The 54469-nt window shown below is 34.2% G+C and carries 96 protein-coding genes and 1 pseudogene (2 of these 97 running past the window's edge); 96 read left to right on the top strand and 1 reads right to left on the bottom strand.

What is annotated here, in order from left to right; all coding sequences use genetic code 11:
- The 9 genes from JRJ22_RS19450 to JRJ22_RS19410 all read left to right on the top strand — a co-directional run.
- Positions 1–423, top strand: partial view of an RNA ligase gene (locus JRJ22_RS19450; RefSeq protein WP_206101074.1) — the end only. Its footprint begins 819 nt before the window's first position; the window shows 423 of its 1242 coding nt (coding positions 820–1242); the start codon falls outside the window, past its left edge; its stop codon occupies positions 421–423.
- Complete coding sequence (locus JRJ22_RS19445; RefSeq protein ID WP_206101073.1) at positions 416–1390, top strand: AAA family ATPase; 975 nt, start codon at positions 416–418, stop codon at positions 1388–1390. Before JRJ22_RS19450 ends, JRJ22_RS19445 begins: the two co-directional genes overlap by 8 nt.
- A gap of 63 nt (positions 1391–1453) precedes the next feature.
- Positions 1454–1675 carry a hypothetical protein gene (locus tag JRJ22_RS19440; protein ID WP_206101072.1) on the top strand — a complete coding sequence of 74 codons (222 nt, stop codon included), beginning with the start codon at positions 1454–1456 and terminating at the stop codon, positions 1673–1675.
- A gap of 21 nt (positions 1676–1696) precedes the next feature.
- The gene (locus tag JRJ22_RS19435; protein ID WP_206101071.1) at positions 1697–2113 is read left to right on the top strand and encodes a hypothetical protein; all 417 of its coding nucleotides are present in this window, start codon (positions 1697–1699) and stop codon (positions 2111–2113) included.
- A 40-nt stretch (positions 2114–2153) separates the two neighbouring features.
- Positions 2154–2837 (top strand): HNH endonuclease, encoded by a 684-nt coding sequence (locus JRJ22_RS19430; protein ID WP_206101070.1) that lies wholly within the window; start codon positions 2154–2156, stop codon positions 2835–2837.
- A gap of 36 nt (positions 2838–2873) precedes the next feature.
- Positions 2874–3101 (top strand): hypothetical protein, encoded by a 228-nt coding sequence (locus tag JRJ22_RS19425; RefSeq protein ID WP_206101069.1) that lies wholly within the window; start codon positions 2874–2876, stop codon positions 3099–3101.
- Between the two features lie 35 nt (positions 3102–3136).
- Positions 3137–3436, top strand: coding sequence for a hypothetical protein (locus JRJ22_RS19420; protein ID WP_206101068.1), 300 nt, complete (start codon positions 3137–3139; stop codon positions 3434–3436).
- The gene (locus JRJ22_RS19415) at positions 3433–3849 is read left to right on the top strand and encodes a DarT1-associated NADAR antitoxin family protein (RefSeq protein WP_206101067.1); all 417 of its coding nucleotides are present in this window, start codon (positions 3433–3435) and stop codon (positions 3847–3849) included. Before JRJ22_RS19420 ends, JRJ22_RS19415 begins: the two co-directional genes overlap by 4 nt.
- Positions 3850–3867: 18 nt before the next feature.
- On the top strand, positions 3868–4545 hold the full coding sequence (locus JRJ22_RS19410) for an SLOG family protein (RefSeq protein ID WP_232380895.1): 678 nt from the start codon (positions 3868–3870) through the stop codon (positions 4543–4545).
- Position 4546: 1 nt separating this feature from the next.
- Here JRJ22_RS19410 and JRJ22_RS19405 read toward each other — a convergent pair whose 3' ends face one another.
- The gene (locus JRJ22_RS19405; protein WP_206101066.1) at positions 4547–4792 is read right to left on the bottom strand and encodes a helix-turn-helix domain-containing protein; all 246 of its coding nucleotides are present in this window, start codon (positions 4790–4792) and stop codon (positions 4547–4549) included.
- Between the two features lie 118 nt (positions 4793–4910).
- Here JRJ22_RS19405 and JRJ22_RS19400 point away from each other — a divergent pair, with 118 nt between their 5' ends.
- The 87 genes and pseudogenes from JRJ22_RS19400 to dnaE all read left to right on the top strand — a co-directional run.
- Positions 4911–5213: a hypothetical protein gene (locus JRJ22_RS19400; RefSeq protein ID WP_206101065.1), complete on the top strand. Its 303-nt coding sequence runs from the start codon at positions 4911–4913 to the stop codon at positions 5211–5213.
- A gap of 189 nt (positions 5214–5402) precedes the next feature.
- A complete protein-coding gene (locus JRJ22_RS19395) occupies positions 5403–5591 on the top strand; it encodes a hypothetical protein (protein WP_206101064.1) in 189 nt (62 codons plus the stop codon).
- Positions 5592–5621: 30 nt separating this feature from the next.
- On the top strand, positions 5622–5822 hold the full coding sequence (locus JRJ22_RS19390) for a hypothetical protein (protein ID WP_206101063.1): 201 nt from the start codon (positions 5622–5624) through the stop codon (positions 5820–5822).
- A 32-nt stretch (positions 5823–5854) separates the two neighbouring features.
- Positions 5855–6229: a hypothetical protein gene (locus JRJ22_RS19385; RefSeq protein ID WP_206101062.1), complete on the top strand. Its 375-nt coding sequence runs from the start codon at positions 5855–5857 to the stop codon at positions 6227–6229.
- Between the two features lie 76 nt (positions 6230–6305).
- The gene (locus JRJ22_RS19380) at positions 6306–6596 is read left to right on the top strand and encodes a hypothetical protein (protein ID WP_206101061.1); all 291 of its coding nucleotides are present in this window, start codon (positions 6306–6308) and stop codon (positions 6594–6596) included.
- A 29-nt stretch (positions 6597–6625) separates the two neighbouring features.
- Positions 6626–6856: a hypothetical protein gene (locus JRJ22_RS19375; RefSeq protein WP_206101060.1), complete on the top strand. Its 231-nt coding sequence runs from the start codon at positions 6626–6628 to the stop codon at positions 6854–6856.
- Positions 6857–6904: 48 nt separating this feature from the next.
- Positions 6905–7453, top strand: a complete 549-nt coding sequence (locus JRJ22_RS19370; RefSeq protein ID WP_206101059.1) for an HNH endonuclease — start codon at positions 6905–6907, stop codon at positions 7451–7453.
- Between the two features lie 258 nt (positions 7454–7711).
- On the top strand, positions 7712–7954 hold the full coding sequence (locus JRJ22_RS19365) for a hypothetical protein (protein WP_206101058.1): 243 nt from the start codon (positions 7712–7714) through the stop codon (positions 7952–7954).
- A 42-nt stretch (positions 7955–7996) separates the two neighbouring features.
- Positions 7997–8206, top strand: coding sequence for a hypothetical protein (locus JRJ22_RS19360; protein WP_206101057.1), 210 nt, complete (start codon positions 7997–7999; stop codon positions 8204–8206).
- Positions 8207–8247: 41 nt separating this feature from the next.
- Positions 8248–8502 (top strand): hypothetical protein, encoded by a 255-nt coding sequence (locus JRJ22_RS19355; protein ID WP_206101056.1) that lies wholly within the window; start codon positions 8248–8250, stop codon positions 8500–8502.
- 47 nt (positions 8503–8549) lie between these two features.
- Entirely contained in the window at positions 8550–8735 is a 186-nt protein-coding gene (locus tag JRJ22_RS19350) for a hypothetical protein (protein ID WP_206101055.1), read from the top strand.
- Positions 8736–9011: 276 nt separating this feature from the next.
- On the top strand, positions 9012–9299 hold the full coding sequence (locus JRJ22_RS19345; protein WP_206101054.1) for a hypothetical protein: 288 nt from the start codon (positions 9012–9014) through the stop codon (positions 9297–9299).
- A 79-nt stretch (positions 9300–9378) separates the two neighbouring features.
- Positions 9379–9669 (top strand): hypothetical protein, encoded by a 291-nt coding sequence (locus JRJ22_RS19340; RefSeq protein ID WP_206101053.1) that lies wholly within the window; start codon positions 9379–9381, stop codon positions 9667–9669.
- Between the two features lie 32 nt (positions 9670–9701).
- A complete protein-coding gene (locus tag JRJ22_RS19335; protein WP_206101052.1) occupies positions 9702–9878 on the top strand; it encodes a hypothetical protein in 177 nt (58 codons plus the stop codon).
- Between the two features lie 84 nt (positions 9879–9962).
- Positions 9963–10772 (top strand): DUF444 family protein, encoded by an 810-nt coding sequence (locus tag JRJ22_RS19330; RefSeq protein ID WP_206101051.1) that lies wholly within the window; start codon positions 9963–9965, stop codon positions 10770–10772.
- 45 nt (positions 10773–10817) lie between these two features.
- A complete protein-coding gene (locus JRJ22_RS19325; protein ID WP_206101050.1) occupies positions 10818–11006 on the top strand; it encodes a hypothetical protein in 189 nt (62 codons plus the stop codon).
- Between the two features lie 13 nt (positions 11007–11019).
- Positions 11020–11235, top strand: coding sequence for a hypothetical protein (locus tag JRJ22_RS19320; RefSeq protein ID WP_206101049.1), 216 nt, complete (start codon positions 11020–11022; stop codon positions 11233–11235).
- Between the two features lie 7 nt (positions 11236–11242).
- On the top strand, positions 11243–11887 hold the full coding sequence (locus tag JRJ22_RS19315) for a hypothetical protein (protein WP_206101048.1): 645 nt from the start codon (positions 11243–11245) through the stop codon (positions 11885–11887).
- Complete coding sequence (locus tag JRJ22_RS19310; RefSeq protein ID WP_206101047.1) at positions 11865–12173, top strand: hypothetical protein; 309 nt, start codon at positions 11865–11867, stop codon at positions 12171–12173. Before JRJ22_RS19315 ends, JRJ22_RS19310 begins: the two co-directional genes overlap by 23 nt.
- Before the next feature lie 67 nt (positions 12174–12240).
- Positions 12241–12420 (top strand): hypothetical protein, encoded by a 180-nt coding sequence (locus JRJ22_RS19305; protein WP_206101046.1) that lies wholly within the window; start codon positions 12241–12243, stop codon positions 12418–12420.
- A 1-nt stretch (position 12421) separates the two neighbouring features.
- Complete coding sequence (locus JRJ22_RS19300; RefSeq protein WP_408637842.1) at positions 12422–13279, top strand: DNA-methyltransferase; 858 nt, start codon at positions 12422–12424, stop codon at positions 13277–13279.
- A gap of 268 nt (positions 13280–13547) precedes the next feature.
- Positions 13548–13730, top strand: a complete 183-nt coding sequence (locus JRJ22_RS19295) for a hypothetical protein (RefSeq protein WP_206101045.1) — start codon at positions 13548–13550, stop codon at positions 13728–13730.
- Between the two features lie 29 nt (positions 13731–13759).
- Positions 13760–14527 (top strand): DNA adenine methylase, encoded by a 768-nt coding sequence (locus tag JRJ22_RS19290; protein WP_332461339.1) that lies wholly within the window; start codon positions 13760–13762, stop codon positions 14525–14527.
- Positions 14528–14545: 18 nt separating this feature from the next.
- Positions 14546–14869, top strand: a complete 324-nt coding sequence (locus JRJ22_RS19285) for a hypothetical protein (protein ID WP_206101043.1) — start codon at positions 14546–14548, stop codon at positions 14867–14869.
- A gap of 12 nt (positions 14870–14881) precedes the next feature.
- Positions 14882–15460: a hypothetical protein gene (locus JRJ22_RS19280; protein ID WP_206101042.1), complete on the top strand. Its 579-nt coding sequence runs from the start codon at positions 14882–14884 to the stop codon at positions 15458–15460.
- Positions 15461–15519: 59 nt separating this feature from the next.
- Positions 15520–16977, top strand: coding sequence for a P-loop NTPase family protein (locus JRJ22_RS19275; protein WP_232380894.1), 1458 nt, complete (start codon positions 15520–15522; stop codon positions 16975–16977).
- A 35-nt stretch (positions 16978–17012) separates the two neighbouring features.
- Positions 17013–18089: a DNA primase gene (locus tag JRJ22_RS19270; RefSeq protein WP_206101041.1), complete on the top strand. Its 1077-nt coding sequence runs from the start codon at positions 17013–17015 to the stop codon at positions 18087–18089.
- Positions 18090–18132: 43 nt separating this feature from the next.
- Positions 18133–18612: a hypothetical protein gene (locus JRJ22_RS19265; RefSeq protein WP_206101040.1), complete on the top strand. Its 480-nt coding sequence runs from the start codon at positions 18133–18135 to the stop codon at positions 18610–18612.
- Between the two features lies 1 nt (position 18613).
- Positions 18614–18883, top strand: coding sequence for a hypothetical protein (locus JRJ22_RS19260; protein ID WP_206101039.1), 270 nt, complete (start codon positions 18614–18616; stop codon positions 18881–18883).
- Positions 18884–18947: 64 nt separating this feature from the next.
- The gene (locus tag JRJ22_RS19255) at positions 18948–19169 is read left to right on the top strand and encodes a hypothetical protein (protein WP_206101038.1); all 222 of its coding nucleotides are present in this window, start codon (positions 18948–18950) and stop codon (positions 19167–19169) included.
- A gap of 89 nt (positions 19170–19258) precedes the next feature.
- Positions 19259–19504 (top strand): hypothetical protein, encoded by a 246-nt coding sequence (locus JRJ22_RS19250; protein ID WP_206101037.1) that lies wholly within the window; start codon positions 19259–19261, stop codon positions 19502–19504.
- A 142-nt stretch (positions 19505–19646) separates the two neighbouring features.
- Positions 19647–20132, top strand: a complete 486-nt coding sequence (locus tag JRJ22_RS19245; RefSeq protein WP_206101036.1) for a bis-aminopropyl spermidine synthase family protein — start codon at positions 19647–19649, stop codon at positions 20130–20132.
- Positions 20133–20366: a hypothetical protein gene (locus tag JRJ22_RS19240; protein ID WP_206101035.1), complete on the top strand. Its 234-nt coding sequence runs from the start codon at positions 20133–20135 to the stop codon at positions 20364–20366.
- A 51-nt stretch (positions 20367–20417) separates the two neighbouring features.
- Positions 20418–20780, top strand: coding sequence for a hypothetical protein (locus tag JRJ22_RS19235; protein WP_206101034.1), 363 nt, complete (start codon positions 20418–20420; stop codon positions 20778–20780).
- Between the two features lie 79 nt (positions 20781–20859).
- The gene (locus JRJ22_RS19230; RefSeq protein ID WP_206101033.1) at positions 20860–21408 is read left to right on the top strand and encodes a hypothetical protein; all 549 of its coding nucleotides are present in this window, start codon (positions 20860–20862) and stop codon (positions 21406–21408) included.
- Between the two features lie 6 nt (positions 21409–21414).
- Positions 21415–22173, top strand: a complete 759-nt coding sequence (locus tag JRJ22_RS19225) for a metallophosphoesterase family protein (protein ID WP_332461407.1) — start codon at positions 21415–21417, stop codon at positions 22171–22173.
- Between the two features lie 61 nt (positions 22174–22234).
- Positions 22235–22465, top strand: a complete 231-nt coding sequence (locus JRJ22_RS19220; protein WP_206101032.1) for a hypothetical protein — start codon at positions 22235–22237, stop codon at positions 22463–22465.
- A gap of 16 nt (positions 22466–22481) precedes the next feature.
- Positions 22482–22790: a hypothetical protein gene (locus JRJ22_RS19215; protein WP_206101031.1), complete on the top strand. Its 309-nt coding sequence runs from the start codon at positions 22482–22484 to the stop codon at positions 22788–22790.
- A gap of 143 nt (positions 22791–22933) precedes the next feature.
- Positions 22934–23134 (top strand): hypothetical protein, encoded by a 201-nt coding sequence (locus tag JRJ22_RS19210; RefSeq protein ID WP_206101030.1) that lies wholly within the window; start codon positions 22934–22936, stop codon positions 23132–23134.
- Between the two features lie 5 nt (positions 23135–23139).
- A complete protein-coding gene (locus JRJ22_RS19205) occupies positions 23140–23331 on the top strand; it encodes a hypothetical protein (RefSeq protein ID WP_206101029.1) in 192 nt (63 codons plus the stop codon).
- An 80-nt stretch (positions 23332–23411) separates the two neighbouring features.
- Positions 23412–23582, top strand: a complete 171-nt coding sequence (locus JRJ22_RS19200) for a phage tail tape measure protein (RefSeq protein WP_206101028.1) — start codon at positions 23412–23414, stop codon at positions 23580–23582.
- A gap of 27 nt (positions 23583–23609) precedes the next feature.
- Complete coding sequence (locus JRJ22_RS19195; RefSeq protein WP_206101027.1) at positions 23610–23837, top strand: hypothetical protein; 228 nt, start codon at positions 23610–23612, stop codon at positions 23835–23837.
- Positions 23838–23855: 18 nt separating this feature from the next.
- A pseudogene (locus JRJ22_RS29580) lies at positions 23856–24200 on the top strand (DHH family phosphoesterase); the annotation flags it as partial.
- A complete protein-coding gene (locus tag JRJ22_RS19190; protein WP_332461406.1) occupies positions 24201–25256 on the top strand; it encodes a single-stranded-DNA-specific exonuclease RecJ family protein in 1056 nt (351 codons plus the stop codon).
- Positions 25257–25315: 59 nt separating this feature from the next.
- The gene (locus JRJ22_RS19185; RefSeq protein ID WP_206101025.1) at positions 25316–25537 is read left to right on the top strand and encodes a hypothetical protein; all 222 of its coding nucleotides are present in this window, start codon (positions 25316–25318) and stop codon (positions 25535–25537) included.
- A 4-nt stretch (positions 25538–25541) separates the two neighbouring features.
- Entirely contained in the window at positions 25542–25778 is a 237-nt protein-coding gene (locus tag JRJ22_RS19180; RefSeq protein WP_206101024.1) for a hypothetical protein, read from the top strand.
- A 15-nt stretch (positions 25779–25793) separates the two neighbouring features.
- Positions 25794–25958: a hypothetical protein gene (locus JRJ22_RS19175; protein ID WP_206101023.1), complete on the top strand. Its 165-nt coding sequence runs from the start codon at positions 25794–25796 to the stop codon at positions 25956–25958.
- Positions 25959–26028: 70 nt separating this feature from the next.
- Positions 26029–26241, top strand: a complete 213-nt coding sequence (locus JRJ22_RS19170) for a hypothetical protein (protein WP_206101022.1) — start codon at positions 26029–26031, stop codon at positions 26239–26241.
- A 33-nt stretch (positions 26242–26274) separates the two neighbouring features.
- The gene (locus JRJ22_RS19165) at positions 26275–26655 is read left to right on the top strand and encodes a hypothetical protein (protein WP_206101021.1); all 381 of its coding nucleotides are present in this window, start codon (positions 26275–26277) and stop codon (positions 26653–26655) included.
- The gene (locus tag JRJ22_RS19160) at positions 26652–26972 is read left to right on the top strand and encodes a hypothetical protein (RefSeq protein ID WP_206101020.1); all 321 of its coding nucleotides are present in this window, start codon (positions 26652–26654) and stop codon (positions 26970–26972) included. Before JRJ22_RS19165 ends, JRJ22_RS19160 begins: the two co-directional genes overlap by 4 nt.
- Entirely contained in the window at positions 26972–27193 is a 222-nt protein-coding gene (locus JRJ22_RS19155; protein WP_206101019.1) for a hypothetical protein, read from the top strand. The genes JRJ22_RS19160 and JRJ22_RS19155 overlap by 1 nt, the downstream gene beginning before the upstream one ends.
- The gene (locus JRJ22_RS19150; protein ID WP_206101018.1) at positions 27193–27579 is read left to right on the top strand and encodes a hypothetical protein; all 387 of its coding nucleotides are present in this window, start codon (positions 27193–27195) and stop codon (positions 27577–27579) included. Before JRJ22_RS19155 ends, JRJ22_RS19150 begins: the two co-directional genes overlap by 1 nt.
- The gene (locus JRJ22_RS19145) at positions 27536–28873 is read left to right on the top strand and encodes an RNA-guided endonuclease InsQ/TnpB family protein (protein WP_332461338.1); all 1338 of its coding nucleotides are present in this window, start codon (positions 27536–27538) and stop codon (positions 28871–28873) included. The genes JRJ22_RS19150 and JRJ22_RS19145 overlap by 44 nt, the downstream gene beginning before the upstream one ends.
- Before the next feature lie 65 nt (positions 28874–28938).
- The gene (locus tag JRJ22_RS19140; protein ID WP_206101016.1) at positions 28939–29637 is read left to right on the top strand and encodes a methyltransferase domain-containing protein; all 699 of its coding nucleotides are present in this window, start codon (positions 28939–28941) and stop codon (positions 29635–29637) included.
- Between the two features lie 10 nt (positions 29638–29647).
- Positions 29648–30616: a DNA cytosine methyltransferase gene (locus tag JRJ22_RS19135; protein WP_206101015.1), complete on the top strand. Its 969-nt coding sequence runs from the start codon at positions 29648–29650 to the stop codon at positions 30614–30616.
- A gap of 48 nt (positions 30617–30664) precedes the next feature.
- Positions 30665–30898, top strand: a complete 234-nt coding sequence (locus JRJ22_RS19130) for a hypothetical protein (RefSeq protein ID WP_206101014.1) — start codon at positions 30665–30667, stop codon at positions 30896–30898.
- Between the two features lie 277 nt (positions 30899–31175).
- The gene (locus JRJ22_RS19125; RefSeq protein WP_206101013.1) at positions 31176–31394 is read left to right on the top strand and encodes a hypothetical protein; all 219 of its coding nucleotides are present in this window, start codon (positions 31176–31178) and stop codon (positions 31392–31394) included.
- Positions 31394–31642 carry a hypothetical protein gene (locus JRJ22_RS19120; RefSeq protein ID WP_206101012.1) on the top strand — a complete coding sequence of 83 codons (249 nt, stop codon included), beginning with the start codon at positions 31394–31396 and terminating at the stop codon, positions 31640–31642. The genes JRJ22_RS19125 and JRJ22_RS19120 overlap by 1 nt, the downstream gene beginning before the upstream one ends.
- Before the next feature lie 40 nt (positions 31643–31682).
- Positions 31683–31865 carry a hypothetical protein gene (locus JRJ22_RS19115; RefSeq protein WP_206101011.1) on the top strand — a complete coding sequence of 61 codons (183 nt, stop codon included), beginning with the start codon at positions 31683–31685 and terminating at the stop codon, positions 31863–31865.
- 200 nt (positions 31866–32065) lie between these two features.
- Positions 32066–34255, top strand: a complete 2190-nt coding sequence (gene nrdD / locus JRJ22_RS19110) for an anaerobic ribonucleoside-triphosphate reductase (RefSeq protein WP_206101010.1) — start codon at positions 32066–32068, stop codon at positions 34253–34255.
- Positions 34256–34267: 12 nt separating this feature from the next.
- Complete coding sequence (gene nrdG, locus JRJ22_RS19105; RefSeq protein WP_206101009.1) at positions 34268–34774, top strand: anaerobic ribonucleoside-triphosphate reductase activating protein; 507 nt, start codon at positions 34268–34270, stop codon at positions 34772–34774.
- Between the two features lie 59 nt (positions 34775–34833).
- On the top strand, positions 34834–36093 hold the full coding sequence (locus JRJ22_RS19100) for a ribonucleotide-diphosphate reductase subunit beta (protein WP_206101008.1): 1260 nt from the start codon (positions 34834–34836) through the stop codon (positions 36091–36093).
- Positions 36094–36118: 25 nt separating this feature from the next.
- Complete coding sequence (locus tag JRJ22_RS19095; protein ID WP_206101007.1) at positions 36119–37789, top strand: ribonucleoside-diphosphate reductase subunit alpha; 1671 nt, start codon at positions 36119–36121, stop codon at positions 37787–37789.
- A gap of 72 nt (positions 37790–37861) precedes the next feature.
- Complete coding sequence (locus tag JRJ22_RS19090; RefSeq protein ID WP_206101006.1) at positions 37862–38392, top strand: dCTP deaminase/dUTPase family protein; 531 nt, start codon at positions 37862–37864, stop codon at positions 38390–38392.
- A gap of 64 nt (positions 38393–38456) precedes the next feature.
- Positions 38457–39332 (top strand): thymidylate synthase, encoded by an 876-nt coding sequence (gene thyA / locus JRJ22_RS19085; RefSeq protein WP_206101005.1) that lies wholly within the window; start codon positions 38457–38459, stop codon positions 39330–39332.
- Positions 39332–39838, top strand: a complete 507-nt coding sequence (locus JRJ22_RS19080; RefSeq protein WP_206101004.1) for a dihydrofolate reductase — start codon at positions 39332–39334, stop codon at positions 39836–39838. The genes thyA and JRJ22_RS19080 overlap by 1 nt, the downstream gene beginning before the upstream one ends.
- A 323-nt stretch (positions 39839–40161) precedes the next feature.
- The gene (locus tag JRJ22_RS29785) at positions 40162–40446 is read left to right on the top strand and encodes a CPBP family intramembrane glutamic endopeptidase (protein ID WP_408637906.1); all 285 of its coding nucleotides are present in this window, start codon (positions 40162–40164) and stop codon (positions 40444–40446) included.
- A 10-nt stretch (positions 40447–40456) separates the two neighbouring features.
- On the top strand, positions 40457–40705 hold the full coding sequence (locus JRJ22_RS19070) for a hypothetical protein (RefSeq protein ID WP_206101002.1): 249 nt from the start codon (positions 40457–40459) through the stop codon (positions 40703–40705).
- Positions 40706–40855: 150 nt separating this feature from the next.
- Positions 40856–41146, top strand: coding sequence for a hypothetical protein (locus JRJ22_RS19065; protein ID WP_206101001.1), 291 nt, complete (start codon positions 40856–40858; stop codon positions 41144–41146).
- A gap of 33 nt (positions 41147–41179) precedes the next feature.
- Positions 41180–41344 carry a hypothetical protein gene (locus tag JRJ22_RS19060; protein WP_206101000.1) on the top strand — a complete coding sequence of 55 codons (165 nt, stop codon included), beginning with the start codon at positions 41180–41182 and terminating at the stop codon, positions 41342–41344.
- A 135-nt stretch (positions 41345–41479) separates the two neighbouring features.
- Positions 41480–41839, top strand: a complete 360-nt coding sequence (locus JRJ22_RS19055) for a hypothetical protein (protein ID WP_206100999.1) — start codon at positions 41480–41482, stop codon at positions 41837–41839.
- 35 nt (positions 41840–41874) lie between these two features.
- Positions 41875–42060, top strand: coding sequence for a hypothetical protein (locus JRJ22_RS19050; protein ID WP_206100998.1), 186 nt, complete (start codon positions 41875–41877; stop codon positions 42058–42060).
- Positions 42061–42108: 48 nt separating this feature from the next.
- On the top strand, positions 42109–43944 hold the full coding sequence (locus JRJ22_RS19045) for a hypothetical protein (protein ID WP_206100997.1): 1836 nt from the start codon (positions 42109–42111) through the stop codon (positions 43942–43944).
- A gap of 39 nt (positions 43945–43983) precedes the next feature.
- Complete coding sequence (locus tag JRJ22_RS19040; protein WP_206100996.1) at positions 43984–44226, top strand: hypothetical protein; 243 nt, start codon at positions 43984–43986, stop codon at positions 44224–44226.
- A gap of 22 nt (positions 44227–44248) precedes the next feature.
- Entirely contained in the window at positions 44249–44911 is a 663-nt protein-coding gene (locus JRJ22_RS19035; protein WP_206100995.1) for a sigma-70 family RNA polymerase sigma factor, read from the top strand.
- Positions 44912–45303: 392 nt separating this feature from the next.
- Positions 45304–45945, top strand: a complete 642-nt coding sequence (locus JRJ22_RS19030) for a hypothetical protein (RefSeq protein ID WP_206100994.1) — start codon at positions 45304–45306, stop codon at positions 45943–45945.
- The gene (locus JRJ22_RS19025; RefSeq protein WP_206100993.1) at positions 45938–46228 is read left to right on the top strand and encodes a hypothetical protein; all 291 of its coding nucleotides are present in this window, start codon (positions 45938–45940) and stop codon (positions 46226–46228) included. The genes JRJ22_RS19030 and JRJ22_RS19025 overlap by 8 nt, the downstream gene beginning before the upstream one ends.
- 42 nt (positions 46229–46270) lie before the next feature.
- Positions 46271–46663 (top strand): hypothetical protein, encoded by a 393-nt coding sequence (locus JRJ22_RS19020; RefSeq protein ID WP_206100992.1) that lies wholly within the window; start codon positions 46271–46273, stop codon positions 46661–46663.
- Positions 46664–46711: 48 nt separating this feature from the next.
- Positions 46712–46915, top strand: a complete 204-nt coding sequence (locus JRJ22_RS19015) for a hypothetical protein (protein WP_206100991.1) — start codon at positions 46712–46714, stop codon at positions 46913–46915.
- A gap of 45 nt (positions 46916–46960) precedes the next feature.
- Positions 46961–47458, top strand: a complete 498-nt coding sequence (locus JRJ22_RS19010) for a hypothetical protein (protein ID WP_206100990.1) — start codon at positions 46961–46963, stop codon at positions 47456–47458.
- Positions 47459–47514: 56 nt separating this feature from the next.
- Positions 47515–47691 carry a hypothetical protein gene (locus tag JRJ22_RS19005; protein WP_206100989.1) on the top strand — a complete coding sequence of 59 codons (177 nt, stop codon included), beginning with the start codon at positions 47515–47517 and terminating at the stop codon, positions 47689–47691.
- Between the two features lie 160 nt (positions 47692–47851).
- On the top strand, positions 47852–48565 hold the full coding sequence (locus JRJ22_RS19000; protein WP_206100988.1) for a DNA adenine methylase: 714 nt from the start codon (positions 47852–47854) through the stop codon (positions 48563–48565).
- Between the two features lie 203 nt (positions 48566–48768).
- A complete protein-coding gene (locus JRJ22_RS18995; protein ID WP_206100987.1) occupies positions 48769–49728 on the top strand; it encodes a ParM/StbA family protein in 960 nt (319 codons plus the stop codon).
- Between the two features lie 8 nt (positions 49729–49736).
- Positions 49737–50015, top strand: coding sequence for an RNA-binding protein (locus JRJ22_RS18990; RefSeq protein ID WP_206100986.1), 279 nt, complete (start codon positions 49737–49739; stop codon positions 50013–50015).
- A 54-nt stretch (positions 50016–50069) separates the two neighbouring features.
- Positions 50070–50201 (top strand): hypothetical protein, encoded by a 132-nt coding sequence (locus JRJ22_RS29475; RefSeq protein ID WP_269751854.1) that lies wholly within the window; start codon positions 50070–50072, stop codon positions 50199–50201.
- Positions 50202–50627: 426 nt separating this feature from the next.
- Positions 50628–51479, top strand: a complete 852-nt coding sequence (locus JRJ22_RS18985; RefSeq protein ID WP_206100985.1) for an HNH endonuclease — start codon at positions 50628–50630, stop codon at positions 51477–51479.
- A protein-coding gene (dnaE, locus tag JRJ22_RS18980; protein WP_332461337.1) for a DNA polymerase III subunit alpha crosses the window boundary here: on the top strand, positions 51472–54469 show its 5' portion. Its footprint extends 200 nt past the window's final position; only the first 2998 of its 3198 coding nucleotides appear in the window; the start codon lies at positions 51472–51474; its stop codon lies off the right edge, out of view. The genes JRJ22_RS18985 and dnaE overlap by 8 nt, the downstream gene beginning before the upstream one ends.

The raw sequence follows: 54469 nt of genomic DNA, 5'->3' as shown, positions 1-54469 counted from the left end.
AAATGTGATGATTACGTTAATATTCATAGAATTTTGGATAGTGTATCATCTGTAAATGTAATTATCAGAGCAATTGCCGACAATGAATATGATGATTTGATTTCTAAAATTCCAGAGAAATATAGAGAAAAAACCGAAAAGATTGCCAACTTAATTTTTGATCATGTACATAATATAAATTCACAGATCAATTATCACTACAACTTGGCTCCAAAAGAGAATAAGAAAGAGTTCATGATTTATGTTAGCAATAATGTTCCAGATGGATTGGCGGCGTATGTTAGAGAAAAGTACCTGGGAAGATTGAGCAGCATTCTTAAATCAGAAAATAGGAATATGGTGTCTTATCGCAGATTGAGTGACTTAGGGCTTACTGATAAATACAACTCACTATTTGATGAAGGAGATGAACAAGTTGGCTAAGTTGATAATGCTTGCAGGATTGCCGGGATCAGGTAAGGGGCTTTATGCGGAAGGATTAAGTGTTAATGAAAATGCCAAAATCTTATCTTCAGACAATATTAGGGTTGAATTATGTGGCAATGAGGATTGTCAAGATAAGAATACAGAGGTGTTTGAATTACTTTATAAAAGAGCAAAAGAACACTTAAACAATAATAAAAATGTGGTAATAGATGCAACTAATATAAGTAGTAAAAGAAGAATTCATAATGTAGGTGAGTTTAAAAAACATGTATTGGAATGCCACTACCTAGACACACCATTCGGAATCTGCCTACAAAGAGATAGGAATCGTTCAAGAACAGTTGGTTATGGGGTAATCGATAGAATGTATAAATCTTTACAGGTTCCATCTCTAAATGAGGGATGGAATGATATTAAGTATGTCCACACTCATACTGAAGCAAAAGTTGACTCTCTTAAAGATTACTTTGAATCAGTCATTACTCAAGAATGTAGCTACAGCGAAATGTTCTACGAGGCATTTCAGGGGGCCAAAATATTTGAAAATATCTCTGATTTGCCACAGGATTCGTCTTATCATCGACTAAGTGTAAGCAGACATACCTATCATGTATGGGAACACGTTTTAAATAACTATGAAGGAAAAGAGAAGTTAGTAATGTTGTGGGCGGCATTATTGCATGATATAGGGAAGCTACATTGTAAAGACTTTAGAGAGGGATCAAGATATGCAAACTTCATCGGTCATGAAAATGTTAGCGCTCAACTCGCCTGTAATTTTCTAAGTTGGATAGGATATGAAGATAATTTTGTATCTAAAGTTGTAGAGTTAGTTCAATTTCATATGAAACTGTTGAGTATAGGAGAGAGCGAAAAAGGTATTGAAAAACTGAGAAGATTGGTTGGAGAAGATGTTTTGTTGATGCTAAAAAGTCTTAGAGAAGCTGACGAATTAGCTCATTAAATTCATGATGAAATGCGTGTTGTATTAAGAAAATTTAAAAATAATAAAAAGGATGATAATTAAATGGGTAAATATCAAGAGTCGAGAATTGAAGCGATTGAGTCATATTATATTTATAATAAAGGAATTGTGGATGAAGAAACGGCAAGAGACGATATTGACTTTCTTCTAAAACAAATATTCGGACTAATCTCATCACTCAGCAGAATTGAGAATAGACTCTCGCCATTTTTCGAATGTGAAAAAATTATTGCTGAGTCAAAAGTAAGAGTTAGAGAGAAATAATAAAATAAAGGAGTTAAATAAATGTTCAGTAACGAAATTATTGTAAAAGGAAATTATGTATCTGGAACAATTAAAAAGAACGATGGCAATAAGGATTCATCTCGCCATCCATACATACTGCACAGCGGTTTAAATTTTGGTAGTCGCGGAGGAACAACCTGGACTGCTGATAAGTTGAGAGAGATTATAGTTGAGTTAGAAAATGTGATTATTGAAATGGATAAACAGAATGGAAAACAAGCAAAAGATATCTGTAAGTATTGTACTGGCAGACCATTGGTTGACAGGGAGCCTTTAATGAAAGCACAGCTAAGTGATTATACTGTGTTTATCAATAGCGCCAATTGCCTAGAGGATAGCGTAATTGGTGGAAGTGTGCCACATTCATTATATGGAGTAAAAATAAACTATTGCCCAGTTTGTGGAAGAAAGTTGTGATTTAAAAAGAGAGGAGATTTTTTTACTGAAGAAAAAGACAATGACTTATGAAGAGTGTCATAAAATTATTGATGGAGTAGATCACAAATTATGCAACATATGCATAGAGTGGTTTCCTTGTAATAATGATTTTTACTATTTAAACAGTAAAAATATGATGGATGGACATTATCCTTATTGTAAAAAATGCGGTGTTGAGAAGGCATGTAGAAGACAAAAAGAACAAGGAGAGTTAGCTTTACGATACAGAAAGGATCATTATCAAAAAAATAAGGAGTCTACATTAAAAACAAATAAAAAATGGAGAGATGTAAATAAAGATAAGGTTAAAGATATTATTAAAAAATTCTATGACCAAAATCCAGAAAAACACAAGGAATATCATGATAACCACCATAAACACATAATCGACAATCATGAATGGGATGAGTGCAGAATTTATTTTAATTTCCGTTGTGCTTATTGTGGGAAGACATGGGAACAAAATAAAAAAGAAACAAAGAAGGGTTTACATAAAGAACATGTTGATGATGATGGCGCAAACGACCTGAGCAATTGCGTTCCTGCTTGCAGAGACTGCAATAGTAACAAGTGGTGTTATGATTTTGAGAGTTGGTACTCCGAAGATAACCCAATTTACAGTTTAGATCGAAAGAGAAAGATACTCAAATGGATAAACGAAGATCACAAAAAATACATAATAAATTACGAATATAAATCTTGACGAACTGAACATTTTATGGGAAAAAGGAGTGTAAAAATGAAATATAAACATGGTCTCAGCCAATACCGATTAAACTATGCTAAAGGGTATGCTCAGGGTTTTCTTGAAACCATCAATAAAATTGAATTCATGTTTCAACTATCAGATCAAGGATTGATTGATGAAGAAATTGCAGAAGGATATATCTCCAGGAATATTGATGAGCTTGATAGAAATTGGGAGTATTTCAAAGGCTACTTAGAACAGCGTGATGATATGCGTTAACAGAAGCAAATAGAATAAAAGAAAAGAGTGAAAAAATGAAACAACATATCCTTCCAAAACAAGCATTAGAAATTTCAAAAGAACAGTTTTACGAACTCTTCCCCGAAGGACTTGTAGATCGCAACAACTGGGCCACTTACCATCATAAGAAAATGACTATCGGAAAGATGATTGAAGTTATGTTTAATAAAGGTCACAAAATAACCATTGATAACTGTATACCGTGTTCGGTTAAAGATTATTTGATTGAAAAAGAATACTGTCAGATGAATGTGTGTGATGCACTTTGGGATGCGGTTAAAGGTTGTTTAAAATTGGAGGATACTAAACAGTGAAAATACTTGAGTGTTCATCAAAAGGAGATAAACGTTTCTCTGCATTTTATGCCAAAGTCAAAGCGTGGGGAAGATACGACAGTATCGAAAACCACAAACTTGCCAAACGGTTTGGCGATTTTAAACCTTCGTCATGGAAAGATGCCAAAGGAAAACAACCAACGCATATTGAATTAAATGGGAAACAGTATGAACTTAGATTTCTGTCCCAATGGTATCAAATGTTATGGGTTAATTATCTGGACAACAATCCTGATCTCGTTGAGTATGCTAAGGGGTTTGATGATTTTAATGATATCTTCAAGGGTAAAAGCCTGAATTGCCAGGCCGATGTGGTAAGACAATACATAAAGCAAGGAAGACAATCTTTAGTTGATGAATATCAAGAGCTAATGAATATATTTAAGAAATGAGTAGAGGCGGTGTAATGATTGGTTGATTTCAAATATCTAAATTCTCCTGAAGGTAGAAGAGAAATGGCAGAGAGAATTCAAAAGAAAAAAGAAGAGAGCAGAGCTAAAGAGGAATTAGAAAAGAAGACTATTTGCTTTACTGGCCACCGTCCAAATAAATTGGGCAATTGCTACAGTCTTACAGATGAAAAATCCAAATACATAAGCAAGAAACTTGAACCAATTCTGATTGATTTAATTGAAGAAGAAAGTGTTGAACGCTTCATTTCTGGTGGAGCAATTGGGTTCGATCAGATTGCATTCTGGACTGTTCAAGGATTGAAACGTACATACTATCCTCATATCAAAAATATCGTTGCAGTGCCATTCAAAAATCAGGCATGTAAATGGACTGATAATGAAACACAGGCATGGTATCAAAAGATGATTGATCTTGCCGATGAAGTTATTTATGTAGATGAGTTACCGGAATACAAAGTCGATGGAGTTGCAATTGGCGACTATCATGTGGCTAAGATGCAGAAACGTAACGAGTACATGGTTGATATGAGTCGCATTGCTATTGCTGCATGGGATGGCACAAAAGGTGGAACTGGTAATTGTGTTAGATATGTAAGAAAAACAGGGAAGACATTATACACCGTGAAACCGCAGTATGACTTTGAATTAGATGTCTTGTATGGTATTAATGGATAACCTATTTCAGTGCCTTTGGTTGAACTATTATTTCCATATCTAATCCATCCAATATTTTTATCAAAGTATCGATATTATAATTTTCACCTCTTGTGACTCTATGTATCTGTGGATGTTTCATATCAACTTTTTCTGCGAACTGACGTACAGAATAGTTTCTTGCAGCTAATTCATCTTTTATGGATTTAATAATTTTTAACTTCAAATCTGTGATTAATGTCTGAGTATTATTATTGACTTTTTTCATTTTTGAAATCCAACTCCCTTAATCATGGTTACAAATATATTACCATAGAAGAGTGCTGGATTCAAAATAATCATCATGAAATTGGGCTTTTAAGAAGAAATAAAAAGGAGTAAATATAATGAAGAAAATTAGTAAATCAACTAAACGATCCAAAGATCACACATATAATTTCCCGCCTAAAACAGATAATATATTCCGTATACATATGAAGACTAATTCACAGGGAAATAAAATTATTGTCTGTTTTGAGTTGCCCAACGGTGAACAACATGTGCGTAATTATGGTGATATTCCAAGTCACTCACTTCTTGTACAATACGAGTCACAGGCGTTTGAGTATTATCTTGATGGAGAATATCAAGGACAGTATAAGCTGCTTACAGCAACTCGTGATGGTTTCTCATTTGATAAAACCGAATAGATACATAAACAGCATGATCAACTTAGACCGTCTAATAATAGGCGGTCATTTTGAGTAAATAAATAAAAAGTGCTTGCATTTAATAAATAAATATAATAAAATAATAAGTGTAGAGAAGATGTAATTAGTGGTGAGCAGCAGGAAAATACATATGGTTTGTGGAATATAATATGGGTGGAGGAGATGAGATTGAAGTCAAGAAAATACTCCAGTTTTGATGAAGCTATCAATGATCTGAAAAAATCAGGTGAATTAACATACTTTGGCCGTGAGGGGGTGATGGCTGAAGGGTATGTGTATCAGTATAGATGTAAGGGGATAGTGCGGGTGGTTGTTGTTTATGAGGATGGGAATTTGGTGGTTGTAGGAGAAGATTGATTTCAAACTGAACCAAGGGAGCGGATAGATGTGGGATACGGAGATCAAAGCAAGTATAGAAAGATTTTTGAAGATGCGGGTTGCAAAGTAGTAAAAGATGGCGACTGGTTTTTGATAGACGATTATTACAAGTTGAATATTTCAACTGGATGGATAACCAACTTGAAAACTGATGAAAAAACAAGAGATCCTTATGGATTAGCGAGTGAAATTAAAGAAAATAGAATGTGAAAAGAGCCAATTATATAGAAATGAGGCTAGAGATGAAACTAAAACATTTGCTAATTCTGCTCATTGTTTTTCTGACGGCATGCGGCAAAGACGAACCATACAAATTTGAAGTTGGAGATAAAGTTATTGTAACAGATGTCATTTGGGCTGCTGATACTATTGATAATAGTGATAAACTAATATTGTTAATGCAGGATGAGTCGCTATCAGATGCAGAAATAAATGATATTACTGTGAAAATGATGGATGAGGGGCATATAACTCCATTAAACAAAGGAGAAATATTAAGAGTCGTTAGTATGAAATACGTTGATGAAAATGAAAAAGCTTCTCAAGTTAGAGTTTATTCAGAAGGTTGGAACAAAGAGATGTATGCTGGTTATGCTTATCTTCAAAAAACAGATTGATATTGAGTACAGACATGACGATGATGAAATCTAATGGTTGTAAATCTCTCATACTGAGATAAATCGGAGGTTTTTTATGAATCTTGAATTAGAGTACAAGACAAAAAGAATTCTATCACACGCTAGTCAATTGGCAAATTTGGCTCAGCTAGGTGCGCCCGAGGTACTTATTGAAAATGAGTTGGATATTTTGAAGAAAGTTATCAAAGATTTTGAAGTCAAGCTAGTCATGGACGTTAAGGATATGCAGGGCAATATTAATGTTGCGGATACAAGAGTGCTCGATAACCTGTTTGAAATGTATTATCAAACTCACGACTTTTCTAAAGTTGAGAAGGCATTCATTGATCGAAAGAATACTGAATAATTCTTACTAACTTATAGGAGTGACATAGAATGGATATTAAAAAGTTTAGCGATGAGAAATTGCAAACAGACTACAAAAATGCACAAATTAAAATTTTTGAGATATTGAAAGAATTGGAACAGGAAAAGTATGATGATTACTCTGATCCTATTTTAGCAGATGAGCGTAATGACAAAGGTATCGAAGTAGATGCACTAAATTTCTATAAAAATGAACTTGCCAATGAAATGATGAGACGATTATGCGGCCTGGATGAATAGTTTATTTGACGAAAGTGGCATTTCATGAGAATAAAAGGGAGGATATAATTGGGTATTAAGAACGATTATAGCATAAAAGATGGGGCTGCATTTATCCATGTAACAAGAAAGAATGGTGATAAATTTGATGTTATCATTGACGAAGAGGATTTAGAAATAATTGACGAACTTGATTTTAAAGTTCATGTAAGTTGGCATAGAGATAACCAGCAGTACTATGCTGAAATCTGTCAATACCTAGGAATTATCGAAGGGAAGCCTCGTTACAAGACTCTGTTGATACATAGGCTTGTGACTAAAGCGCACAAAGGGACACATGTAGATCATAAAAATCATGATTCCTTGGATAACAGGAAAGATAATTTAAGAGTTACTGAAGCAAATAAAAACCTAAAACACAGGAAAACAAAAAACACCAATAATAAATCTGGATATAGAAATGTTTGTTGGGAAAAGAATGTGAAAATGTGGATGGTTCAGTTGCAAATAGATGGTAAAAATACTAGGCTTGGGTATTTTGACGATGTTCACGAAGCTGGAAGGTACGCTGAAAAGATGAGAAATACATACTACGGAGATTTTAAGGGCAAAGAATGAGTCTTGATAAAACATACATTTTATGAGGAAATGGAGTGAAAAAGCTATGAATTGCAAACAATGTGGATTTGAAAGTAATCTGTTGGATGAGGTTAGTTACTATGATATCAACGGGAATTCTCATTCGGATGAACAAGATATTGAAAAGAACATCCAGAATCCAGATGCATTAGCTCATGTGTTGTGCTATGAATGCTCTGAGACATATGATTTTAGCAAATAAAATTTTCCTTTTATAAAGAAATGCGAGGTGAAGATATGACAGAAAAACAGGAATGGATTATTAAGTACATCAAGCGCTACGGCCCTGTGGATGTTGCAAATGAGACATTCATTCAGCGATATGTCGAAAAATTCAATTCCGACTCAAAAGACATCGGAAGACAATTGTCTTTGATGTTTAAAATCAATAAACAACTAGAACGTGTTGCTTATGGACTTCCAGCACCTAAAATTGGACAACCCAAATGGGTGTATGTTTATCGATTAATATCAGAATGAAATCTTTCTTTCATCAAAAAAATAGAAAAGGATGAGACAATAATGACAGATAGAGTAAAAGGCTTATATGTGGCTTTAGACGGAGACTATAGAGATGATGATGTACAAGAAATTATCAATGCAATCAAGATGATTAAAGGAGTGCAGGACGTTACTAATAGCGTTGTTGATGGAGACGACTGGATGAATCGTTCAAGAATAGGACTTGAATTTCAAAGAAAAATACTCGATGCTCTGAAAGATTTGAAATAAACTAATCAAAGTTTACTTTCATAGAAAGGGGCGGATAATATTTGCAAAAAGTTGATTTAGTAAGAGATCGCGACACAGGCACCTACTACTTACATAGGATATCCAAAAAGGGCAACCATATATTTCGCAGAGTAGTTGATGGAAGTCAGTGGTATACACAGTTTACTGAACCAATTTTAAAATATAAATGGTCTGACATTCAATTCAGTCGATTTTATGATACACAAGACAGTGAACTTGTTAAATCATATAAAGAAGCTGCAAGCTGTTCATCAAAAATTTTTATAAAAGCTTGATTTCATCAAGAATAGTAGGCTTCAAATAGCGAAGGAAGGTGAAGAGGATGAAAGTAACCGCAGAACAAATCATTGAACATATGAAACAGGTTCATTTTAATCACATTATCCAAACCCCAGGAATGCTAAAGCAGACAGTTGGAGGACTTAACGGTATGGATATGGAGACTTACAACAAGGGGTATACGGACGCACTGGAACAGTTGATTGACTATTTTGGTGATCGCGTTTAGCTTCAAAGTACGAAGATATTGGACGGTGGACGCAAACTATGTTGCTTAAAAAGGAGGATGAAAATGAGTGATATGTATAAGAGCATGTGTGTTCAGCAGGGTTACGTTCCACCTAGATGTAAGTTAGACGGAATGATGGTCTGGCTACTAATTAACGAAGGAAAAGACCCATGCAAGGACTGTAACGAAGATAGAGAAACTTGCAAAGGAAGAAGTCAAGTGTAATGCACAGTCCGAAGATTAGATTCATTTATTTAAATCAAAGGAGGCTAAAAAATGAAAATAATCCGAAACGAAATAGGAAAATATGAGGGTATCCCTTCTTTAAAAGATTTTAGTATTACCGAGATTAACGGAGATGACTATTCGACTATCGCTATGGCATTACATTATAGTACAGAACATTATGAAAATAATAACATGACAGAGCCTGGCACTGTTAATGGAGATACCTATCATCGAATGAAGTTTTTACTTGCAAAAATGACTGACTATAGAAACCATGATCGAACATTCAATGGGGAAACGGTGAGACCTTATTCTGAAACGAAAATACAAATGTAAAATCCTTATAAACACTGGACTTTTTGATCATAAAAAGTTCATAAAAGCCCGATTTCATTAAAATAAGGAGATGGAAGTAATGGGATGGAGTATATATATTAAAACGGACAGAGATATTAAAGAGAATGATGTTAATGATATAATTGAGAATCTACAGGAAACATATTCATATCCTAATGATTTTGGAATAAAGATTAGACAGCAATGGGGATGGATTGCTGCTGTAGACGTAAGTATCCGTGATAAAAATACTGTTATGTTAAGTGGGTCTTATAGTCAATCAGGTGCAATAGCCGAAGAATTCTCAGCGTATTTTCAGGAGCAATTACAAGTTCTTGATTATCAAACAGAGACAAGGTTTAATTGGTGATTAATTATATTAAAAGAGGGGATTGATGATATATGGAAGAAGTTTTCACTTGCCCAAAGTGTCATGCGGTTTACGAAAGAAATGGTCATTACAAAGCAATTCTACAAAATCAAAATATGATAAATGTTATGATGGGAAACAAAGAGTTTGTCGATATGTGTAGTAAATGCAATTCTTTCTTTGCAATGAAGGATTCTGATTTTGAATAATTTAATAAATAAATATATACAAAAACAATATAATGTGTTATGATGAACTTGTGAGACAATACATATGAGGAGATGGATTTGCTAATGGTGAAAATTAAAGGAATGAAGCACGAAGAAATTGTTCAGAATTTGTGTGATATATATGGAAAACTTAAATTTGATACAGAAAATGATCAATTAAAAAGTGACTTTAAAACCCTCAAAGAAACCATCTTGGAGCGCATGAGTTCTTATTCAATCATAGAAAAGATGGAACTTTCTGAGGTACTTACTCTTGAGGATGTTGTGGTAAACAAATATCAAATCAATGAAGTTTTTAATAAGTTAAATGGCTACATTAAACCACATTTGATCAATAGGATGTATGAAAATTCTGAAGCCATTTTTATTGTTATGATGGACAATTCTGGTTCGATGGGAACATTTGAAAAGCATATTGGCAGATCAGTAATCACCTGGAATAAACTTTTTCTTGAGGATAAATACGTGAATGTTGAAACTGAGTATATTGTGCATAGTACTGATGCTAAAAGTGTTGGTGAGAATCAATTCTTTAACGAATCGGAAAGTGGAGGAACTATCGCTTCATCAGCATATGTAAAATGTCTTGAAATAATTAACTCTAAAGATTATAAAAATAAAGATATTTATGTTATGCATGTTTCTGATGGGGATAATTTGACTTCTGATAATCGAAGAGTCGAGAACTATTTGTATGATATTTTGCATAAGGTTGTTCAGTTTCAATATATTGAGCCGAATCAATATAACAGAACAAGCACTTTGATGAGTTGCTTTAGAAATATTGACAACGAGAAATTTATCAAAACAGTGATTAAAGATAAGAGTCACGTGATGAGAGCAATTCAAAATGCATTTACAACTTTTGAATAACTACATAAAAGTTCTGTTTTATCAAAACAAGAGAGGAAGATTATTATGAGTAATGTAGACAAAATCAGTAATTGGATCTCCAAACAAATCACATTAGGAAAAACTGATGACGAATTGAATGGGAAAGTGTTTTATGATGGCAATGATTCATATGTAATCAAGAAGACTCGTAAGAGTGGTGTGTTCGATATGAAATGTACTTTTGGTGGAGCTGTAGATTTGAACACGATTTAATAGGAGTAAATATATGAAAACCAAATATAGAGGTTTTGAAATTGATGTCAGTCGTGAAAAGTGTCTTGGTGGATGGAGTACGCTTTATTACTCTGTTTATACTCCAACGGGATATGAATTAGTTTGTGGCTTTGAAGATTCAGACGAAAAAGTAGGAAATATGGTCAAACAAATGAAAGAAGTTGTTGATGACTATATTAAGAATCCACAGAACTATGAGGAGGAATGATGATTAATTGAAGAAAATTGAAATTGAATTAACTGATCAGCAAGAACAGTTTCTAAAACTGTTCGCTGAGAAACAGTATCCAGGAGCCGATGATAATGTCTGTACATGCAACGCCATCCATGCGGTGGAAACATATCGGCCTCATTATATCCCGTATCATGAAGATCAGACGGATTATTTTGATCATTTGCCTCTTAAATTCACAACGGATTACGACTATGAAGTTTGGCACAACTCAGAGGTAGAAGCTGTTCAAGATTGGTTTGAGGGAAGAGAGGAAGGCCCACCGTTTGAAATCAAACCATTAAGTGAGATGGAGTATGAAACATTTGAAGTGAATGACGATGAGATATTTGTAATGAATTATTCCGACTATTTTAAAGTTTACGGTATTGAGTGGTATGCGGCCTCATGGATTCAAGAAAATTACGAACCAGTTGCATTCTTCTTTATTCTAGATGAAGCAAAACGATACATAAAATATCAGGGACATAATTTAACTAAGCCAAGAACTTATACATATTCAAGTGGATATTCAAATAACGGAGATTTCAACCATTTTAGAGATTTGCTGTTGAACATGGGAGATAAATTGAACAAGGATGATAACAATGAGAAAGGGGATAACGATGAAAACTCAAAGAATACTTGACGAAGAAGAACTCGATGATTTGTCAGAAATGTGGAACTCCGTATCTGACTTTATGCCAGTTAGAAACCATACATGGGCTTTAATTTACAGGTTAACTAGCAATGGAGAATATGAGGTGGTTGAGTTTTTTATTGATTTTGAAAAGACATTGAAAAATGAAGAGCCTGAGTATTTAACACCTGAAAGGAAACATGGTGTTTTTGCAACGAAAGAATTTGCTCAATTCTACATCAACTCTGTTTACATGATACAGCATATTGTTGCTCCTGATTCAGATGTTGAATAACCGAATGAATCCCTCATTTCATAAAGATTTAAAAGTAAAAATATATAGGGAAAGGAAAGTGAAATCAATGACAAGTATTAATGATCTTTGTATGGTTAGAGATTGCATTCATAACAATGGTATGGGAACATGTTTTATTAATAATGGTTTGAATTTTAATACATATGAAGAAATTCCAAGTGAAGAACTTAAAAATCAAGCACTAGAACCATGTAATGAATATGCATTAGATAAGGAGAATCAATAATTTGAGCAAACAATTGCTTGGAAATCTTGAGTTAAATCGCATTTACCAATTCGATTGTCTTCAGGGGTTAAAATTATTACCTGATAAATGCATCAATACTTGCGTCACATCACCTCCCTATTGGGGATTGAGAGATTATGGGGTAGACGGGCAACTTGGTTTAGAAGATTCTCCAGACACATATGTGGAATCTTTGCTGCAAGTGTTTGAAGAGGTTGAGCGAGTACTAAGAGACGATGGAACATTGTGGGTAAATTTAGGTGATACATATGTTAGGCGACCTCAAAAAACATCGAATCCTGATAAAAACTCGGGGTTTCAAAAAGGTCAAACTTCTGAATCTGCGCGAGATAAAAGAAAAATACCCGAAGGCTTAAAAATAAAAGATATGGTCGGTATTCCTTGGAGAGTTGCCTTTGCACTTCAAGCGACGGGATGGTACTTAAGATCAGACATAATTTGGCAAAAGAGAAATTTCACTCCCGAAAATGTACCTGACAGACCAACGAAAGCACATGAATACATATTCTTGTTATCAAAAAACAAAAAATATTACTATGATGCTGAGTCGGTAATGGAAGATACTGTAGACGGGTTGGGTAAAAGAAGAAGAAGATCGGTTTGGACGGTTTCGTCTTCTACATTTAAAGGAGCGCATTTTGCAACATTTCCAGAAGAATTGATTACCCCATGTATATTAAGTGGATGTCCAGAAAATGGAGTGGTTTTAGATCCTTTTATGGGCGCAGGAACAACTGCATTGGTAGCTGCTAAAAATGATAGAAATTTTATAGGATTTGAATTAAACCACGAATACATAGAAATTGCAAACAAAAGATTAGAACATATTTCATCATAAATGAGGTATTTTATCAGGTCGTTAAAAAGGAGACAAAAATGAAAATTAATTACGTTTTTCTAGAGCCATTAGATAATTATTATCGGAGACTAGATTGTAACCTTCCAGTAATCACTGGATTAGTTCATGTGGAAAATCATTATGGCATAGAAAACATTTGCTATGAAGTTACATATGAAGATGGATTCAAGGATTATGTACCAATAAGCGATGTTAATGATGGATCGTATAAATTGGTAGTCCAATAAGACAGAGGAGGAATTTAATAATGGATTATATTTTATTTTACAATTACGAAGATGGAACAAAGGTATTTGGATACTACGATGATTACGAAGAAGCAGAAGAAGACTATAATGATGCAGTAGAACATTACAAGAAACATAATGTTGCCGTTGAAGTTGGATTTGCGGAGATTCAGAAGGTTGAATCATTTAACTGGCCTGAATAAAATAAATATATGGAACAGAAGGTGTTAAATTGAATAGTCCTATTAAATGGCGTGGAGGCAAAAGAAATTTGAGAAAAGAGATTATTGAAATGATTCCAGAACATCATTGCTATGTCGAACCTTTTGCTGGAGGACTATGGGTGTTATTCGGTAAAGATAAGAGTAAAACAGAGGTAATCAACGATATTGATAAGAATCTAATTAACTTTTATAGTGTTTTAAAGAATAATTATAATGAATTTATTAAAAAGTTTAATACATATTTAGTAAGTAGAGATGAATTTGAATACCTTAAGAATGCCGATGAGGAAGAAATGGATGAATTGATGCTTGCCTATAAGTTTTTCTATATTAATAAAAATAGTTTCGGCGGAGACATGTCATCGTTCAATTCATACTATCGCGATACGCCTTATATGAACGACTCTGCACTAAAACTATTAAAGAAAGCACACGAGCGACTAAAAACTGTATGGGTGGAGAATCGTGATTATACTGAAATCATTAAAAAATTTGATAAACCTGATTCCTTCTTCTTCTTTGACCCTCCATATTACGAAACAAACAACGGAAGCTATAAGAACGGTAAAAATATTGACTTTGAAGTATTACAACAGCAATTAAAAAGCATCAAGGGAAAATTTTTATTAACGGTTAACGACAATACATATATTAGAGAGTTGATGAAAGACTTTTATATCAATGAAGTTGAGGTTCAATATAATATGTCAAAAGACGCAAGTGGGAGAGGCAAGTTTGGTGAATTAATTGTTACTAATTATGAAGTTGCGATTTAATAGAATGGAGATGTGTATATGTCAATAGTACACTTGCCAGATAATTCACTTGAAATCATCGCTGACAATCATGATCTTGTCAAACTTATTCAACAACATATGGGGTTTGAGGTTGCTCAAGTCGTAGAGGAATTATGCAAGTCAGCAGACAGAGAAAAAATTAGGGCAGAAGGCGACTTAATTAGCTACGAATGTCAACTAGAAGAAAATAATGATGCGTTCATGGAGCTGCAACGATTGCTTTATAAGGTAGAGAAAGAATTGCAAGCGAAGAGAGTTAATCGCAACAATATCCAAAATCTAGTTGACCGAATGGAATTAGAAATTGCGAATCAAATGTAAGGAGGTGATAAATTGGCTGAACGACTATTGAAATGCCCGGTCTGTGAGCAATATGGTCATAAGGATAAGATGATTAGAGAAGAAGATAAACGTTATTATCATGTTGAGTACTGTCATGATAGGTATTTACGCGATAAAGAAGCAACCAGGATTGAAAATCAGCAATGGGATGAACTGTACCAATACATAATCAAGTTGCACGATATTATTGTTCTGCCCAAAGGGAATATTACGAGACTGAAGGATCTGAGGGCAGGATTTGATACTAAAAGTGGTAAACGGGAAAGACGTTGGAGAAATGGCCCGGATTTCGGACTAATGCTAGAGGCTTATAAATTAGCTGAAGATAGTATTAAGTGGTGTATTGTAAATAAGTTAGATGGCAGTAATGATACAAGAGCTATCAATTATGGGATTAGTATTATGATTGATAAATTGAATGAAGCTTTTGCCGGACGGAAATCAAAACAACAACAAAAAGAACAATTCGAAAAAACAAAGGTAACAGACCAAGACAAAACAATTTCTTCAAATATCAATAAGAATAAAAATAATAAAATAGATGAAATGGACATTTCTGCGTTTTTATAGGAGGCTAAATTATTAACTACATAGATGAATTTGTGAAACCATCAAAGATTCACGAGTCGTTGTTTATCGGATATTTATGGAGCACACCATCTCTTTATGAAAAATACAGAAATCATGAGATCACTAAGGACACTTTTACTGAGCCTATCTGGTGGTACTTTTACTATATAGGAAATGAAATGTATTCAAACAGTATTCGTAAGTTTGATGACAAAACAGTTTATTCATTCTTAACTTCAAGGCCGATTGAAGTTGGTCGAAAATCGTATTTTGATTATTACAACGAATATGGCGGTTACAACTCAATCGAAGAACTTTTGGAGGAATGTGAGAAAGATAAAGGTAATAATGACGATTACCACTTTTCTGAAATTCAAAAGTATGAAAGTTTGCGAAAATTCCAAAGCGAAAGCCTAATTGATATCAATAACAAAGATCTTGTTGGTAAACTGACTCGTATGACTCTTAAACAAATGCAATCATTCTTTCAATTCAAAACAAGTTCAATTTTTTCTCACATTAACTGTGGAGAAGTTGTCGAGTACAATCTTTCTGATGACCTGGATATTGCAATTGAAAAAATGAATCAGGGTGAAGCGATGGGGTTGTCGCTGCATGATTCTCCAAGATTGAGCAAGAAGATTAAAGGCTGGCGTAAAGGTGAGCTTATGTATTTGGTGCTTAGTTCTGGAGTTGGGAAGTCGTCCATAAGCATGGAGAAATTTATCCTTTCTCTATATGAGAATGAGCAAAAAGGTATGATGTTTGTTAATGAGGAGAATATCTGGAAAACAAGAAATCTTATCTTGGCTACAGTCTCTTCAAAAATTCTAAATAAACCCATTAATCGTGAGAAGTTGATTGAGGGCAATTTAGATGAAAAGACAATGGATAAACTAAACGCCGCAAAGGATTGGATTCTTAAGCACGAGAAGGAGCTTATCAAGTTTTATGATTTAAAGAAATATCGTGTAGAAGACGTTCTTAGTAGAATCCAAATGATGAAGCCACTAAATTATTCTTATGCAATTCTAGACACCTTCAAACCAGATTCTTCAGCCAAGGAATCTGCAAGATGGGAAGCATTTAGTAACTCCGCACAAAGCATCTTTGACTGTATAAAACCAGAGGCAAATAATGTTGGCTTACTTGCAACAGTACAACTTAAGATTGGCAAAGAATATAGATATCTTGATCTTAGTGCTATTGGAAAATCCCTTGAGATCGTTGAGGTGGCTTCTGTGGTACTTATGGGTAGATTGTTGTATGCAGATGAGATGCCAGGGAAGAAAGAGGCTGTGAAGGCTTACAACTGGGAGAAGAGCGATTTCGATGGTAAGTGGCATAAGAAAGAGTACATACTAGATCCCGAAAAAACTTATATGATTATCTTTATATCAAAAAATCGCTCAGGTGATATCTCGGAACAAATTATTTATGAAGTAAACTATGGCATAAATTCATTTAAAGAGGTTGCATATTGTCAGATGGGTAAGAAATCGAATTCTCAATTTTAATACATATAAGCAAATACTCCTATGGGGGAGCCTAAATGAGTAATAACGATTTAAAATTAATTAAAGATAAGATTCTGGAGGATGGTAAAGTAGGAGAATTGCTTGAATTGATGGGTTGTGAGTATGTCGATAAGAAAAATAATCGATATGAAGCACAGCTACCTTCTAAGTTTGAATCTCCAAATAAGCGATCTGTTCAAGTTTATCTGAATGAATCATTGTCTAGTCGTATCAGAACCTTGGGCGAATCAGATATAGATATTTATGGATTGGTATCATACATAGTATTTGACAAGTATTCAGATGAAGACAGACGTAATGACCTTCCCAAAGCCAAACGCTGGATATGTGAAAAATTGGGGTATACAGAGTTTTTAAATGGATCTTATACCCCATTACCTACCAACGAACATCTTAAATGGCTTAAAGAGGTCAAAAAACAGAGAAAGAAGAAGCGTAATCTTGAAAATATAGAAAACCAAATTTACGAAGACGAGATATTAAATCAGTTTGTAATGTTACCACATAAATCGTATATTGACGAAGGTATAGATTATCAAACCCAAGTTAACTTCCAGGTTGGTTATGACATCAAGAGTCAAAGAATTATCTTCCCGATTCACAATAGTTTCGGGGAGATTGTTTCTATAAAAGGCAGAACGATTTTTGATAATTATGAAGAGTTGGATATTTATAAGTTCCTATATCTCATCAACTTCAACAAAATGATTGAACTATACAATTGGCATCGTGCATTATATTACATCCTTGAATCTAAGGAGGTGATTATTTACGAGGCGGAAAAAACTTGTTGGCTGAGTACTCAATATGGTTTTTCCAATTGTGTAGCTATAAGTGGGGATGACTTGAGTGAATGGCAGGTGAATAAGATTAAAGAACTTGGCAATGAAATAGATATCGTTATAGCTTTAGATAAAGATAAATCAGTTGATGCTGTAAAAAAGCAGGGTGCTAAATTTGGTAAGACAAGAAATGTGTATACATTGTGGGATAATGCCAGTCTATTCAAGAATAAAGAAAGTCCTACTGACTTAGGGGAAGAGCTTTTTAAAAAGTACTATTCAGAATGCAAATTTAAGATACATAATTAGGATAAAATATAGGTTTTATCAAAATACGAAAGAGGAGTGAATTATGAATACATATCTTATGGAATTAGTAAAAACGAAGCAATCCAAAATTAGTACATTGAGTGATGAAGAAACGAGAGCATATAAGACTGGACTACAAATGCTTGCGCTATCTGTATGCGAAGAGTTCTTTGATATTCCACCAATCTCAAACGACAGGTTTAGTGATTCTGGATTGTTTTATGAAATAACATATTTTGATTCTGAACAACTATGGACATCAGAAAATCAAAGAACACTTCTGGTTGTCTATGATACGATAAAAAACAAATCTTCATATTGTCCATTGCGAATTGATTTCAAATTTAAGTTTACAGAGGACTCTGTTGATTATTGGCTGTATGCTTACGATCAATCAGGAGAACGAACAGTAAAATGGGTGTTGGTAGCAAAAGAAGGAACTGATAATTACACCACAATTCATAAACATGAGACAGTCAAATTGTCTGAGTTGATTGGCTATTCAAATGAGGAGTTGATTTAATATGTCATTTTGCCCACACGGTAATGGTCAAAGCTGTTTCTATTGTGAAGATTGCGGTTGTCACTTTGGTATTGAGTGTTTAGACGTTCCTGAACAAACCTTTTGTCCTAGATGTGGAAGTGAAGACACTATTCTCACAAATGAAAGACTGGTCGGTAAGGTTTATCGAGAATATGAGTCCGTAGAACAGTATGAACAGATGCAGGAGTTCAAAAGGCTCTATAAAGAACTAAATGGCAATGCCTCACTTTTAAAAACCCTTGATAAATAAGGGTTTTTTGTGCATCATTTCTTCATAAAATAAAGATTTTATCAAATCTAAAGGAGATTAGATAATGAATAAACCATCGGCAAGACTTGATATTCCCAAGCCTCCATCAGACTTTACTTCATTTAAAATTGTCATGAAAAGTGGAGCAGTATTTAATATTGGAGCAAGAGAATCAGAAATTGAGCAACTAAAACAGAAAATGAATAAACGAGAGCCGGGTCTAGTTGAATTAAACAGAGGCAGATATCCTGTATTAAGCGAAGAAGTGGCAATGCTTATATTCTGATTTAATAAATAAATATATTTTAAAAACCATTGACATTCATTTAATAAATAAATATAATAAGATTATGACATGAGAGAGGGATGATATTCTTGTCAACAGTTCAGCTTAGCACATCAGATTTAAAGCTTACCGAGGACGAAAACGCAGCAAGATACATTGAAATATTGAGTAACAAATTCGGGAGCAAATTAACAATTGGGGGAATTTATGAGATAAAGAGATCATATGGGAGTCCACAGATATATGGTGATGATGGTGAGATGTATATTGTGGATGAAGATGGTAAGGATGCTTATGGATTCCAAATGTTATGCGATGTGAACTACTATGAGTGATACATAAATAAATATAGATTAATTACACCAGTGAACGGACTAGAAAGTGTGTGAATTGTGATGTTAGTAATAAAGCGGAGTTACATTGTGATGATGTGACTCCAAGTAGAAATATAAAATACATATTGAGGAGAACGAGCAAATGGTTAAAGAAGTCGGTTGTATCATGAATACTCCAATCACTCGCACAACAAAAGAATTTATCAAATCAATGAAAGAATGGACAGAATTAAAAAAGATTGATCTGCAACTTTACTCACTAACACATACATATGACGAAGATCCGAAAAGAAAACTTCATATTCTAGTGCCATATGATTATGAGACTTTCAATGCAATTTGTGCATACATCCAATTCGAATGCTCTGAATTAGAAACGAGTTTTTCAATGGATCAGACAGATATTATAGAAGTGCTGACAAAGTTTTATGATTGCGAAGAATGCTTATACCAAAAAGAATTATTGATAGACGAAGATGCTAAGAATATCGACCTATATATCAATTGGGAATCTCATTGTGGTTCTGGAGTTCAGGAAGTTAAAGTTTTGAAGCGTGATGTAATGAATAAATATTTCGAGAAGTATATTGAATCATTTTATCAAGAACATCCAAATTGGAGGCCATAAATGTCACTAAAAATTGAGAACGAAACAGTTTATGTGATTTACAAAAACGGTGTTCCTTATGATGGAGAGAGTAGAAAACTTGTATACACTTCAATGTCTGCTGCAAGCAGTGTGATTACTACGGAAGCAAAGCGTGAAGCTGAACGTAATTATGATTGGATGGAGGCAAAGTTTCCTGGAAGGCCTTATTGGTATGAACTTGACAGAGAGTATAGAGACAGAATGATTGATTAGAGAAGAACAAGTTTACGATTGTTGAATATGGACCAAAGGAGAATGCAAACAATGAATATAACTGAATATGAGCAACTAAAGAAATCAAACAGTCAACAGAAAATTATTTCAATTGAAGATCTCAAAGATGATTCAGACAGAACACTTTTGTACGGATATACATGTAGCCGAAATACTTGGCATGTATACATCGAGAATAAACGAATCTATGTCGTTGTTTACGGATTCGATGGCGATCCTAAATGGCTGAATGTTGACAACAACTATGAATTCGTACCAGATAAAAGACTCTATCCTGAAAGATGTGATTATGATTTCTGTAGACTACTAAAAGATAGCGGAGTCGAACTTCCATTTACAGTATGGACTGAAGATGTAGAAAATCAGAAATATTATGGGAAAGTGATAACATAAAACCCGTATAAACATTGACTTTTTTGAAGTGAAAATCATGATAAAATTTGTGTTTTATCAAAATTTAGGAGGAATATAAGTGGAAGATAAATATTTAAAGATTGGATTCTTTTTGGGAAATACAATAGAGGATGCAGTTCATGAATTGCTTACATATAAAAAGAAAGGTATTTTGGCCTGTGGGAAATTTAATGGAACAACGCTATATTCAGACACAGTAACGATGGATGGAGCCTATAAAGAAATCATCGGAAAGACAAAAGCAGAATTTGATGAGTCCCAGCAAAAGTGGCGAGAGGAATATGAGAAAAGAGAAGTGGAATTTAAAGAAAGCATTCCTTCGCTTGTAGAAGAGTGGATGGCAAAAGGTAGAGAAGTGCTTGATGAAAGTAGATGGGATTATTGGGATAAAATTGTTCCAATTAGACTTGGTGATCTATATCATGGTATGGAATTAGGATGTTGCTTGAAGATTGTTAAGATTTTGAATGAAAATGGTAGTCTCGAAGATGCAAAGAAAGAAATTGAGAGTCAAGGTCATTCGGGAATGTCATTTGGTTTGGTTAGGGCAATGGTTAAAGAGTTTTGCGATAGAGGTAATGAGTTATCTGATTATTTAGCCTATTAGAATGTAATAACAATAGACTACCTACAGAGAGGAGAGATACATATCAGAACGTTAGTTATCTCGGATATTCACGGATGCTATTTACAATTTGATGCCATGTTGAAGCAGATTAAATACAATCCTGATAATGATAAACTAATCTTACTGGGAGACTATGTAGATAGAGGATTGTACAGTAAAGATGTTGTCACTAAAGTCATTCAATTGGCTAAAGATTACGGTGTAATCGCTCTTAAAGGAAATCATGATGATTTAATGGTGGATGCCTTTAGGAATCGAGGAGATTCACTATGGATTAATAATGGCGGAATCATGACTACTCAAAGTTATGCCGGATATGATTTTCTAGAAGAAGGATTCGACTGGGATGAACATCTAAGAATGAAGTCACTGATACTTAAAAATTATCCCAACCACATTGATTTTCTTGAAAACCTACCTCTGTATTATGAAGATGATAAACATATTTATGTTCATGCTGGAATTAATCCAGAAATAAATGATTGGAAACAGCAATCAGAAGAAGATTTCTTGTGGATTCGTGAAGATTTCTATAATAATCCTACTAGAGAAAGTAAAACGATTGTTTTCGGTCATACTCCTACAATTTATCTTCACAAAAGCAATAACATTTGGTTTGGCAAAGGTAAACATAAAGGAAAGATAGGGATTGATGGAGGGTGTTTTCATAGCTCTGGACAACTAAACTGTTTGGAGATTAGTGAGGATGGAAAATATAAAGAACATGTTATAAGGAAAAGGTAATAATGATTTGAAAACTTCACGAAAACATACTTTCATGAAGAAATGAGGGATAAATTGCAAAATGAAATGCAACATCAACATTCAAGTTTACGTAAAACTGAACACACTTGGAATAAACGCTCTTCGTGAACATTACGAATCATTAAAGATCCCAGAAAGGTATTGGCAAGAACCAGAATTTGATGGAACCTATAAGTTTGCCCTGTGGAATTTGATGCAGATATTCGGCTCACATTTTTATATTGGCGGGAATCAACTTTTTGAAAACAATGAGATTATTTTTGTTAAATAAAAAGGAGGATACAGCAATGTATTTTTACACAATCTCAAATGGTGAATATTCGGATTATGCTTACACGATGATTTATCATGAGAAAGAATTTACTAAGATTGAATTTTGCAAACTATATAATTCTGCAATGGAGAAATTGAATGGTAGATATCCTTACCACAATGGTGTTGCCGAAGTAATGGAAGAAGCGTTTGGGTTTAAAATTGCAAAAACAAGATTTGAAATTAATGCTGAATATGGCGAACATAAGACTCTTGACATTGAGAAAATTGACTCAGATGAAACTTGGATATCTGTAGAAGATTATCCTGCTAAGGAGGTTTAAAGATTAATGCTTAAATGGTGTTTAGAATATCCATTCTTTACCCTAATCATTTCAATCGTTGCACTAATAACAATAGACAATATCTTTGTGAATATTTCAAAAGCAAAAATTGCCAAATATGAATCACGAAAGAGTGATAAATAATGAGCCAAGAGAAAAGTAATTTTCTTTATCGAATCAAAGCACTTCCAATGGATACCTCATTCCTATTCTCAATTTTTCACAATCCAAACACGGTATTTACAGACGAACAAATCGAGAGTTGGAATAAGCAAGCTCGTCAAATGAGAGATAATTTAGACGATCTGATTGATGAAGCAAATAATTTCATGGAGGAGAAATAATACATATGACAAAAATAACGGAAAATATTGATAAAATAAATTCGTTTCTTACCGATTTAGAACAAGTCTCAAACAAGCACGGTATTTATATCAATTCTAAGATGACCGACAGCATTACCCTTGTTGATACCAAGGGAAACATGATTGCCGATGAATTTTTCCTAGAGGGTCAAGATTACGATTGTTTCGCTATTTAAAAAGTCAATGTTTATAAGGTTTTTTTGAGTGACATAACTTGATAAAACTTATCTTTTATCAAATCAAGGAGGTGAATTTAATGAATAAAATCATAGTAGATATGCTGAATGATTACGGTATTAGTCTCAAAGACGAAAACGGCCAATCCCGTGATGTAAAAGCAATCTTCAATGAGATTTCTGAACTTTGGGTTAACCTTAATAAAGAGGAACAGATTGAAGTATTGGCTGCACTGATCGAAGAACAATAAAAATATGAATGGGAGTGATATTTATAAATGAAATGGAAACAAAAAACACCTGTCATTCCATTTGAATCATATGACAATACATATTCTAAACTCGCGAAACTGAATGGAATCACTAACATTGATCAATTTCTGAACCCATTGTCTAATGTGATTTGTGATTCTTATCTACTTAAAAATATCAATGAATTGGCAAGTCGAATCATCCTTTCCATTCGGAATCGTGAGCCTATTACGATTACTGGAGACCCTGATTAGCCAGGCTATGACGGAGTAACTTCGTTGGTGACAATGTATAAGTATCTACTTAATTTCACCGATGAAGTATATTACGTGTGCAATGAACGCAGCGAAGGTCATTCAATAAATAATCTAGTCGATACAATCCCAGAATCAACAAAGGTTCTGATTGCAGTAGACAGTTCATCAAACGATGTTGAAACAATGCGAATGTTATCATCAAAAGGCATCGACTGCTTAATCATTGACCATCACACAGTCACAGTAGAGAATCCATACGCAATCTTAGTGAACCCGCAACAAGAGGGATGTTTATATCCCAATAAGAATGCCTGCGGTGGATTACTCGTTTATAAAGTATGTCAAGTTATCGATGATTACATGAATACAAATTATTCGAATAAGCTCGATGATCTTCCTGGATTTGCACTCATGGCTGATATGATGTCGATGATGGAATTAGAGAACAGATACTATGCAAAGCAGTCATTGAAGAACCTACATCATGCTGGACTTAAGGCATTGTTTCAAGCAATGAACTTCGATTTAGCAAATCTATCCGCAACAGACTTTCTATACGGTGTGAGTCCTGCTGTAACGGCTGCCACAAGAGCAGATAATATCAAGCTGGCAATTGACTTTCTGATGTGTGTTGACGACTCAGACGACATCAAGGGACTTACTAAAGAGTTGATTAAGGCCAATGAGAGACGCAAAGAGGTTCAGGCTGAAGCTTTACAAGCATTGAAGCCACTCTTTGATGAATCGAATAAGGTTGTAATCGTAGTAGATTCATCATTGGGAGCCGGGATGAATGGATTGGTGGCGCAAGAGCTGTCCAAGACATTCAATAGACCAGCAATTGTACTTGGTGTTAGTGATGATGGAGATATGTTGAAAGGAAGTTTCCGTGGATTAGAGGATTTCTCAATGCTAGAGCTACTGGATAATTGTGAAAACACAATTTATGCTGCTGGACACGATGCTGCTGGAGGCGTTCAGTTACTTAAAACAAATTTAGAACAACTCCAACAAGAACTGAATGATAAGCTGTCTGACTTTGAAGCAGATGACTCTCTGTATTACGATTTAGAATTCAACTTGTCAGATGTAAATGAGAGCCTAATTAATTATTTAAATGAGTTTTACCGGATTACGGGCAACAAATTCAAACAAGGTAAGTTCCTCATCAAAGGCTTATTCGTTTCAGATAAAAAGCTTATGGGCAAATCAGCAAACACAGTTAAGGTTGATTGTGATAAGATTCAACTTATGAAGTTCAAAACTGACGAAGAATACTTTAACTCTGTCCCGGTCTTTTCAGAAATTGAAGCTATTGGTTCACTTAATATTAATGTGTGGAAAGTTTATAAACCCAAGTTTAAAGTGACTAAAACACTGCAATTGTTCATTGATGATTACCGAGAAATTATTTAATAAATAAATATATACAAATAAAAAATTATAATATATAATAAAGAGGAGATAAAATACATATGAAATACTACGGCGTAGCAACTAACCAAACAGGAACAAGCACAATCATTTTTAATCTATCGGATAATCGTCTGAGCGCAGAGAATGAAGCAAAAACACATTGCAAGAAGAATGGACTTACGTTTCAGTATTTGCTGCCAGAAAACAATACAAAGAAAGGTGGAGCTACGTTGACAAAATACGCAAAAGCAAGAAAGTTGAACGCCTCTAAGAAACGGTAATCTTATGAATGTACGTTTTACTGAACATGCTAAAGAACGTTGTCGTCAAAGTAATGTAGATTGGAGATCTCTCGCAAGAGAGGTTTCTGGTCTAAATATTACAGGTAAGCTCAGATGGATGACAAAATGGGGAACATTGGTATTACAGAGAGTTTCAAATGAAGTGGTGATTGTTAAAACTTTTATTGCTAAATATAAATATAAAGGTCAGAAATATCACAAAGGATGTACAACGTTTTAGTGAGAGGTGTAACAAATGAAAGATGAAACTGTGTATAGTGGCCCAGATGTTGGTTCAGGCAAGGATGTTCAATGGATTAAAGTATTAAATGGTAAAGTTGATGCCAGGAAGCCAAGTTTTGCTTCGAATGATGAAATTATCGATACTTTGAGGGAATTCGATTTAGAGAAACCCTTATAAACATTAGGTTTTTTAGAGTGTATTTCTTCATAAAAGATATATTTGATTAGGAAAAGGATGGATGAAATATATGAATGACTATGTAATTGTTAAACATTATAAAGACAATGATGTAGATTTTAGGGGAGAGATCGAATACTACAGTCTTTATAGTTCAAAAGAAAAAGGAGACGTATTTGAAGAATGTTCAGTAGAGACTATAAATAATTTCCTAGATAAATTAACCAATAATGGAGTAGAGTTCAGAGTTCATCATGGTGCGGTATGTGCTTTTTATTCTTAGTAAAAGAGAGGTTTTATTCAAAGGAGGTTACATATGAGTGATTATACATATCGTAGTCCAACAGAATATGGATATACTCGATTTAAGCTTTCTAGGAAGCAGCACAAAGAACTTTTCCCCCGTAGAGTATTAAGATGGAACCAGAAGTGCGAATATTATTATAACGATAACAATGTCTTGATTCACTATTTCTCAAATCATCTGTGTATCATTCTTACAACTGTCCTGTTCCCTATACTAATTCTATTTGCTGGCCTTTCTCATTTTAAAGAGGCGATTAAAGAGATGAAGGAGTTATACAATGAAAAGAAATATGGGAGTTTTTCAACTGACCATATTTCGAAATGTAACAGAGGTAAGAATAAATATGATGAAATCATGAACTATATTAAAGAGCAGGGAGTGATTGAATGAGTTGGTCTGATACATATCCTCATGAACTACATGCAAATGTTCTATTGCTTGATGGTAAAATTGAGAACTGGAAAACAGGCAACACAAAAGCACAACCTGAATACTGGCCGTTTTCAACCTACTGGAAATCATCAAGAATGAAACTTGAACACTATGATGGTTATGATTCAATGGGGCTTGGAGATTACACAGTTGAAACTAAAACATGGATTGTAAACAATGACCAGGAACATAATGATGTGTTTGAAATTCATTCCAAAGAGTGGTATCGACAATGGGAACATGCAGATGATTATAAATTGGGGAGGGCTTATTGATGGAAGAGGTTATTAAATTTATTGAAAATAAAATTAAAGCATTGCAATCAGAAAGTGATCAGATCGAGAAAAAATATGAGGAGGATTACAACCCCTCTGATTGGTCTGGAGGTAATTTTGACGATTGTTATAGTGACGGCGTTTCAGATGGCGAAACATTCGGGTCGCTGCAAGCCTATAAAACAATTTTGGAAAAGTTAAACAAGGGAGATGTTCTTTAATGAGTGTTGATTTTTATGCTTGTGATTGTTGTGGGGAAAGTAGATATGAAGAATATGTAGATACGTGCCATGAATGTGGACATCGAGTTTGTACATCTTGTGTAGTAGATACAGATAATATTGATTCTCGATATGCATATTACTATGGAGTTAAATTCGATGGGACTCAGGAACAACGTGTTGAATATGGAATGGAAGATGAAAATAGGTTCAATCTTGAAATTGGCGAGATTATAGATGATACAGGTATCGCTCCAAAGTATTGTCCTTTCTGTAGTGGGGAAGAAGTGAATAATGATGACCTTCTTGTCTTTCTTCTTAACAAGTATGATTTAGAAAAAGATGACGTTGAAAAAGAATATTTGGCTGCAAAGGAGAAAAAGTAGAAGTCACTATAACAAGATTATAGAAATAAATAATGGGATGATGGGATTTAGAATAGTGTTACGGATAGAGAGGGGGGTGATATTTGTAAAAGTATTTAGAGTTGAAAAACACGATATAAAAAAGTCGCACAAAATGTACAAAACAGTCGATGAACTATGTTTTAAGAGTAAAAACCTATATAACTATGCGAATTACATAATGAGACAAGAGTTCATCAATAACGGGAAATACATAAATTATTATGATATGAAGAAGGAATTAAAAACCCATGAACCGTTTAAATCATTTGGTTCTCAAGCAGCACAACAAACGCTGTCTGTATTGGATGAAGCTTGGAAATCGTTTTTTGCCAGCATCAAGGACTGGGGCAAGAATAAGAGTAAATACTTAGGAATGCCAAAGATGCCTAAATACAAAGACAAACAAGGAAGGCAAGTCGTTATCCTTTCGAACATTCAATTCAAACGAATTGATGGATGCATTAAGTTCTCGTGGTTGCCATTTAGGAATTTTAAAATACCAACAAAAGTGACTGACAAGCTAATGCAGATAAGATTTGTGCCTAGAGGAAGCCATTATACAATGGAGATAGTTTATGAGATTGATATACCTCTAGCAAACATTGAATCAAACAGGATTGCCTCAATCGATTTAGGAATTGATAATTTTGCAACTGTATCAAATAATACTGGGAATAAACCATTTATTATTAACGGCAAAATTATTAAATCTATGAATCAGTATTACAATAAAAAGAAAGCTAAGTCGCAGAGCGATTTAATGAAGAAAAATAATAAGAAATGGAGTAATGCTTTACAATCATTAACAGATAAAAGAGCTAATAAATTAAGAAATCACATTCATAAATCAAGTAGATATATCGTAGATTGGTGTGCAGATCATCAGATAGACACGCTTGTTGTTGGTAAAAATAAAAACTGGAAGCAAGAAGCTCGCATGGGAAAGACGAATAATCAAACTTTTGTTTATATACCGTTTGAAATGCTGATAAGGCAGTTGAGATATAAGTGTGAAAATATCGGGATTAAGTTTGTTGAAACCGAAGAGAGTTATACTAGTGGAACAAGTTTTTTAGATGAAGAATTACCCATCAAAAGTAACTATAATAAATCAAGGCGAATACATAGAGGAATGTTTATATCAAATCTAGGAATAAAGATCAACGCTGACCTGAACGGAAGCTATCAGATCATGAAAAAGGTATTCCCAAACGCATTTGGAGATGGGATAGAGGGTGTACATTTACATCCAGTTAGGGTTAATTTAGTCTAACGAACGACTGCTTACAAAGAGTTGATAAATGTCAAATTTTATTAGGAAAGGAGGCAAAGGATAATTTGCTTCAAGAGTCTGGAGATTGGAAATTCGATTCCGAAGTAGTTCCTATTTTTGATGAGCACGTAAGACTATCGGTTCCTTTATATGAAGAAATACATAATATGATAACTGAGATGTCTTACTGGTTTGCTGAAGACTTTACAAACATCTACGACATAGGAACATCGACAGGAGAAACAATTCATAATTTAAGTATTAAGCATAAAAATAAAAATATTAAATACATAGGTGTTGATTCGTCGGAAAGTATGGTTATTAAGGCAAGACAACGATTTGATAAAGAAAGTTCTGTTACTATCTTAAACCAAGATGTGTCCGACAGTAATTTCGCAATGAATAATGCTAGTTATATTACTGCTGTCTTATCTATAATGTTCATTTCTCAAAGACAAAGACAAGATTTAATACATAAAATATATAACTCCTTAAACTATGGGGGAGCATTTGTCATGATTGAAAAAGTCGTAGGCAGCAACGCTAGATTTGATGAAATGTGGATTGAATTATACCATGATTTAAAACTCAAGAACGGATTGAAACACGAAGAAGTTATTGCGAAATCACAGTCGATTAGAGGGATATTGAAGCCGTATACGGTAGATGAAAATATCTCCATGTTGAAAAAATCAGGATTCACAAACATTGACACTTTTTTTAAATGGAATAATTTTGCTGGATTTATAGCTATCAAACTATAGGGGTGATTAATTGAAACAACAAGAAAACAACGGATTGAAATTGATTGATCTATTTTGTGGCGCAGGGATTGGGGCAGTGGGATTTAAATTGGCAGGATACAATATTGTAGATGCTTTAGACAATAAGAAGTATGCGGTTGACACATACAATAAAAACATTGGAAATCATGCAAGAGTAGTCGATATAAGAAAGATTAACGGATATGAATTGCCTAAAGCCGATGTAATAGTAGGTGGATTTCCTTGTAAGCCATTCAGTGAAGGAGGGGCGCAGCGAGGAGAGGAAGATGAGGCTAACGGGGATTTAGGGAAGCATTTTCTTCGACTAATCAAAGAGGCAAAACCAAAAGCATTTATTGTAGAGAATGTTAAGGGGTTGACTTTTAAGAAGCATGAAAAGTTTTTAAGCCATCTACTAACTACATTTGAAGAGTTAGGCTACAATGTATGTTGGAAATTGATTAACTGCTACGAATATGGCGTTCCTCAAGAAAGAGAAAGGGTTTTTATAGTTGGCATACATAATTCATTAAATAAGACTTTTTGCTTCCCAGAACCAATTTCAACGGATGGGCGAAAACACTTAGTAGATGCCATAGGTGACTTACCTTGCCCCGGTGAGAATCACAGCGTAAGCAATCATAAAGAATACTACGATGGTGGATTTTCACCACGATATGTTTCTAGGAATAGACAACGACAATGGGATGAACCTTCATTTACAATCGTATCGACAGCCAGACAACTACCTCTGCATCCTAGTCCACCAAATTATGATATCAGAAAAATGGATGAATATTCTTGTGAGCCTCCAAGAAGGTTTACCGTGAGAGAATGCTTAAGAATTCAGTCAGTACCGGATTGGTTTTCTTTTGGCGATGATATTGCATTAGATAAACAGTATGAAAGATGTAGCGGAATTCCCTCGTTGTTTGCATACATACTGGGAAAGAGTTTGGCTGATCAAATTAATCTATAAACATACATAGTTAATGAATTGTAACTTTTATCAAAAGGAGAAGACTAAATGGAGATTATGGATTATATTAATGAAATTATTGAAAATCATGAAGAAAACAGAGATGAACTAAACCTACATCAGCTATGTGAAGACGTTAGAAATAAATTTAATACAAAATGCGCACATGAATATGTGGGAGGCTACGAGAGTACAGGTTATGATATTGATTGCTATGCGATTGCCTTCATTGATGAGAATGGTGATATAGGTATTGCATCTTATAATAAGGAAAGCTATTAAATATGGACAGAGTAATCAGAACAACTCAAAAACTTGTCAACGGAGAATGGCAATCCGTACTATTTCATAGTTTAAAAGAAGGCGACTATTTCAGAATGTTTGATAATATTACTCCTGTTTCCCACGATGGTAAATGTGTATTTGTAGCAACAAGCAATATATATTTCAATGAAGCTGGTAACTATAAAATTAATTACGAAACATGTTGACAAACATTTAATAAATAAATATAATAAGCATATAGGAGGTTATAAAAACGAGTAAAACATACATAAGTTTGGACGATGCCTTGTATGACTGTTTCAAGGATGATATGGGCACAGTAAATGAATCGCAATTACATGAAGATTCATATGTAAAGAAAAAGTTAAAGGATTTTCTTGGTCCAAAAGAGTTTAAGAAGATGGATGCTTTGAGTGAAAAGGTATGGTATGAGGCTTGGAGAGAGTTCGATGTAAGAGTTTGGCATGACAGAGCCAGGAAGGAGGTCGAGTGATGGAAGCGGGAATATTGTTTACTGTAGAGCTTGCAACCCTTAGAGATAGTCAAGTTCTGTGTGATGGATTGATTTTTAATACATATGTTGATGCAAATGATTGTGCTGGAATTTCATCGGATAGCGAAGAAATTGACATTGAACAGATGGAAGAAATGGCAATCAAATATGCCATTGAGAAACTATTTGATCAAGGATATTTGCTTAGAGTAGGTGAAATGATTGAGGTTGTGAGTGTGAGTCATTAATTAATAAAAATAATATTTTATCAAGAATTGGAGGTTGTAAATGTTTAAGGAATATAAAATTAGATTCTATGATTCAGGAGAACACAAACTTGGCTATCTTGCAACTATCACAGCATTGGATGATGAACAGGCTGATGAGTTTGCAAAGATGATCGTTGCAGGGTTGGCGTATCAACCAGATAGTGATTGGTATCCTCATGACACAAAATATGAGTTTATCTAAAGGAGGTGAAAAATGAACGAGTATTCATACGGTTGGCATATCGAGAAAAGGAAGTATGATAAAGGCACATTCCTTTTTGGAATCAATTTTAATACAAATGATGAATATGGACAATTCAGAGAGAGTTATCTATGTATTTACCTAGGTAAATACTGTTTCACTATTGGTAAATTTAATAAATAAGATAGTTACTCTAGGAGATGACGCATACGGAAGTTACAAAGAGAGATGGAACTGTAGTGGGATTTGACAAACAGAAGATTGTGAATGCAATCATGAAGGCTATGGCGCGAACTGAAAAAGGTATTGATGAAGAAGTTGCTGAGAGTGTAGCAGAAAAGACCATACATAAATTATTAGGGAAAAAGAATCTAGATATTGAATGCATTCAAGACAATGTAATTGATTCTTTATTACTCAGTAAACGAAAAGACGTAGCTAAGGAATATATTGCGCACAGAGAAGTCAGAAGTCTAAAACGAAGAGAAAGAAGTAGTCTTGATAAGAAAGTTCAAGGGCTTCTCGATTTAACTAATACAGAGGTAATGAGCGAGAATTCCAACAAGGACAGTCAAACGATCCCCACTCAAAGAGATTTATTGGCTGGAATTATGGCTAAAGACTTTGCACAAGCATATATGATTCCTAAGCGAGTAGTAGAAGCTCATAATAATGGCGACATCCATCAACATGATCAAGATTATACACCTTATTTTCCCTCATTCAATTGTATGTTGATTGACTTAAGAGAAATGCTTGAGAATGGTTTTAAGTTGGGCAATGCTCAGATTGAAACTCCAAAATCAATTACAACTGCTGCGGCTGTAACAGCGCAGATAATTGCTCAAGTATCAAGTCATATTTATGGCGGAAATACAATCAATGAGATTGACAAAATTCTTGCACCTTATGTGACATGTTCGTTCATCAAGCATTTTAAAACTGGCATGGAGTGGCTGTATAAAGCAGATAGTTCCTATATCAACACTTTGGATATTTATATCGAGAACAAAGAATTATCAAACCAGTTTCCAAGATGCTATGACTACGCAATCAAACTAACGCAAAAAGAGACTTTAGACGCTTTTCAATCATTAGAATATGAGATAAATACGTTGGTTTCAGCAAATGGACAAACGCCTTTTTCAACCTTTGGTTTTGGTAGAGGAGCGACATGGGAAGAGCGTCAAATTCAAATTGCAATTCTTAATAATCGTATCAGAGGATTGGGCAAGGAAGGTAAAAGTCCTGTATTTCCAAAACTTATTTTCGCCCTTGAAGAAGGAGTGAATGTCAACCCAGAAGATCCAAATTACGATATTAAAAAACTAGCAATAAAGTGCAGCACATTGCGTATGTATCCCGATATAATCTCCGTGCCTAAAGTTAAAGAGGTTACTGGTTCATTTAAATTCCCAATGAGTTGCAGAAGTTTTGTGAGTAGATATATTGAAGATGAAAAAGAATTACATGATGGAAGATTTAATATGGGGGTAACAACAATCAATCTACCTCGATTAGCTATTAAAGCTAAGGGGTCAGAAGAGAAATTTTACGCGTTATTAGATGAAATGCTAGAAGTATGTAAAGAAGCGCTTATGTATAGAATTGAGCGTTTAAAAGGAGTTAAAGCTAAAGTTGCTCCTATCTTGTACATGGAAGGTGCGACAGGTCACAGACTTCAAGCAGAAGATACAATTGATCATTTATTGACTAATGGAAGGTCAAGTATCTCGTTGGGATACATAGGAATTCATGAAACAATACTATCACTGTTTGGGAGTCATATTTTTGACGATATTGTTTTGCAACAAAAAGGATTAAATATTGTCAAGTATCTAAATCAAAAAACAGAAGAATGGAAAGTTGAAACTGGATATGGATTTAGCCTGTACTCGACTCCTGCTGAGAGCCTTTGCTATAGATTCTGTAATTTGGACGAAGAGCAATTTGGCTCTATTAAGGGGATTACAGATAAGGGTTATTACACGAATTCGTTTCACTTAGATGTTAATAAAAAAGCTACACCATTTGAAAAAATAGAATTTGAAAAGGACTACCCGCAATACGCTAATGGTGGATTTATTACATATTGTGAATTTGATTCTTTGGTGAAAAATCCTGAAGCACTAGAAGCAGTATGGGATTTTGCATATAAGAATGTCCCTTACTTCGGAACCAACACTCCAATTGATAAATGTTTATCTTGCGGTTATGAAGGAGAGTTCGAAGCAACCGTGTCTGGATTTAAATGCCCTAACTGTGGGAATGGAGATCCAAAAACAACATCAGTAATTAGACGGTGCTGCGGATATTTATCTGAGCCTTCACAGAGACCGTTTAACAAAGGTAAACAGCATGAGGTCATCTCAAGAATTAAACATAGTTAGGACTATACAATAATGAATATTGCAGATTATAAACGTTTTGATGTAATCAATGGCCCCGGAATGAGACATTCCATCTTCGTTTCGGGGTGTTCTCATCATTCCTGTGAAGGATGCTTTAATGCAGTCTCATGGAACTTTAATTATGGCAAGCCTTATAGCAAAGACTTTGAAGATTCTGTAATTAGAGATTTAAATATAGACCATGTAAAAATTTCCGGCCTTTCGATTCTTGGAGGTGAGCCTTTTGACAATGCCGAAGGATTATTATATCTGGTTCATCGAGTAAAAAAAGAATGTACTAATAATAACATATGGATATGGTCAGGATATACATTTGAAGAAATATGTGAAGATGAAAAGATGAAGAAATTGCTAACATATTGCGATGTATTAGTTGATGGAAGATTTATCATAGGACAACGGGATTTGAGGCTTAAATGGAAGGGATCACGGAATCAACGTATTATCAATATTCAAGAAAGCCTAAAACAAAACAAAGTTGTACTTTACGAATCATAATTGATTTGGTGGGTGGGTGGGAATTATGAAATTTAAAAAAGAAAGGAAGATTAAACGGATTGTTAAAATTAATTACAAAACGTAATGGGGTAAAAGTGAATTTTGATGCAGAGAAAATCACAAATGCTATTGAAAAAGCAGGAGTTCAAACAGGAGAATTTGATACATCCGAAGCAAGAAAATTGACTCAAGACGTTTTGGAATTAATTGCTCTTAATGCAAGTGATGAATTGACCGTTGAGAATGTGCAGGATTATGTGGAAATGATCTTGCTTAAATCAGAGTATAAACTTACGGCTAAGTCGTACATAATTTATCGTGAAAAACGGACTCAAGAAAGAAAACCTGACATTTTCAAGTACCGTTTAAATCTGAAGCCATACGAATATCCTGAACTCATAGAGTTTAAAGAGGCGATTCAACATTCGTACTGGCTTCATACTGAATTCAACTACACTTCAGACATTCATGATTTTAAATTTAGCGTTAGTGACAGTGAGAGAAATGCAATTAAAAATGTAATGCTTGCCATTGCACAAGTCGAGGTCGCAGTTAAGACGTTTTGGGGAGATATATATCATCGTCTTCCTAAACCAGAAGTTGGTGCGGTAGGACATACATTCGCAGAAAGTGAAGTTCGACATCATGATGCATATTCACATCTGCTTGAGATACTTGGATTGAACGAAGAGTTTGAGAAAATCAAAGAAATTCCTGCGCTTAGTCAACGTGTTGAATATCTGACCAAATCTGCTAAATTGGCTCGTACTGGTAATGATAAAGATTATGCATTATCCATCCTGCTATTTTCCTTATTTATTGAACACGTATCACTATTCTCACAGTTTCTAATTATCATGTCATTTAATAAATATAAAAATATTTTTAAGGGAATGTCTAATGTTATTGAAGCTACCTCAAAAGAGGAGCAGGTTCATGGGCTGTTTGGAATTGAGCTTATCAATATTATTCGAAAAGAACATCCTGAATGGTTTGATAAGCAACTTGAGAGCACAGTTTATCAAGCATGCCTCGATGCTTTTGACTCTGAAAGCATGGTGGTAGATTGGATTTATGAATCAGGAGAACTGAGTTTCTTACCAAAAGAAATTGTTAAAGAATTTGTTAAGGATCGTCTTAATAACTCCTTGAAAAGTGTTGGATTTAAGCCTGTCTTTGACGTTAACGAGAAATCACTAGAAGAAACTGATTGGTTTGATGCAGAGATTGTGGCATCAAAACATGTAGACTTCTTTGTGAAACGTTCAATTAATTATTCTAAGAGAATGCACAGCATCACTGGCGACGACTTGTTCTAATACATAAAAAGGGGATTGATAAAATATGAAATGGTTAAATGAATACAGTAAAACTTTCTTGTCTCGTGGATATCTGACGGAAGGAGTTACAGCAGAACAGCGTATTCGTACAATTGCAGATACGGCTGAGAAGATTCTTAATATCGAAGGATTTGCTGATAAATTTTACGGATATATGGAAAAGGGATACTATTCTCTTTCTTCTCCAGTATGGGCCAATTTCGGAATTGACAAGGGTTTGCCCATCAGTTGCTTTGGTTCCAATATCTCAGACAATATGGGAGATATCCTATACACAACATCTGAGGTTGGAATGATGAGTAAGTTTGGTGGAGGAACGTCTGGATATTTCGGCAATCTTCGTCATCGAGGAGCACCAATCAAAGACAATGGAGAATCATCTGGCGCAGTCCATTTCATGAAGTTGTTTGAATCCACTATGGATGTTGTGTCTCAAGGTTCTACACGTAGAGGGCGTTTTGCTCCATATCTACCCATTGATCACCCAGATATTGAAGAATTTTTGAAGATTGGAACTGAAGGCGACCCCATTCAAGAATTGACGCACGGAGTAATTGTGACAGATAAATGGATGAAGGAAATGGTTGCAGGAGATCTTGAAAAACGTACTCTATGGGCAAAAGTCATTCAGAGACGAGTTGAGATTGGCTACCCGTATATTTTCTTTGATGATGCAGTTAACAATAATACCGTTGATGTATACAAAGACAAAGGGTTGAAGATTTATGCGAGCAACCTTTGTAGCGAGGTTATGTTGCCAAGTAATGATGAATGGTCATTCGTTTGTAATTTATCTTCAATGAATATCCTTCATTATGATGAATGGAAAGATACCGATGCGGTTGAAACTATGGTATTCTTCTTGGATTCAGTAATGACCGATTTCATAAACAAACTAGAGAAGATGCGTGATTCTGAAAGCAGAGAAGAAAAATTGGCATTTTACTTTATGGAGAAAACCTATAACTTTGCAAAGGCTAATCGTGCTTTGGGAGTGGGAGCATTAGGTTGGCACTCATACCTTCAGTCAAAAATGATTCCATTTGAAAGCCTGGAGGCAGCCAAGTTGAATTCTCGCATCTTCAGTTTGATTCAAAAGAGATCACATGAAGCATCAAAGGAATTAGCCTCACTTTATGGCGAACCAGAAGTATTAAAGGGTTATGGAAGACGGAACTCTACCCTGACTGCCATCGCGCCCACAACTTCTTCGGCATTTATTCTAGGTCAAGTTTCGCAAAGCATTGAACCTATTTGGTCAAATTGCTATGTTAAAGATATTGCTAAAATCAAAGTAACAATCCAAAATCCATATCTAAAAGAAGTTTTGAAGACTTATGATAAGGACACAAAGGAAACTTGGAATAGTATTCGAGACAATGATGGTTCTGTACAACATCTTGACTTCTTGAGTAATAATGAAAAAGAAGTTTTTAAGACATTCAGTGAAATTGACCAATATGTAATTCTAGATCAAGCCTCAACTCGGCAATTATTCTTGGATCAGAGTCAATCTCTTAATATCACAGTTAACCCAAAAATGTCGGCCAAACAAATTAATGAACTATATTTATTTGCATGGGAAAACAAGATTAAAACATTGTACTACCAGCACAGCACAAATGCAGCACAACAATTTAGTAAGGATAAGCTATGTTCTTCGTGTGAGGCGTAATATCTTTACATATATAAAAAGAGGGCAATAAAAGCCCTCTTAATACCATAATAAGGGAGAAATCAATCAAAAATGACAGACATAATAAAACAACCATTTCAAGAAGAAGTAAATGATAAAATTCTTTATTTTGCCAAAGTAAAAGAAACTGCAATTATCCCCTCAAAACGTGTTGAAGACGGATGTTATGATATTTATGCTGATCAAGCACTGAAGCTAATTATTATCAATCCTAATGAAATTGTTACAATTCCAACTGGTATTGCTTCAGCATTTTCATCTAAATACCGACTTGACTTTCAACGTGAAAGAGGAAGCACTGGTTCAATTGGGCTTGTTCCAAGATGCGGACAAGTGGATTCAGGATATAGAGGAGAAGTTTTTATTAAGCTTCAAAATGTAACAAACAGAACAATTATCATCACTGACAACAAAGAGATCATTGCTTTAGGTGATTACGTAGTATACCCTATGTCTAAAGCAATCTGCCAAGCAGCACTTGAAATTGTTCCAGAAGTAGATGTAATCGAAATCACACCTGAACAACTTGAAAGTATTCCATCTGAACGAGGAAAAGGTAAAATTGGTTCGTCAAATAAGTAGTCAATAATAAATCTGGCGGTGGTTAATCCATCGCCTTTTCAGATTTAATATCAGGAGGCAATCAATGAGCAAATTCGATTTGATTTATAAAGAAATGGTTGAAGACATAATCAATAATGGTGTATGGGATAAAGATCAAGAAGTAAGAACTAAATGGAAGGATGGCACTCCTGCATATACGAAAAGTATTGTCTCAAAACAAATAAGGCTTGATAATACAGAAGTTCCTATTTTAACAACTAAGAAAGTCGCTTGGAAAACTGCAATTCATGAGTTGATTTGGTTTTATATTAAACGTACAAGCGATGTGTCTTACTTACGCGAAAACAATGTGAAGATATGGGAAGAGTGGACTGGTAACAATAACTCAATTGGAAAGGCGTATGGTTATCAACTAGGCAAACGAATTGATGTTGATCGTGGCGAAAAAGCAGAATATTATGGGTCAATAGTAGACGTTATGACTCCTACGAATCAGGTTGATAACCTTATTCATGAATTAAAAACAAATCCTTCTTCAAGAAGACACGTTATTTCTCTTTGGAATATAGATGATTTAAGATTTATGAATCTATATCCTTGCGTATGGCATAGTCAATGGCTTGTTAAAGAAGGAAAACTACATCTTATTGTTGGGGTAAGATCGAATGATGTTGCATTAGGGAACCCCTTTAACATATTCCAATACTACGTCCTACAGCGTATGATATCTCAAGTGACAGGCTATGAAATGGGAACCCTAACATTTAATATTAATGATTGTCATGTATACGAGAGACATATTGATCCACTAAAAGAGCAAATATCAAGAACGAGTTATGAAGCACCAGAATTATGGATTAATCCTGACATCAAAAACTTCGATGACTTTACTATTGACGATTTCAAACTAATTAACTATAAACACCACGATAAAATACCTATGGAGGTTGCAATTTAATGACCTATCCATTAACAATTATCGTAGCAATGGATCGAAATAGACTTATCGGCTCAAACAATCAACTTCCCTGGCACATTCCAGCAGACTTAAATTTCTTCAAAGCAACTACTTTGTACAACAATGTGGTCATGGGTAAATCGACATTTGAATCAATTGGAAAATCCCTTCCTAAACGAACAAATATCATCCTGACCTCACAAAAAGAATATCCAATTCCACCTGATGGATATGTCTATGACCACATAGATGATGTATTAGTTCACTCTATTATTGATGACTTAAGATCGACTTACATTATCGGTGGTTCATCAATTTACTTGCAATTTCTCCCCTATGCAGATAACATGATTATTACTCACATCGATGCTGAGTTTGAGGGAGATACTTATTTTCCCGAATATAACATATCTGAATGGGAATGTATTCATGAAAGACTTATACCTAAAGGTCAAGATACCGATTACAACTTGACAATAAAACGGTACAAAAGATTTAATAAATAAATATATACAAACAGAATAATTTGTGATATGATGAGTACAGGTTAAAGAAATACAAAACCTGTACTCATTTTTTATTCCAAGAAAGAAGGCGATTCAATAATTTGCTATTGGCACTAAACATTGTTCCTACACTAATTCTCGTCGTTATTCTCTATGTCCGAAGTAAGACGTTTAAGATTGATTTGCTCAACCTAAACTCGTTATCAATTAACCAAGTCTTATATTCGTTCTGTGTCTCAATCGTCGGATTCAGTATATTATCAAGAATTTCTGCAATCTTTTTAACTGTCCCAGCACAACAAGCAATCCCCAAAACGCCAATTATGTACATTTATGCTGTACTATTTAGTCCAGTAGTGGAGGAATTGCTGTTCAGAAAATTTTTATTAATAAAAATAGAGAAGCATTTAAATTGGTGGGCAGCAGCATCTATAAGCTCTATAATCTTTGCCTTATTGCATTTTAACTCAATTGGATTCATCGGGTACATATTTATAGGACTTGTGTGGTGTTATTATTATCGCAAATCAGATAACATCCTGGTTCCAATATTCAGCCATTTCATATTCAACTATCTTGCAATCCTAAGCCAATCAATAAAGGGGTGAGTTAATACATATGAAACTAAGTCCAGATGTTCAAACAATTTTATCTCTATGCTGGGGAGAGAATGATGAACGCAAAAGCACAAGCTTTATTATTGATGGGAAACACGAATATATAACTAAGGATGGTTTAAAATTTAAACCGACAAACAATACATATGAAGAACTTGTACGTTATCAAGAGGATGAGAATAATAGACCAATCAAACTTTATCGCAATGGAGATTATGTAAATATCACAGGAGGAGTGATTATTAATTGAAACGATGCTATAACAGATTTATCGACATGCTTTTCTATTCTAAACTATTCAAACAGTCAAGAGTATTTCATTATCGTATGGCCTACGAACAAGGCAAATTTGATTATCACATGAATCAACTAAACAATACCGATTATATGGAGGGAACGTATGAAGATTAGTCAATATGTAAGAGATAAATATATGGAACTGTGTCCAGTAAGCACAAATAAATGTGATACATACGAAGGAATTGATTACAAGATTAAACGTGCTGTTGATTTGGGCAAAGTAGTATATACATATCCTTGCAGAGTGATTCAGTATTATAATTTGAGATTTACGGTTGAAATTGGAGAAGTAAATACAGTAATTGATATGGAAAAGAATGACGATTATTATCAAGTAGATGAATATCGGAAAGTTGCACATGAGCGTAGGTATTATAACATTGTGGTTTAATAATAAGGGCGTACAGGGGGCTTAGATTAGACTATGAATAAACAACAGATAGACGAAACGGTAATTTCATTAGCGGAAGCATTAGAACGCATGAAAAGCTTGGGGATTATTACACCACTTCAGCAAAAAAAGATCAGAACAAATCTCAAAGTATGGGCTTATGACTCAATAAAGGGACTGGTGACGGACTATGAATAAACTAACAGAGATCAAAAAACGAACGAGATTATGATATTTAATCACAATAAAACCCTTTAAAATCAACGTATTTTTCATCAAAAAACTTCATAAAAGACGAGTTTTATCAAAATATAAAATAAGAGGAGAATGGACATGACTCATCAAACAGACTGTCACCAAATTGGAAACGCCACTTACGGATATTTTTATCACATCTGCGATAAGTGCGGCAAAAAACACAACGAGACTTACTACATTACTGAAGAAAAAGAGGAGTTATGCCCAGACTGTGAATTAAAGAGAATTGGAAAGGAAAAGTATAGAAAGATATATATCATTGATGGTGACACAGATAAAATTATCGCAGTGATCAATCCCAAGAGGGGTCATAATTATAGCGAAGCAGTAAAAGCAATAACCGAAGGCAAAGAAGTGTGGTGGGCAATGAATAACGTAACGGGGAAATTTGCAGCCAATGTTTATATCGTATCTAGGGAGTTACAAAGTAAATAAAATACCTGTTTTATCAAAAAAGGAGGAGCAGATATTTGGAAACGGAAAAACAATATGTAATTAGATGTGGGAATGGCTATGTCCGTTTTAACTTAGATGGCTCAATGATTGGATGTAAGTATAAATCATCTAAAACAACTGAGAGTCATATGAAAAGACTACCATTTAATATTGATTTAGCAGTAGCAAGTGGGATTATCAAAATCGAAGAAGCAGAGTAGCCTGTAAAATATCTAGTTCATCAAAAAAACAATAAAAGGAGAAACTAAATGACCAATCCGGTAGAAGTAAAAGTAAATGTTATCAATCAATTAAAGCTGCTACGCCAAAGCACATTCAAAGATAAATTATCATTCTTAGATGAGGACATTCAAAACGCACAACGAGCAAAGGCTACTGAAGTAAAAGTAACTGTAGATTATTACAATGACAAAGTAACAATTGAGAACAATGGCAAGATTCTTCTAAACCCACAGGCACTATTCTCAATCGCTGAATCAGAATGGGATGAGGATATTCAAAAATCGGAATCACCTTTTGGAATGGGCTTCTTCAGCAACATTACAGTGAGTGATTATATCGAAGTGTTTACCGGAAACAAGCACATCATCTTTAATGTTTCTGACATGATCCAAAACAATAAAACTCAGATCGAAGTCAATGAGATTGATAATACATATGATGGGTTCAAATTAATACTTAATAACTTTGACTTTAAGCAAGTTGGTACATCCAGTATTAGAGAGCGAGTAGAAATGCTTGGTAAGTATGTGCATGAACTCGATATTTATTGCGATGGGCAGCTACAAGCAAAGAAGGATTTAACTGAAGGAGATGGTAGTGTCTTCATTAGTAAGATTAATGATAAAACACTTAAAGGATGGATTGCTCTAAGCACAGGGTTTTGCCAAGACTTGAATATATTTTATAAGGGGCGTTTTGTAACCAAGCTGGAAAATCTCTACTATGTAAAAGGAGATTTACACATCACAGACAAGGCACTAAATCTCACTTCACCAGACCGCAAGGATATCATCAGAGACACTAAATATAATGAGTTTCTAATCAAGGTAAAAACACATATTCAAGAATTAGCAAATGACAGCTTCCTTAATGGGGAACAAAAATACATAGACAATCATATTGATTCGATTTCTTATTATGCTGATAAGAATAAATTGAAGAATGAAATGACCTTTCTTATTTTTAATACTGAAAATGAAAAGGACTCTAAATACTTAAGTGGTATTGCATTGGCAAAACGTGATAATGCAGAGATGAAGACGATTAATCAATATGAAGTATTCCTTAATTCCAAAGCAGCAAAGCAGTCCGAATCCAACTATGATGAGGTTCAAATTGAGAGCGAGGTTAAACAGAAGGCTCCATTGGCAGAAGGAATTCAATCTTGGTATGGAGATGAAGGCAGTTCTGGAGGCTACAGTGAGCCAAAGATAGACGGAAATAAACTCGAAGAGAAAAAGGGTAAGCAACTTGAATTTGATTCTGAGCCAGTATTCTGGTTAGGATTTGATCAAGTAATCGAACAGGAAGCGAAATTTAAGATTGCAGAGTACTACAAGCTGAAGATCGTTGTTTCAAGAAATAAATTTGAAAGTAGTGTTTTAGAATTATTGGGAAGAGAACATAATATCGTTCATATTTCTCAGCTAACGGAAAAAACTAAAATAAGAGCAACACTATCAAACACTGAACTCCAGAACACAGAATGCAGGGCTATGATGTTGCTCGATATGGTTAGTCGCATGATTGGTTTTAACAGAAATGTATTTGCTATTGGGGATCTCATGGTTCTTAAGGAAACATCTGTAGAGGTATTAGGACACACCATTGAAGCAATCGAAGATAAATTTGTCGCAATTCACGATTATATTAATAATAAGGTTTATATCGACAGAACGGTAATAAATAAGACTAAGCTGCGAAATGATCTGAATGACGATTTAGACTTAGAAGACTACAAATTTATTTTGTTAAATCTAAAGGAAATCGTTCGTGAGTTGAATTTAATGAACTTCGATGAAATTAAAGTGAAACCAGATGATCTTTATGAGCGGATTATCAACACATTAGCCGTTGCTTAATCTCATCAAATCTATGTTTTATTAGAAAAAATATATTAAATGGAGGAATATAAACCTATGATAATTTATTTAGTAGAACAATTTGATCACGATTCATGTCAAGTTATTTCTGCTTATTACAAGGAACAAGATGCAATGACTGCTGTTGAAGAATTAAAGAAAAAAGACAAATTAAAAGAACAACAATATGATGAATGGTTTAATAGTGACAATGAAGAAGACTATGATGGAGATATGATCTTTGGATTCTCGTACCAAAGTAAAAGTATAGAAGTAAAATAATATCACCAAGAAAGGATAATATATGAATCTTAAAAGATTAAAAAGAGACCCGAATTTTAACAATGAAGAAGCTATTATTGAATTTCGCAAGACACAAAATAACGAGTTGCGTGAGAAATTCTTTGAAAATAATTATCCCCTGGTTCAGCAATTGGCAAATAAATGGTTTAACAAGAATAACTCATTTCTAACATACGATGATTTACTAAGTTATGGATTTGAAGGAATGTTAAAGGCGTTCAATTCATATGCACCAGAAAAGGGGATAAAACTAATATCATTTATTACGCTATGCATTGAAAGAGAATATATTAAAGCACTAAGTAAGCAAAAATATAAAGGAAGAAACAAATACAACATTATCAGTCTCAACGAGAAAACAAAAGTAGATAAGAATGGTGGAAGAGAGAAATATCTTGAAGAAATTGTTGGGGATAATTTTTCTACGCCAGTGGATGAAGAAGCGGTTAGTTCAGCGGCAATAACTGAGTTCGAATACATAGCAAGTAAATGTTTAAGTGAAAGAGATCGGCAGGTTGCGTACAAGTTTTTTATCGAAGGAAAGACATTTGAAGAGATAGGGCAAGAAGTGGGCATATCAAAACAAAGAGCACATCAAATACATAGGAAGAACATCGAAAAGTTAAAATCAGAATTAGATGATGAGGTGAAGATTAGTTGTTAAATTGGGATTCTGTTGCATTCGGCATTATATTTACCTTGGCTATTATCGGCTATATTGCAGCTCTATGCTTCTCAGATACATTACTAATTGTTTTAGCTACACTGTTCATATTAATTGGAGCAATTTCAATTGGATATGATATGGGTAAGAAAGAGAAAAGATTATGAATTTTATAATTACTAGTGCAGCAATACTATGGTTTGGAATTATTTTTATAGTCTGCTGGATTACAAATTCACCAAACACACTAAGTTGGCTCTGCTTTACATTAGCTATGGTAGTTGTTGCTTGGAGACAATATCTACATTTAGATGATAAGGATAAAAATAATAATACATATTGAATTGTATAAATGATGCATTTGATTAAGAAATTGAGGGAGGATAAGAAATTTGAGAAATGAAAAGCATTTGACCATTGGCGAGGGTGATAGAATTAGACTTCTAACACCACTAGAGGACGGAGTTATTAGGGCTCCATTATTGACACACGGTAGAATCGTGTCTAATCAAAACCAAGTCGAAGCCAATGTATGGCTTAATGGGTTGGATACAAGATACTGGAATCATCCAATACGGCAAGCATTGCAAGTTGATAGATTGAAGTTGGAAGGTATTGTTGTAAACATAACTAAGAATAACTTTGCTGTTGTTTATCGTCATAAAGATCATAGTAATATTCAAATCAGTAGTGAAAAGACAGGGTTAATACCGTTTTTCAGTGAAAGTAACATACATATCGAAAAAGTGCCTTCTGGTTGGTATATGAATGGGAAACAAGGATTTAATTATAGAGTCAAAGATATTATTGATCTAATTGAAGATCGGTTCTGTGAGTGGGTTCAAGAAAACTGCAAGTCAAGAAAAATTAGAAAATGGGAAAAGCAAAATGGTGACTTTCCCGAAGATTGGGATACTTGTTTAACTGACGAGTCAGCTAAATTATACGATGAAAAGCGAAAAGAATTGGAAATGGGCTTTGCTGAGAATACAGGATTGTTCCATGAATTCTATGGTGGATTAATCTTTGAATGAAAGGCTGCTTTTATCAAAAATTATGAGGAGAGATAAAATGATTGGATATCTAAATGGTAAGTCAGAACAACAAATTGAGGCGATGCTAAACGATTTTGAAAGACTAAATAAATACTATCTTCAAGAAGTCACTATTGTTAACGAGTTTGCGGGTCATTGCTTTGACATTGGACAAAAAGTTCTACTCGTAGACATTATCGATTCTGAGATTCCACTTTATAAGGCAGTTGATTTAGTGCATAAGCAAAAATGCGTAATCCAAGAAGATGAGTTTGAAGTTTAATCAAATGAGACTTTTATGAAGATAATTAAAGGAGAGAATATAATGAATATTGTAGAACTAGCAAACAAAATGGGCAACGATGAGATAGCATACTCCAATGAATTAAATGAACGATTGATCAAAAAAGACTATGGTCTGTATTTATATCATGGCCCGAACCAAACAAACGATGTGATAATTGACTGCAATATGAATTATCTATTGGCCGAAGATTGGGAGATTATATATGATTTTGACTATTCTAAAGAGATGACGTTCCCTCTTTATTACAATTACCATGGAACTTCGTGTATTAGCTTATTCATGAAAATGGATGACTCTTGTCTTGGTGGGATGGGGCAATTGTATAGTAGCTTTAACGAAAAAATGTTTGAGGGAAACATTGACTCATGTTTTATTTTTATTAGTGAACTATTAAAAGATGAGCATAGTTAAACATAATAAAAACTGAATTTTATAAATAAATTATAGGGGGTTTTAAAATTGCGAACTGAACCAAGTGGTACGGCGAAGATATTAAAAATGAAAGACTGTTCGGTGCTTGTTATTCACGACGAACAAGAAAATAACTACTCTGTAGGACTCGTGTCTGGTTCTGGATTTGAGTATAAACACATTAGTGAGGGTTTATATAATTCTTTGCTCAAAGAATTGAGCGGCCAAACTGGTACGCACAAAATCTTATAAAACTTTACTTTCATGAACAAATAAAATAAGACGAGAGGCGAATGTATGATTGAATTGAGTAAACCTCAAATCCTGGAGATTGTTCGTGATCAACTAACTACGCAACACAACCAAACTCCATCAACGCTTAAAGTGAATATTGACTGGCTAAAGTTTCGCTACGATAAATACAATTCCGAATGGCATTTCATTGTAAAAGATATCGATGAAGGTATTCTTAAATATACCGTGCGTGATTACTACGGGTATCCATCAGTAAGATATATTACGTATCAAAAACTTGGTGATTGCATCGCAAGAGTGTTCCCTGAAATGGTTAGGGTTGAGTTTGATTTTAAAGTTAAAGACGATATCACATTAAAAACAACAATGGGCAATGCGGAAGTTATGGAGTTGATTGATATTGTGGCTAGAGTATATCATGATGATAAAACAGAAATTAAGCAAGAAGAGTTACGCGATTTGATTGATTTCTCACTAGCTATTGGTGATAAAGTGTGGTTTGAAGAATTGACAAATACATATAAAAGTATTAATGAGTAAATATACATAATTATATAATTTAATCAAACATAAATTTTATTAAAAGGAGAATAAATATGGGAATTATCGAGCAAATGCAGGAAGCATTAAGACTCCTAGAAGTAACAAAAGACGATTTAAAAGAATGGATTGATGCAATGGCAGAAAGTAGTTGGGGCAATGAGGATGCAATTGAAGAATCTAATGATTTGATTAGAACAGTAGAATCATTGCTGCATGAGATTGGAGCATGATTTTTAAAATCCAGATTTTATTAAGATATAAAGGAGAAAAATATGAAGACCTATGAAGAACTTAGCAAACTAAGTGATTATCATTGGAACGAAGACAGTAGAATAGATTTAATAAATCGTTAGTTTTATCAAAATAAAAGGAGAGATTTTTATTAAATACATGGGTAGTAAGGCAAGGTTGGCAAAGGACATTGCTCCTAAAATCAATGATTTAATAAGTAAAAATAATATATCAACATACATAGAGCCATTTGTTGGTGGAGCCAACATGATCGAACACGTTAAATGTGAAAATCGAATTGGTTCCGACAACAACGATTATCTAATTGAAATGTGGAGTAAGTTGCAGCAAGGCTGGAAGCCGCCAGAACAGTTAACTAAAGAACAGTACCAACAGATTAGAGATAATAAAAATAAATATAGTAAAGAACTTGTATCAATAGCTGGATTTTGTGCAACTTATAATGCAAAGTGGTTTGGCGGTTATGCCGGAATCGTTAAAACAAAAATAGATACATATAGAAACTACTACGACGAATCAGTTAGAAATATCCTGAAGCAAGTCGAGAAGCTCGGGGATGTGCAATTTTTGAATGTAGACTATACATATTTTTCAAATTACAAGAACTGTCTCATCTACTGCGATCCACCATATCAAGGAACAACACAATATGGAACGAGTAAGGATTTCGATTATAATAAATTTTGGAATTGGGTCAGAGAAATGTCAAAAGAGAATGTGGTCTTAGTTAGCGAATACAACGCTCCTGAAGATTTTAATATTATCTATGAGAAAACATTGACCACGACTCTTGACAAAAACAGTCGTAAAAGTGACACTGAGAAATTATACATAATTGGCGAAGCAAGTTAATACATATGTTTCAAAAACCCTTGATTTCATTGGACATTTTGAATCACTAATCTTGATAAAAGAACCATTTCATGAGGAATAATATTTAATGAATAAAAATATGTACATTATAAAATAAAGATGATATAATCAACTTATAAGGTTTGTATGACAAGTACATCAAAATGATTTACTTTGCATTAAGCATATGAGGAGGTTATATCATGTCTTTAATTGTAACACCTGAACTTAGTGTAGTTGATTTAGGATTTAGCTACACGAAGGCTAAGAAAGGCCGGACAGTCTATCTTCAGCCTTCAATAACTGGTGAACCACAACCCATGTTTGAACAGAATATCAAATCTAATTATTTCTCATACAACGATGAACTATTTATTGGAGAATTGGCACAGCAGTTTAGCGATATCAAATACTTTTCCCTTAAAGATAATAAAAGTGAAGCAATGACTTCAGACGTTCTACTGAAAACTGCACTTGGGTATCTCAACAAAAGTAAGCCTTTCAACATGATTACTGGATTGCCTGTCTTGTTCTACTTTAAACAAATGGCTGATATGGAGAAGTTATTGGATTCACTATCAGAACAAAGTACATATAACATTAAAAAAGGAAACAGAGAAATCAACGATATAAAACTCAATATAAATAAATATAAGATATATCCGCAAGGTTATGGAATTGCAATGAGTTTTCTTTTAGATAAAGAGGGTAAGCTCATCAACACATATGTAGCAAGGAAAAAGATACTCGTTATTGATCTGGGCTTTTACACTCTAAATTTATTGGGTCTTGATAAATTAGATATCATGAAAGAATCAACCAGTCTCCTATTAGGAGTCGAAAAGGCATACAAGTTGCTTAGAAAATACCTGATTGACCATGTAGGTAAATCACCATCAATCTATGAACTCGATAAGCATGTAAGATCGGGGTCATATGAAGGTTATAATATCAAACCACTAATAAGAAAAGCATTCCAGGCATTAGCCATTCAAATTCAAAATGAGGTTGAAGGATTGAATATCAACTTTGACCATTACTTTATTGGTGGCGGTGCTGCTCATCATATCTATGATCTACTTACTCTAAACAATAAGATGCTTTTTGGTCAATTGGCTCAGGTTGAAGGTTATGAGAATGTTGGGGTGAGATTATGGGGGTAAAAGTTGTAATGGCTAGGCTGAGACCAAAAAAAGATGAGGATATCAAGAAGGCTCTTAGTAATTTACCTCCATATTATGATGAGAGCGATATTCTCAGAGAAGCATTAAGACAGTTTTTATTTGGACACAAAGGAAGAGTTCCGCAATTGCTTGGGAGTCAGGTATTGGTTGAAGAGAATAACAGTGAAGCTGCGGTAACGATTGACCAAAGTGTCCAACTAGATCAGATAGAGACTGACGATGAAGATGAATTAGAAGCAGCACTAAATAAGTTTATTACCGAGTAGGCTATGCCTACTTGATACATATAAATTGGAATGATGCGAGAAGGGAGGGCTTTTATGAAACATTTTTATTTTTGGATTGTTGCTTCATTTGATATTTTACTGATTCTTTTAGGACGTTCTGATTGTGCTATTGTACTTACTTTGATGGCTATTTTTCAAATGCAACTAGCTAAGATAGATGAATAAATATATACATATGAAAGAGGTGTTTTATGATGATTATATATGACTCAGAAAGTTTTGACACAGAATATGAAATCTTATATTTGGATTCGAACAATCTAGAAAAGAGATGTCTCGAAACATGTACTACATGGCCTGGACTTGAAAAGGTCGAAATGATGGCTAAGTCAATGAAGATGGATACAGTTGAAATAACAGCCATTCAGAAAAGCGCGGTAAGATATCAAGTAGATTTAATTTGATGAAGTCAATATTTTATCTAAATATAAAGAATAAATATATTAATAAAGGATGTGATTAAAAATAGATAATCTATACTGTGATGTATGTGGCGACGACCATAGAGTATCGAGGATTAAAAACGTCGAAAGATATAAGTACAATTTATTATGTCATAAGCATAAACAACAAATATATAGAAATGGATTTTTGACCGACACCATACGTTCAAGAAGAAGAGATAATAGAATTTGTGATATCTGTAACGACGACAAAGAAATACGTCAATGCGGTGTAGAGGGAGAATTTAAAGGAAGATTATTGTGTCTGAAGCATTATACGCAAGTAAGATTGTATGGGTTAATTACAGATATAAATAAAAGTCATATGGATAGAGAGAGAATTTGTGAAGTGTGTGGGGCGGAAGAAGCTATTTATTACAGAAGCTCCAATCAAATGCTATGCAGAAGACATTATGATCATATGTGGAATTTCGGTAAAATACTCAAAAGAACAATTAATGATCCAAATGAAGTAATTAAGTTTGATACATATGCAGAAATAATAATGTATAACTCAAAAAACGAAGAGACCAGTAGGGCAATAGTTGACTTAGAAGATGTAGATTTATTGTCGAGGCATAAATGGCGGGAGAATAATTGGGGATATCCGTCAACAGGAAATGGAAGGAGTGAAATTAATTGCATGATGCATCAATTATTAATGCACCCAAAAGATGGTGAGATAGTAGATCATATAAATAGAAATCCACTAGATAATCGAAGATGCAACCTAAGAATAGTGAACAAATCTATAAACTCTATCAATACTGGCTTGCGAGGAAATAACGTCAGCGGTGTCACAGGAGTAACATATAATAAAAATGCAAAATCATGGAGAGCATTTATTAACTTCAACGGAACAAGAATTGAACTTGGTCATAAAAAGTTGTTTGAGGACGCCGTGAGAAAAAGGTTGAGAGCAGAAATATACTACTATCCAGACTATCCGCCACAGGCGCATCTGTTCGAAAAGTATGGGGTGAACTATAAAAATGAATGACAATTACACCATTTACCACCTACATTCCATGCACTCCAATCCGACCACATCGATGAGTGTTGACTCTGTTACAAAATTTGAACAATATATTAAAGCAGCAGAAGAAGCAGAGATGAGAACGATTTGCTTCTCAGAGCATGGTAATATCTTTAACTGGGTAAAAAAGAAGCAATACTTAGAAGAAAAGGGTATGAAATATATTCATGCCAACGAAGTATATCTTACCGAATACATAGATAAAGAAAAGGGTTTAATCCGTGACAATTATCACTATATGCTGATTAGTAGGAATTGGGAAGGTGTACAAGAATTAAACAAACTAACCTCTCTCTCTAACAACCAAGAAGATGGTCATAAATATTATAATCCGCGTTTGTCGTTCGATGATCTGTTTAATACTTCAGACAATATCATCATGACTTCTGCTTGCCTTGCATCTCCATTATGGAGAGCGATTAAGAACGACAATAAGCAGATGTTTAATAAATTGATGGATTTCTTTGTAAAGAATAAACATAGAATGTTTTTCGAAATTCAGTATCACATGCATCCCGAACAACGAATTTTTAATCAACATCTTTACGATCTCTCTAAATCAACAGGCATTCCACTTATAGCTGCAACCGACACTCATGCCCTTAATAAGTCTCATGCCGAAGCAAGAACAATACTAATGAAGGCTAAAGGTGCTACTTATGGAGATGAAGATGCGTTCGATCTCACATTTAAAACGTATCCAGAGATAATTAAGATGTTCGAAGATCAGAATGCAATTCCTAGAAGTGCTTATCTTGAAGCCATACATAATACAAATGTACTCGTTGATATGGTCGAAGAGTTTAAACTCGATGCTTCTCCAAAGTATCCAAAATTGCACGACGATTCAGAAAAAGTGTTTAAAGAAAAAATTAATATTGGAGTAGTTGAAAGAGGAATAAACAAGTTTCCTCCAGAAAAAAAGCAAAAGTATTTTGAACGAATTAGAGAAGAGTTTGATACATATAAGAAAGTCGGAGCAATTGATTACATGTTGCTTCAAAAAGATGTGGTTGATTGGGCGCATAAACATGAAATTTATCAAGGGTATGGTCGCGGTTCGGTAAATGGGAGTCTAATTGCATATCTGCTAAAAATTACTGAGATGGATAGCATAAAACATAAGCTAAATTTCTTCCGATTTTTAAATCCCGAACGTATCTCTTTAGCTGATATAGACCAGGATTGGCCTCCCTCAAAACGACAAGATGTTATTGATTATGTAGCAACTATTCCGGGGATTCATTTCTCTGAAATTATTACCTTCAATACTGTAGCACTAAAGGGAGCTATAAGAGAAGTAGGCAGAGCATTAAATATGGATTTATCTGTTGTCGATGAGATTGCAAAAGCAGTGTTCAAAAACAATGAAAGAAAAGACGATATTGATTCAAAATACAGAGAAAAATACCCCGAACTATTTAAGTTCGTTGACTTGGTTCAAGGAGTAATCGTTAGCATTGGTTCTCATCCATCTGGATATGTGGTTTCGCCCATAGGACTTGAGGATAATATCGGTCTATGTTACACAAAGGAGAGTAAGTATCCAGTCAGTCAGATCAATATGAAGGAACTCGATGGCCTTAATTATGTCAAACTCGATATTCTTGGCCTAGATAACAATGAAATCATTAACGAAGCGTGTAAGTTAGCGGGAATAGAGAGACTGGTTCCAGACAATATGGATGTTAATGACGAGAATGTATGGAATTCAATTAGGGAGTCTGGGCTTGGAATATTCCAGTGGGAAAGTTCGTCTGCGCAATCCTATCTAAAAGACTTGTTGAGTCCAGAAACAATACATAAAATAAAGCAGCAACACCCTGACTTTAGTTATATTGAACTATTTTCAATTGGTAACGGGGCAATCAGACCATCTGGAGATTCATATCGTCAAGACTTAGCTAATGGAATATTTAAAGATCATGGACATGAAGCGCTTAATAATTTTCTGAAAAATACAATGGGTTATCTAGTATACCAAGAACAAATCATGAACTTTCTAGTTGAATTTTGCGATTTTTCAATGGCTGAAAGCGATTCTGTTCGTCGCGGTCTCTCGAAAAAAGAAGGTACTGAGAAGTTCCTTCCTGAGATTAGAAAGCGTTTCGTAAATAAAATGATTAGAGATTACGACGAAACAGAGGAAGTTGCTGTATCAGTTTTAGAACCATTTTTACAAGTTATTGATTCGGCACAATTTTATGGATTTTCCGACAATCATTCCAACCCATACTCACACATAGGATATGGAAATGGTTATCTAAGATATTATTATCCTTTAGCATTCTTAACTGTCATGCTTAATATCAATAAAGATGACATTGATAAGACTGGTCAAATTATTAATTACGCTAAGACAAGAGATATTAAGATATCGCCTATCACATTTGGTAAATCAAATGCAGCATATTCTTATAACGAAGAAGATAGAACGATATACAAAGGGCTTGAATCTATTAAATTCCTCAATGCCAAAATAGCCGAAGAATTGTTGTTGCTAAGTGGGAATACATATGAATACTTTATTGATTTATTGGTTGATATTTCAGAGAACACATCGGTAAATACTCGTCAACTCGATATCCTAATTAGGCTAAACTTCTTTTCAAAATACGGGTCTTGTGGATTGCTACTCGCCATCTATAACGAATTCTCAAGTGGCAAAGCACAGTACAAAAAGACGTATGTTGAAAAAACAAAATTTAAACGGTTAGAAGAATTGAGATTAGCAGAGAATAATATTCGTTCATCTGATGATTATCCAGAACTCTTGCCGAATGAAGTTGTAATGTTTGAATCTGAAGTGACGGGATATATAACTACAACTTATCCCAACGTAGAATCCAACTGGTGCGTTGTAACCGACCTAGACACAAAATATAGTCCAAAGTTAAAACTGTATCGCCTCAAAACAGGTGAAGAATATAATTTTAAAATGGATAAGAAGACTT

The sequence above is a fragment of the Paenibacillus tianjinensis genome (genome assembly GCF_017086365.1).
Taxonomy (GTDB): Bacteria; Bacillota; Bacilli; order Paenibacillales; family Paenibacillaceae; genus Paenibacillus_AQ; species Paenibacillus_AQ tianjinensis.
The sequence above is the reverse complement of the archived record's forward strand: the minus strand, read 5'-3'. Positions and strand labels throughout refer to the sequence as shown.

Coding starts and splice junctions, on each gene's coding strand:
- thyA (WP_206101005.1), top strand. CDS start 38,457: ATGAGCAAATTCGATTTGATTTATAAAGAAATGGTTGAAGACATAATC.
- JRJ22_RS19210 (WP_206101030.1), top strand. CDS start 22,934: ATGAGCCAAGAGAAAAGTAATTTTCTTTATCGAATCAAAGCACTTCCA.
- JRJ22_RS19175 (WP_206101023.1), top strand. CDS start 25,794: ATGAAAGATGAAACTGTGTATAGTGGCCCAGATGTTGGTTCAGGCAAG.
- JRJ22_RS19065 (WP_206101001.1), top strand. CDS start 40,856: ATGAAGATTAGTCAATATGTAAGAGATAAATATATGGAACTGTGTCCA.
- JRJ22_RS19310 (WP_206101047.1), top strand. CDS start 11,865: ATGAAAACTCAAAGAATACTTGACGAAGAAGAACTCGATGATTTGTCA.
- JRJ22_RS19095 (WP_206101007.1), top strand. CDS start 36,119: ATGAAATGGTTAAATGAATACAGTAAAACTTTCTTGTCTCGTGGATAT.
- JRJ22_RS19215 (WP_206101031.1), top strand. CDS start 22,482: ATGTATTTTTACACAATCTCAAATGGTGAATATTCGGATTATGCTTAC.
- JRJ22_RS19330 (WP_206101051.1), top strand. CDS start 9,963: ATGGTGAAAATTAAAGGAATGAAGCACGAAGAAATTGTTCAGAATTTG.
- JRJ22_RS19265 (WP_206101040.1), top strand. CDS start 18,133: ATGAATACATATCTTATGGAATTAGTAAAAACGAAGCAATCCAAAATT.
- JRJ22_RS19365 (WP_206101058.1), top strand. CDS start 7,712: ATGACAGAAAAACAGGAATGGATTATTAAGTACATCAAGCGCTACGGC.
- JRJ22_RS19380 (WP_206101061.1), top strand. CDS start 6,306: ATGAATCTTGAATTAGAGTACAAGACAAAAAGAATTCTATCACACGCT.
- JRJ22_RS19190 (WP_332461406.1), top strand. CDS start 24,201: ATGAATACAAATTATTCGAATAAGCTCGATGATCTTCCTGGATTTGCA.
- JRJ22_RS19060 (WP_206101000.1), top strand. CDS start 41,180: ATGAATAAACAACAGATAGACGAAACGGTAATTTCATTAGCGGAAGCA.
- JRJ22_RS19270 (WP_206101041.1), top strand. CDS start 17,013: ATGAGTAATAACGATTTAAAATTAATTAAAGATAAGATTCTGGAGGAT.
- JRJ22_RS18990 (WP_206100986.1), top strand. CDS start 49,737: ATGGCTAGGCTGAGACCAAAAAAAGATGAGGATATCAAGAAGGCTCTT.
- JRJ22_RS19145 (WP_332461338.1), top strand. CDS start 27,536: ATGACGTTGAAAAAGAATATTTGGCTGCAAAGGAGAAAAAGTAGAAGT.
- JRJ22_RS19335 (WP_206101052.1), top strand. CDS start 9,702: ATGGAAGAAGTTTTCACTTGCCCAAAGTGTCATGCGGTTTACGAAAGA.
- JRJ22_RS29475 (WP_269751854.1), top strand. CDS start 50,070: ATGAAACATTTTTATTTTTGGATTGTTGCTTCATTTGATATTTTACTG.
- JRJ22_RS19220 (WP_206101032.1), top strand. CDS start 22,235: ATGAAATGCAACATCAACATTCAAGTTTACGTAAAACTGAACACACTT.
- JRJ22_RS19320 (WP_206101049.1), top strand. CDS start 11,020: ATGAAAACCAAATATAGAGGTTTTGAAATTGATGTCAGTCGTGAAAAG.
- JRJ22_RS18995 (WP_206100987.1), top strand. CDS start 48,769: ATGTCTTTAATTGTAACACCTGAACTTAGTGTAGTTGATTTAGGATTT.
- JRJ22_RS19260 (WP_206101039.1), top strand. CDS start 18,614: ATGTCATTTTGCCCACACGGTAATGGTCAAAGCTGTTTCTATTGTGAA.
- JRJ22_RS19020 (WP_206100992.1), top strand. CDS start 46,271: ATGAATATTGTAGAACTAGCAAACAAAATGGGCAACGATGAGATAGCA.
- JRJ22_RS19345 (WP_206101054.1), top strand. CDS start 9,012: ATGAAAATAATCCGAAACGAAATAGGAAAATATGAGGGTATCCCTTCT.
- JRJ22_RS19000 (WP_206100988.1), top strand. CDS start 47,852: ATGGGTAGTAAGGCAAGGTTGGCAAAGGACATTGCTCCTAAAATCAAT.
- JRJ22_RS19295 (WP_206101045.1), top strand. CDS start 13,548: ATGGATTATATTTTATTTTACAATTACGAAGATGGAACAAAGGTATTT.
- JRJ22_RS19040 (WP_206100996.1), top strand. CDS start 43,984: ATGGAGGAATATAAACCTATGATAATTTATTTAGTAGAACAATTTGAT.
- JRJ22_RS19180 (WP_206101024.1), top strand. CDS start 25,542: ATGAATGTACGTTTTACTGAACATGCTAAAGAACGTTGTCGTCAAAGT.
- JRJ22_RS19375 (WP_206101060.1), top strand. CDS start 6,626: ATGGATATTAAAAAGTTTAGCGATGAGAAATTGCAAACAGACTACAAA.
- JRJ22_RS19430 (WP_206101070.1), top strand. CDS start 2,154: ATGACTTATGAAGAGTGTCATAAAATTATTGATGGAGTAGATCACAAA.
- JRJ22_RS19325 (WP_206101050.1), top strand. CDS start 10,818: ATGAGTAATGTAGACAAAATCAGTAATTGGATCTCCAAACAAATCACA.
- JRJ22_RS19200 (WP_206101028.1), top strand. CDS start 23,412: ATGAATAAAATCATAGTAGATATGCTGAATGATTACGGTATTAGTCTC.
- JRJ22_RS19245 (WP_206101036.1), top strand. CDS start 19,647: ATGGTTAAAGAAGTCGGTTGTATCATGAATACTCCAATCACTCGCACA.
- JRJ22_RS19165 (WP_206101021.1), top strand. CDS start 26,275: ATGAGTGATTATACATATCGTAGTCCAACAGAATATGGATATACTCGA.
- JRJ22_RS19035 (WP_206100995.1), top strand. CDS start 44,249: ATGAATCTTAAAAGATTAAAAAGAGACCCGAATTTTAACAATGAAGAA.
- JRJ22_RS19080 (WP_206101004.1), top strand. CDS start 39,332: ATGACCTATCCATTAACAATTATCGTAGCAATGGATCGAAATAGACTT.
- JRJ22_RS19255 (WP_206101038.1), top strand. CDS start 18,948: ATGAATAAACCATCGGCAAGACTTGATATTCCCAAGCCTCCATCAGAC.
- JRJ22_RS19155 (WP_206101019.1), top strand. CDS start 26,972: ATGGAAGAGGTTATTAAATTTATTGAAAATAAAATTAAAGCATTGCAA.
- JRJ22_RS19195 (WP_206101027.1), top strand. CDS start 23,610: ATGAAATGGAAACAAAAAACACCTGTCATTCCATTTGAATCATATGAC.
- nrdG (WP_206101009.1), top strand. CDS start 34,268: ATGAATATTGCAGATTATAAACGTTTTGATGTAATCAATGGCCCCGGA.
- JRJ22_RS19010 (WP_206100990.1), top strand. CDS start 46,961: ATGATTGAATTGAGTAAACCTCAAATCCTGGAGATTGTTCGTGATCAA.
- JRJ22_RS19240 (WP_206101035.1), top strand. CDS start 20,133: ATGTCACTAAAAATTGAGAACGAAACAGTTTATGTGATTTACAAAAAC.
- JRJ22_RS19130 (WP_206101014.1), top strand. CDS start 30,665: ATGGAGATTATGGATTATATTAATGAAATTATTGAAAATCATGAAGAA.
- JRJ22_RS19115 (WP_206101011.1), top strand. CDS start 31,683: ATGTTTAAGGAATATAAAATTAGATTCTATGATTCAGGAGAACACAAA.
- JRJ22_RS19160 (WP_206101020.1), top strand. CDS start 26,652: ATGAGTTGGTCTGATACATATCCTCATGAACTACATGCAAATGTTCTA.
- JRJ22_RS19340 (WP_206101053.1), top strand. CDS start 9,379: ATGGGATGGAGTATATATATTAAAACGGACAGAGATATTAAAGAGAAT.
- JRJ22_RS29785 (WP_408637906.1), top strand. CDS start 40,162: ATGTACATTTATGCTGTACTATTTAGTCCAGTAGTGGAGGAATTGCTG.
- JRJ22_RS19305 (WP_206101046.1), top strand. CDS start 12,241: ATGACAAGTATTAATGATCTTTGTATGGTTAGAGATTGCATTCATAAC.
- JRJ22_RS19385 (WP_206101062.1), top strand. CDS start 5,855: ATGAAACTAAAACATTTGCTAATTCTGCTCATTGTTTTTCTGACGGCA.
- JRJ22_RS19150 (WP_206101018.1), top strand. CDS start 27,193: ATGAGTGTTGATTTTTATGCTTGTGATTGTTGTGGGGAAAGTAGATAT.
- JRJ22_RS19070 (WP_206101002.1), top strand. CDS start 40,457: ATGAAACTAAGTCCAGATGTTCAAACAATTTTATCTCTATGCTGGGGA.
- JRJ22_RS19440 (WP_206101072.1), top strand. CDS start 1,454: ATGGGTAAATATCAAGAGTCGAGAATTGAAGCGATTGAGTCATATTAT.
- JRJ22_RS19045 (WP_206100997.1), top strand. CDS start 42,109: ATGACCAATCCGGTAGAAGTAAAAGTAAATGTTATCAATCAATTAAAG.
- JRJ22_RS19185 (WP_206101025.1), top strand. CDS start 25,316: ATGAAATACTACGGCGTAGCAACTAACCAAACAGGAACAAGCACAATC.
- JRJ22_RS19400 (WP_206101065.1), top strand. CDS start 4,911: ATGAAGAAAATTAGTAAATCAACTAAACGATCCAAAGATCACACATAT.
- JRJ22_RS19170 (WP_206101022.1), top strand. CDS start 26,029: ATGAATGACTATGTAATTGTTAAACATTATAAAGACAATGATGTAGAT.
- JRJ22_RS19055 (WP_206100999.1), top strand. CDS start 41,480: ATGACTCATCAAACAGACTGTCACCAAATTGGAAACGCCACTTACGGA.
- JRJ22_RS19285 (WP_206101043.1), top strand. CDS start 14,546: ATGTCAATAGTACACTTGCCAGATAATTCACTTGAAATCATCGCTGAC.
- JRJ22_RS19420 (WP_206101068.1), top strand. CDS start 3,137: ATGAAACAACATATCCTTCCAAAACAAGCATTAGAAATTTCAAAAGAA.
- JRJ22_RS19090 (WP_206101006.1), top strand. CDS start 37,862: ATGACAGACATAATAAAACAACCATTTCAAGAAGAAGTAAATGATAAA.
- JRJ22_RS19360 (WP_206101057.1), top strand. CDS start 7,997: ATGACAGATAGAGTAAAAGGCTTATATGTGGCTTTAGACGGAGACTAT.
- JRJ22_RS19205 (WP_206101029.1), top strand. CDS start 23,140: ATGACAAAAATAACGGAAAATATTGATAAAATAAATTCGTTTCTTACC.
- JRJ22_RS19350 (WP_206101055.1), top strand. CDS start 8,550: ATGAAAGTAACCGCAGAACAAATCATTGAACATATGAAACAGGTTCAT.
- JRJ22_RS19425 (WP_206101069.1), top strand. CDS start 2,874: ATGAAATATAAACATGGTCTCAGCCAATACCGATTAAACTATGCTAAA.
- JRJ22_RS19405 (WP_206101066.1), bottom strand. CDS start 4,792: ATGAAAAAAGTCAATAATAATACTCAGACATTAATCACAGATTTGAAG.
- JRJ22_RS19120 (WP_206101012.1), top strand. CDS start 31,394: ATGGAAGCGGGAATATTGTTTACTGTAGAGCTTGCAACCCTTAGAGAT.
- JRJ22_RS19005 (WP_206100989.1), top strand. CDS start 47,515: ATGGGAATTATCGAGCAAATGCAGGAAGCATTAAGACTCCTAGAAGTA.
- JRJ22_RS19435 (WP_206101071.1), top strand. CDS start 1,697: ATGTTCAGTAACGAAATTATTGTAAAAGGAAATTATGTATCTGGAACA.
- nrdD (WP_206101010.1), top strand. CDS start 32,066: ATGACGCATACGGAAGTTACAAAGAGAGATGGAACTGTAGTGGGATTT.
- JRJ22_RS19235 (WP_206101034.1), top strand. CDS start 20,418: ATGAATATAACTGAATATGAGCAACTAAAGAAATCAAACAGTCAACAG.